The sequence below is a fragment of the Embleya sp. NPDC025285 genome (assembly GCF_055558835.1).
The window spans coordinates 1-57,671 of sequence record NZ_JBVHLU010000011.1; the positions used below are offsets into that span (position 1 = coordinate 1).

Consider the following 57,671-nt stretch of genomic DNA (forward strand, 5'->3'; position numbering starts at 1 on the left):
CCCCCCCCCCCCCCCCCCCCCCCCCCCCCCCCCCCCCCCCCCCCCCCCCCCCCCCCCCCCCCCCCCCCCCCCCCCCCCCCCCCCCCCCCCCCGGCCGGCATACGTTGCCGGGCGCGGCACTAGGCTGACGACCGTGACCAGCAGCGCACCCGTACGCGAGCCACGCCAGCACCGCAGCCGCGTCACCCGAGCCAGGCTCCTGGACACCGCCGTCGAGGTCCTCGCCGAGTTGGGCTGGCTCGGCGGCACCGTCACCGTGGTCGCCGAGCGCGCGGGCGTCTCCCGGGGCGCCGTGCAGCACCACTTCCCCACCCGCGAGGACCTGTTCACCGCCGCGATCGACCACATGGTGACCGACCTGTTCGCCCGGATCCGGCTGGACGGCGCCCGGATCCCGCCCGGCCCCGAGCACACCGAGGCGGTGGTCGAGGCGCTCGTGTCGATGTTCCGCGGCACGCTCTACCGCGCCGCGCTCAACCTGTGGGCCGCCGCCGTGCAGGACGAGGCGCTGCGGGTCAAGGTGTTGCCGCTGGATCGGCGACTGTGCGCCGCGATGTACGACATGGCGGTCGACCTGCTCGCCGCGGACGTGTCCCGCCCCGGGGTGCCCGCCGCCGTGGAGGCGACCCTGTCCCTCGCTCGCGGCCTGGGTGTGCGGGACATGCTCGTCGAGGACGAGGCGACCCGACGGGCGATCGTACGACAGTGGGCCGGGTACCTGGGGTCTGTGCTAGCCGGTCCCGACGCGACCTGATCCGCCTCCGTGCCGCCTTCGACGAGGCGATCCACCCCGGGCCGCCCCGGCAACCGTGGGAGGCGCACGTGCCCGCCGGCCAGGACGCCGCACGCCCTGAGTCGAGCGCCTCGCCCCTCCCCCGCCCGGCTACGGCACCAGCACCAACCGTCCGCGCAGGCCGCCCGCCTCCAGTCGGGCGAACGCCTCGGCCGCGTCCGCCAGCGGGAAGGTCCGGGCCACCCGCAGGGTCAGCCCGCCCTTGTCGGCCAGCGCCGCGAGTTCGGCCATCCGCGCGCCGTCCGCGCGGATCCAGACCTGGTGCACCCGGGTCCCGCGCAGTGCCGGCGGCGCCGCGCCCGCGTTGACCGCGACGAACGCCCCGCCGCCGCGTACCGCGTCCAGCGCGTCCGGCCCGAGCATCGCCGCGTCCAGCGCCGCGTCCGCGCCCCCGGGCAACAACGCCCGGATGCGGTCCGCGAGTTCGGAACCGCGCTCGACGAACCACTCGGCCCCGACGCCGCGGAGGAAGTCCTCGTCCGCGGCACCCGCGACCGCCACCACGCGCACACCGCGCGCCGCCGCGAGTTCGACCGCGAAGGCGCCGACCGCGCCCGCCGCACCGGTCACCACCAGCGTGTCCCCGGCGGACAGGTCGAGCAGGTCCAGCCCCTGCCACGCGGTCAGCCCGTTCAGCGGGATGGTCGCCGCCGCCACCGGATCCAGGCCGGCCGGCAGCGGCCCGACCGCCTCCGCGTCCAGCACCACGAACTCGGCCTGCGCGCCCGTCCGTACATCCAGCCGGTCGCGCAGCCCGAGCACCGCGTCGCCGATCGCGAACCCGGTGACCCCCGGGCCGACCTCGGTCACCTCGCCCGCGACGTCCCAGCCCAGCCCGAACACCTCGCGAGCACCCACCAGGCCGAACCGCACCGGCGCGCCGTCCACCACCAGCAGATCCACCGGGTTCACCGTCGCCGCCGCGACCCGGATCCGCACCTGTCCCGGTCCCGGTTCGCGGTCGGGTGTGTCCACGACCTCGACGACGGGCGATCCGGCTCGGGCGATCACCGCACGCATGACACCACTCCCACGTTCCATGTGGCTGCGGGCCGGCCCTCCCGGCCCCTCGGTCGAAAACCTACGAAGAGCTACTCTCCAATGGAAAGCACGTACCTCGAAGTGCGTATGCCACCCGAAGGAGAGCCATGGCGACCCGTACCGCGGCCCAGCGCCGCACCGAGGCCCGCACCGCGTTCGACGCCTACATGGCGGACTGCCCGGCCCGCCGGCTCCTGGACGGGATCAGCGACAAATGGGTGAGCCTGCTGGTCAACGCGCTGGCGGACGGCCCGCTGCGGTACAGCGACCTGTCCCGCCGGGTGGCCGGGGTCAGCCAGAAGATGCTCACCCAGACGTTGCGCAACCTCGAACGCGACGGCCTGGTCACCCGCACGGTCACCCCGTCGGTCCCGGTCCGGGTCGACTACGCGCTCACCCCGCTGGGCGAGAGCCTGCTGCCGCTGATGCTGGCCATCAAGACCTGGGCCGAGGAGCACATCCCCGAGGTGGATCGGGCACGCGAGCGCTACGACGCGGAACACCTCGCACCGAGCGGGACCCCGGGCGCGATCTGACAGCCCCTCACCGGCCCCGCCCGCATCGGGCACGATCCGACACGCCCTCACCGGCCCCGCCCGCGACGGCCGTTCGCGCCGCGCGGCCCGGGCCCGCGTCCTCGTCCCCCACCGCACGGGGGTGACCTGCCACTTCGCCGACGTCCGAGGCACAGCGCGCTTGTGTTCGGGTCGCACGACGGCGGGTCACCAGCGGTCCGCCAGAACATCGCCGACTGTTCATTTTCCGTCCCGCCGAGGGTGTTTCCGGCTCCATATCGTGATCTTGACCGGCGGAACGGACGCCGGCCGAACCCCTCGAGGAGCCCTGTCGTGTCGCCTGGCCGTGAGACCCACGAGCGCGAACGGCGGATCGAAATGCTGATGGCGGAGAGCACGCCGCTGCGCAGGTACGTGAGCGGCATCCTGGGCACGGACCTGCACACGGTCGAAGACGTGGTCCAGGAAACGCTGTTACGGGCCTGGGAGGCGGCGGACCGCCTGGACTGGGACGGCAGACCGATCCGGATGTGGCTCTTCCGGGTCGCCCGCAACCTGGCCGTGGACGCCCGACGGCGCAACCGGTCGCTGCCGGTGGGCATCGATCCCAGCGAGTTCGTCGGATTGCCCACGGTGCCCGATCCGGCCGCGACAGTGGTGGATCGTTGCGTACTGGTGGGGGCGTTGCGCGCGCTCGCGCCCTCGCACCGCGAGGCGGTCGCCCAGGTGCATCTGCTCGACCGCAGCGGCGCGGACGTCGCGCGTGCCCTGGGGATACCGCGCGGGACGGTCAAGTCCCGTACCTACCACGGGATCGCGGCCATCCGTCGGGAGCCGGCCGCGATCGAGGAGAGCGGATGACAGGCTCCGAGGACCTCGCCATGCGGGTCGCCGGATACGACATGACGACCCTGCTCGGCTACACCGGGATCGCCGTCCTCGTGTTCGCGCTCGCCCACTGGGCCGCCATGCGGCGCGGCGGCTGGCGCTTCGTCCGCCGCCGGTTGCGCCGCGAGATCGCGTTGACCGTGGCCGCGTTCGCCGAGCCGGTCACCGCTTTCACCCGCTATCGGCGGCGGCGCCGGCTGCTGGTGCGGGCGCTGCGCGGGCCGAGCACCTGGACCGACGCCGAGCACGCGCTACAGCTCGCGGCGACCGTGTCGGCGAGCGCGCGCCCATACGCGGCCCTGGTGGAGCGCGACGTGGTGGGCGTGCTGGTCGCCTGCGGGCCGGACCTGCCCGAGCCCGCCGAGCCGTGGGCCGTGGACGAACTGGACCCCCGGCTGTGGTGGATCGCTCGGGCCGACCTGGAGGCCGGCCCGGGTCCGGCGCCGCTCCTGGTCGCGGTCGGCATCCGCCGGGACGCGGTGGTCTTCCTCGACCTGCTGACCGGCCCGCGGGTGCTCGCGGTGTCCGGTGAACGGCGCGGCACGCGGGCCACGTTGCAGGCCCTCGCCGCCCAGCTCGACGCCCGGCTGCCGGCAGGCGCGGTCACCGTCGCGGAAGGGGTGCACGCCCGACACGCGGGACCGACCCCCGCCGAGGCGTTCGCCCGCGCGACCACCGCCGCCGCGACCCGCCGGCATCCGCAGGTCGTGGTGTGCGCGGACACGCCGGACGTGCCGAGCGCCTCCCCGGTGTCGGTGCTGACCCTGGGTCGACCGCGGGGCCACGCCCGGCTGTTGGCCGTGTCGCCGACCGGTGCGCTGCTCGTGCACGGCACCCCGCTGCGGGTCGACGCGCGGCCGTTGCCGCGGGCCGTGGCCGCGGCGGTGTGGCAACTGCCGCCGTGGCCCACCGAGGACGCGGCACGCCGGGCGCCGATCGCCGCGGACCCGGACCTGGGGCTGGATCCGGACCGGGACCTGGACTCGGCCCTGGACCCGGTGAGGAACCCGGCGCCTGCCCCGACGGTCCCGGTCTCGGCCCCGGGCGCGACAGCCGAGCCGGCCTCGCCGATCCCGGCCTCGTCTATGGCCCCGCCCTCGACCCCGTCGGTCCCGCACGACGACCTCGACGAGCCCGCCGACACCGACAAGCCGAGCGGCGTCTCCGTCGACGCGTAGGGACGCGCACGACGCGCACTGCGCGCAGGACCCGCACGACGCGCGGACACGTAAAGAACGCGTAGAAACTCGTGGCGACGCGCACCGACGCGTCACCCCGCCTTCACCGCGCCGGACGGCCCGACCCTCGTGGGTCGGCCCGTCCGGCGTTCGCTCGCTTCCCGCCCCAGGCCGTACTTCGGCCCGAACCCGCCGCCCACTCCCAGGAGCACGCCAACGTGAGACTCACCGTCACCACCGTGGACGCCGAGGACGGCCTGCGCCGCGACCACCTCGTGGACCTCCCACCCGGGAGCATCGTGGCGGACCTCGCGATCGCGGTGCGCCGCCAGGCCGCTCCCTCCGCGACTCCCACGGCGGACGGCGCCGCGCCGGCCGACCTGGGCGCGTTCCTGGACGGCGCCGCGCCGACGGCCGGGCAGACCCTCTACCTCGGCACCGACCCGATCGACCCGCAGGCACCGCTCACCGTCTCCGGAATCCGCGAGGCCACCGTGCTGGGCCTGGGCGCGCCGGCCGCCGAGCCCGACCTCGTGCACGCCCCCCGCCATCCCCGGGACCCGCAGACCCTGGTCGAGGTACACGCGGTGTCCGGGCCGTTCACCGGCCGGGTCTGGCCGCTGGGTCCGGGCAGCCACGAGATCGGCGCGGACGAGGGATGCGCGATCCGGCTGCCGGTGGCAGGCGTACCGCCTCGCGGTTTGTGGGTCACGGTCTGTCCGGACGGCAGCGCGTACTGGCACCGCACCGTCCCCGACGACGGCACCGTGCACGGCCGCGAGGTCGCGCCACCGCCCACGGACGCGATCACCGCCGCCGCGGCGCTGCCTCGCAAGCACGAGGAACGCATCCTCGAGGACGAGCGCGAGGCGGACCTCAAGGTCGAGCGGGAGAGCGCCAGGATCGCCCCGCCCGAGGGACCGGTGCTTCGGGCCCCCGCGCCGCCGGGCACCGACTGGACACCCAACGCCGATCTGGTCGTGGGCCCGTCGCTGCTCCGGTTGTCCCGGCCGGTCGAACCGGACGCCGACGTCACTCCCTCCGAGGACGGCATCGGGCTGGACTACAACCGGCCGCCCCGGATCGCCCCGCACCTGGACGCGGAGAAGATGCGGCTGCCCACGCCGCCGGTGGAGCCGAACCGGCTGCCGTTCCCGCTGCTGGTGATGATCGCCCCGCTGGTGATGGGCCTGGCGATGGTCTGGTTCTTCCATTCGTACTTCTATCTCATCTTCTGCATCATGAGCCCGTTCATGGCGATCGCGAACTGGATCTCCGGTCGCCGCGGCAACCGGGTCAAGCACCAGCTCGACGGGGTCCACTACCGGCGCCGGTTGCGCGTGCTGCACGACGACATCCGGACCGCCGTACGGCGCGAGCGCATCGTGCGCGGCGAGGTGGGTCCGGACCCGGCCGCTGTCGCGCTGATCGCGACCGGCCCGGGCGCCCGGTTGTGGGAACGGCGCCGGCGCGATCCCGACCACCTGGTGCTGCGCATCGGCACGGTCGACCAGCCCTCGGTCAAGGAGGTCGAGGACCCGGCCCGGGACGAACACCACCGCGTCGCCCGGTGGACCCTGCCCGACACCCCGATCGGCATCGAGATCGCCGACCACGGCGTGCTCGGCGTGGCCGGCCCGACCGAGCCGGTCCAGGCGTTGGCCCGTTGGCTGGTGGTCCAGGCCGCCGTCCTGCACAGCCCGCGCGACCTGCGTGTCGTAGTGCTCACCGCCCCGGACCGGATCGCCGACTGGGCCTGGGTGCGCTGGTTGCCGCATCTGCGCCCGCAGTCCCGCTCGGCCGCGCCGGTGGTACTGCTCGGCACCGACCCGGAGTCCACCGCGAACCGGATCTCCGAACTGGTCGCACAGATCCAGAGCCGCCGGCGCAGCCTGGGCTCGTCGATGGGTCAGGCCATGTTCAGCGGCCCCGACATCCTGGTGATCGCCGACGGCGCCCGGCAGTTGCGCGAGGTGCCGGGCATGGTCCAGGTGCTCACCGAAGGTCCCGCCACCCGCGTGTTCAGCGTGTGTCTGGACGAACGCGAGCGGCTGCTGCCCGAGGAGTGCACGGCCGTCGTACTGGCCGCGGGCCGACACCTGACGGTCCGCCAGACCGGACTGCCGGATGTCGCGGACGTGCGGGCCGATCACGTGGACGCGCCGTGGTGCGAACAGGTGGCCCGCTCGCTCGCGCCGCTGCGCGACGTCAGCCCCGAGCACGACAGCGGCCTGCCGCAGACCGTCAAGCTGCTCGACCTGCTCGACGTGGAACCGCCGAAGGCCGAACAGTTCCTGGCCCGTTGGGCCCGTCGTCCGGCCTCGACCACCTTCGTCCTGGGCGCCGGGTACGACGGCCCGCTGCGGATCGATCTGGTCCGCGACGGTCCGCACGGCCTGATCGCCGGCACCACCGGCTCGGGCAAGTCCGAGTTGTTGCAGAGCTTCGTCGCGGCACTCGCGGTGGCCAACCGCCCGGACGAGCTGACCTTCGTCCTGGTCGACTACAAGGGCGGCAGCGCGTTCAGCGAGTGTGCCGAACTCCCGCACACCCTGGGCATGGTCACCGACCTGGACGAGCACCTGGCCGCCCGGGCGCTCGACTCGCTCGGCGCGGAACTGCGGCGTCGCGAACACCTGCTGGCGAACGTCGGCGCCAAGGACCATCCCGAGTACCGGGGCAAGCGGGCCGCCGATCCCGGTCTGGCGCCGCTGCCCCGACTGATCCTGGTGATCGACGAGTTCGCCACCCTGGTGCGCGAAGTACCGGACTTCGTCGCCGGTTTGATCAACATCGCCCAGCGCGGTCGCTCGCTGGGCATCCACCTGGTACTGGCCACCCAGCGGCCGGCCGGCGTGGTCACCGGCGACATCCGGGCGAACACCAACCTGCGGATCGCCCTGCGGGTGACCGACGGCGGCGAGAGCCAGGACATCATCGACACCGCCGAGGCCGTGCACATCTCCGCCTCGACCCCGGGGCGGGCACTGATTCGCACCGGCCCGAACGCGGCCGTCCCGTTCCAGGCCGCGTGGGTGGGCGCGGAACGACCGGTACCCGGTGTCGCCCGCAAGGAGGGCGCGACCCGCTCGGTCCGGGCCACCGAACTGACTCTGACCGGCCTGGGCCGCCCCGCGTCGCTGCCCACGCCCGACGAGGGCCCGGACACCGTGGACGCGCCCAACCCCACCGACCTCAACGCACTGGTCCTGGCGCTGCGCGAGGCGGCCGAGGCGCTGCCGGACTACACCCGCCAGCCCAGCCCGTGGTTGCCCGCGCTCGCCGAACGGGTGTTGCTGGGCGACCTGCCCGACGTGGAGCGGGCCGACGCCGACGCGCACGCCTCCTCCCCGCCGCCCATCCCCTACGCGCTGGAGGACGTCCCGCAACTCCAGGAGCAGCGGGTCACCACCGTCGACCTGTCCACGTTCGGCCACTTGTACGTGATCGGCTCGCCGCGCTCGGGCCGCACTCAGGTGCTGCGCACGATCGCCGGTGCCGCGGCGGCCGGCACGAGTTGCGCCGACGTGCACCTGTACGGCATCGACGCGGGCGGCGGCGGACTGGCCGCGGTGGAGGCCCTGCCGCACTGCGGCGCGGTGGTGTCGCGACACGACATGGAACGGCTGGGCCGGCTGCTGAACCGGCTGGTCCGCGACCTGACCGAGCGCCAGGAGTTGTGCAGTTCGCACAACGCGGCCGGCCTGGTGGAGTTGCGCCGACTGCTCCCGGCGGCCGAGCGTCCCGCGCACATCCTGGTATTGCTGGACGGGTGGGACGCGCTGGTCGGGCTGCTCGACGACCACGACGGCGGCCGGCTCGTGGACGACGTGATGCGTCTGCTGCGCGAGGGCGCCGCGGCCGGGATCCACATCGTGGCGACCTCCGAACGCGGGCTGCTCAGCGGCCGGTTGGCCGCGCACAACGACCACAAGTTGTTGTTGCGCCAGGTCGACCGCACCGACTACCAGATGGTCGGCATGCCGGTGCGCAAGGTGCCCGCGGTGATCCCGCCCGGTCGGGGCTGGCACGCGTTGTCGCAGACGGAGTCGCAGATCGCGCTGCTCGCGGCCGATCCGAGCGGGCAGGAACAGGCCGAGGCGCTGCGCCGGATCGGCGCCGAGGCGACCGCCCGCGACGCCGGTGTGCCGCGGGTGCGGATGCCGGTGCGGATCCCGACGCTGCCGCGCGTGGTCGAGTTCGCCACCGCGTACGAGCAGGTGCCGGCCGAGTGCCGGCGCCCGATGTGGGGCCTGCTGGGCATCGGCGGCGACAGTGCCGAGCCGATCGGGGTGGACTTCACGACCAAGTCTGTATTCTGCGTGATCGGGCCCTCCGGCACCGGGCGCAGCACGGCCCTGGCCTCGCTCGCGGTGTCGTTGCTCGCGGGCGGTACGTCCCTGGTCGTGCTCACCCCGCGCGAGTCGCCGCTGCGCGCGCTGGGGCAACACCCGCAGGTACGGCTGCTGACCGACGAGGATCCGCCCGCCGAGGACGTCGAGCGCGCCCTGGCGGAGTTGTCCGGCCCGCGCGTGGTCGTCGTCGACGACGCCGACCTGCTCGGGATGCCCGCCGCCGACCGGGTCCTGCGCGACCTGGCGATCGCCGGTCGCGACCGCGGCCAGGGTCTGCTGTACGCGGGCTCCTACGACGCCTTGCAGGTGGCGATGGGCAGTTGGCTCAGCGCGGCCCGCCGCGGCAGCCGCAACGGGCTCCTGCTCGCACCGAAGAACCTCCAGGAAGGCGACATGGTCGGCATCCGGCTGCCCACGAACGTGGTGCGCGCGGCGCCGTCCGGCCCCGGCCGGGCATGGACCGCGGGCCCGGGCAACGCGCCGATGGCGGTACAGGTGCCGCTGACGGTACTGCGGCCCGCGGCCGGTTAGCGCGCGGCGAGGAAGTCCACCGGGCGAACGAGTTCGGGCCGCGTCCCCCACCGGGGAACGCGGCCCGAGTCTTGTCGCGGCAGGCTCAGTTCTTCTTCAGGTTCTTCGCCATCTCCACGTCCATCTCGTGCATCTGCGTCCTGATCTTGGCGAACATGTCGGAGAAGATCTGGATGCCGTCGATGGCCGCGGTCAGGCTCGTGTCGAACTTCGCGTACGCGTCGCGCATGGCCGGGCTCGACTCCTTGAAGACCATGCCGTTGTCGAGCAGGCCGTTCACGTCGGTGAGCAGGGTCTTGATCATCGGGGTGATGTTCTCGCGCGCCGTCTTGAGCTTTCCGGCGACCTCGTCGATCCGAGCGAAATCGAGCGCGATATCGGCGGCCATGGGTTCCTCCAGGGGAGATCGGGCTCACCGCGGGGGTGCGGCGAACCGGGTGATACGGGGGTAGGGCAGGCGGTCGGGCAGGCGGGGGCTCTCGGGGAAGCCGGGGTCGGGTGGACTCAGTCGCGTCGGGGACCGCGACCACCACCGCCGGCGCCACCGCCGGGTACGGGCTTCTCCGGCGGCGCGGGAGTGACGTCCTTCCACTCGTGCTTGCCGTCGACCCGCGTGTAGATGTGCGTCTTGCCCTCGGAGTCGACCACCTTCTGGGTGCCGCCGCCGTCCTTGTTCAGGTGCGTCTCGGTGGTGGTCACGCCGCCGTCGGGCGCGGTGGACACGGTCGTGTAGTTCAGCCGGTCCGCGTCGTACGTGGTGACCGACGTGTAGGTCTGGCCGTTCGAGGTGACCTTGGTCTCCTCCTTGATCACGTTCCCGTTCGCGTCCAGGGTCAGGTGGGTCTCGATCCGTCCGCCGTTCGGCGTGGTGATCACCTGGTCCAGAGGCGGCTTGTCACCGGGGTCGGTGGCCTTGCAGAACTCGGGAAACGTGCCGTCGGGGCCGGGCTTGGCGCACTCCGCGAGGTGCTCCTGCTTGTATTTCCAGGCGCTGACCTTGTTCCGCCACTCCTCCAGGCCCATCGTCGCGCCCATCACGCCCAGGCCCTCGGTGATCTGCGCGTCGGCGGTGAAGAACGCGTCGCCGACCTTGCCGAAGCAGTCGCCGAGCTTCTTCAGCAGGTCCTCGGCGCGGGTCATCGGGCCCTTGGACAACCGGTACAGCGAGCGGAACGACGCGGCCAGCGTCGGGTCGCCGAACACCGCCTGGGCCTCGGTGTATCCACCGTTGCCCAGGGTTGCGAAGTCGCTGGACTTGAGCGTGGGCGAGATCCGGTCGGCGAGCTCGTACAGGTCCTTCTTGGCCTCGCTCAGCGTGCTGTAATCCAGCGCGAAGTCGACCACGTCCGCTCCCGTCGGGCATCGCGGATCCACCGACCGGATCCGTCGCCGTGACCACGCCCGGGTCGGGTGCGCGGTTCATCGCCCGGTCGGGAAAGTGCGCGCGAACCGATCGAAGCCGGTCGCTCGCGGGCGGGTGAGCGCGCCCGCGCGGTCGATCCCGTTGGCCGATGAACCAACCGACCGGCTCGGGCGTGGTCCGGGCGAGGTCCGGCGAGCACGGCGAGGAGACGACGGGTCATGGGCAATCGCCCCACCGACTGGAACGCGATCGGATTGAGTACCGATCCGACCCCGGGTGACCCCGTCCGACTGCGCGCGCTGGTCGACTCGATGGACAGCCTGGGACGCGTCGCCCGCGAGATCGACTCGGGCCTGAACTCGGTCCTGGACAAGACCGGGAAGGGCGCCTTCGTCGGGCAGACGGCGGACGCCCTGCGGGACCGGATCAGCGGCCCGTTGCGTGAGTTCGTGCAGAGCATCGCCGACGCGTTCGAGAACTCGGCCAAGTCGATGCGCACCTACGTCGACGTGATGGAGACCCAGCAGCGGATCGCCGACACCGCGCTGGCCAACGGCCGCGGCCTGACCGCCGAGGATCCCAACCGCGCCCAGTACGGTACGACCGCGCGCGACGCGGGCACGGCCCAGCGCACCCAGGCCCAGACCACCGCGAAGGTGGTCAACACCGCGGCGGCCGGCATCAAGCAGCCGGTGACCGACTGCGAGTTGTTCTGGGAGGCCTTCAACTGGCTGGCGATCCTGCTGATCCTGCCCGCGCTGCTGCTCGGCGGACCGCTCGCGCTGCTGGCGATCGGGGTGAACCTGGTCCTGTTCGTCAAGACCGCGGTGGACTTCTCGCAGGGCAAGGCCGGCCTGCTGGACCTGTTCCTGTCCGGTCTGGGGATGATCGCGCCGACCACCAAGGGCATCAACCTGCTCAAGCTGTTCAAGGACGGCGCGAAGTTCGTCTGGAACGGCTTCGCCAAATTCGGCCAGTCCGCGTGGAAGTTCGTCAAGGGCACCTTCAACGCGGGCGCGTTCCGCTCGTTCGCGTTCATCCCGGCGATCAAGGACTTCGCCCGACTCGCGGGCAACTGGATCAAGGTCGGCGGCCTGTGGGTCGGCGCGGCGGCGCTGAAGATGCCCTCCTGGATCCGCTCCACGCTCGGCAAGGGCGGCCTGGCCGTGGTCAACGGCTTCAAGGCGATCCCGGCCCTGTTCCGCGGCATCCCCGGCGCGCTCAAGGGATTCGCGGGCAGCACCTGGACGTTCGCCAAGAACCAGTTGGGCGGCACCAAGTGGCTGCGACTGATCCTGCCGGTGGACGCGGCCGAGATCAGCAGGTTCGGGCTCAAGCGCGCGCTGCAGATCGGCTTCTACGAGCGCGGTGTGCTCGGCAAGTTCCGCTACGGCGCGCCACTGCTGAGCGCGGGCGGGCGTGGCCTGAGCCAGATCCCGACGCCGCCGCTGCACGGCGTGAACGCCTTGACCGACATGCCGGTGGCCGATCTGGCCCGGATCCGGATCGGCGACTGGGCAGGTCCCGGCCCGGGCGGGATCAACCTGAAGAGCCTGGCGCCGCCGACGAACCTGACCGTGACCTCCCCGGGCGGGTTGCACATCCCCACCTCGTTCGGCGAGGTGATGCAGTTCGCGCCGGACGCGGTGCGCAGGATGGACGCGCTCCTGGACATCGGGGCGCGCGACCTGCGGATGGTGCAGATCGGCGACTGGGCCAAGCTGCCGACGCCGGCGGGAAGCGGCCGGATGGAGCTGACCGGGGTCGGCTCGATCGGCCAACTCGCCCCGACCAACGCCGCCGCCGGCGCCGTACACGCGCTGCCCACCCCGGGCACGCTGCCCGCCGTCACGCACACCCCGTCGCTCACCTCGCTGTCCGCGCTCGACCTGGTCCAGAACGGCGCCACCCACCGCCCGAACACGCCGTCCCTGCTCACCGGCGGCGGTCCGGGCGGCACCACCACCGGCGTCGGGCACCTGGCCAACCCGAACCTGACCACCCCGACCCTGAACGGACCGGCGCTGACCAACCCGGGCCTGACCGGAGGCCACGGCCTGACCGCACCCGGGGTACACCCGCAGGTACAGCTCAAGCCGGTCGAGTTCGGCGCGACGAGCGGAGTGTCCACGCCGTCCCCGGCCACGCTCGCGGGCGGCCCGCAGCCGACCGCGCCGATGCCGGACCACGTCGGGAGTGCGCTGAACCTGCTGGACCACGGTCCGAGCACGCCGATCCGCGTCCTGGACTCCCCCGCCAACGCCGGCGCGCCGCCGCCACCGCACGCCCCGGGCTCGGCCGGCCGGCCGGTCTCCGGGCCGCCGACGTCGAGCCCACTCGCGGTCGCGCCGGCTCCGCCGCCGCCCGGCGCGGGCCTGGTCGGCCCGGGCAACCGGCTCGCCCCGGGCCGGTTGGAGCAGTTGTGGCAGCGGGACGCGGATCGCATCGGCGCGCTGTTCGGCGCCGCCGACGACCCGCTGCGCACGAGCCGCGTCGAGGCCTGGCGCGACCTGGCCTCGGCGCGCAACGAACTGGGCCGGGCCCAGCAGGTGTTGCACGATCTGGAGATCCGCCCCGGCGGCGGATCCAAACCGTCCGCGTTCGAGCGGGACGCGCGGCTCGCGGTGGATCACGCCTCGACCAAGGTGGAGACCGCGCTCACCCGCCTGGACCGACTCGGCGTGGATCCGGCCCGGATCGACAAGGGCATCGCCCAGGTCCAGGCGCAGAGCCTGCTGGAGCGCCCGAGGCTGGTCGGCGGCAACCCGTACGGCCCGCACAACGGCATGGGCGACCTGCCGACGACCTCGACCACCGGCGTCTCGCACACCCCGACCACGCCGGTCGCGGGCGGCCTCGCGCAGCCGACCCCGGACATCCCGCTGCACGTCGGCCCAGGTACGAACGGCCTGGACGGCCTGTCCATTCGCACCGGGTTCGACGAGGCCGGCAACCCACGGCACTCCCTGGTGGGCGCGGACGGTGGCGCGCCCGGCACCGGGCCGGTCCTGGAGGTGCGCGGGAGTTCGGGCTTCGCCGTCCGCCACCCGGACGGCACCGTGCACGGGTTCGGACCGGCGGGTGAACCGCTCACCACGCATGTGCCGTTGCGTGGTCAACCCTCGGGTCTGACGCTGCTCACGGAGTATCACGGCTCGGGACCGACAACCCACACGCTCGTCGACGCCCGTGGCACGCGCGTTACCGAGTCACTGGTCACCTCCGACGCACACGGCTTCCGGGTCACCGATCCGACCACCGGCTCCAGTACCCGCTACCGGGTGGACGGCAGCGTCCTGGATCGGGGCACGGCACTGGCCGGTCCCGGCAACCCGCGCTTCGTGGTCACCGACGGCACCACCCACAGGCTCACCGACGTCCTCGGCAGGCCCTTCCCGGACCACGCCGTCACCGGCGTCGACGGCCACGGCTTCCGGGTCACCGACACGACGACCGGTGGGACCGCCCGTTACAACGCCCGCGGGGTCCTGGTCGAGAGCGGAACGGCGCTCGACGGCCCGCGCGGAGCACACTTCCTGGTCGAGAACGGCACCGAGAACCTCCGCCTGACCGACGTCCACGGCCGGCCGATCCCCGACCACACCCTCACCTCGGTCGACCACGGCAACGGCCTGCGCGTCACCGACACGAGCGGCAACACCTCGACCCGCTACAGCCGTGACGGCTCCATCGAGCACAGCACCCGACTCGGCGGCAACGACACCCACTTCGTCGTCGACCACGGCAACGGCCGACTCACCCTCACCGACCTCGACGGCCGACCCATCCCCAACCGCGAAGTCACCGCGATACAGGACGGCTACCGCGTCACCGACCCCACCACCAACACCTCCATCCGCTACAACACCACCGACGGCTCCATCGAGCACAGCACCCGACTCGGCGGCAACGACACCCACTTCGTCGTCGACCACGGCAACGGCCGACTCACCCTCACCGACCTCGACGGCCGACCCATCCCCAACCGCGAAGTCACCGCGATACAGGACGGCTACCGCGTCACCGACCCCACCACCAACACCTCCACCCGCTACAACACCACCGACGGCTCCATCGAGCACGGCACCCCGTTGCGCGCCGGCGCCGATGAGACCCACTTCGTCGTCGACGCGGGCAACGGCCGACTCACCCTCACCGACACCCACGGCACGCTCGTTCCGGGCCGCGAAGTCACCGCCGTACAGGGCGGTTACCGGGTCACCGACAACGTCGGCGGCGCGTCCGTGCGCTACACCGCCGACGGCGCCGTCGCCGAGCGCGGCATCGCGTTGGGCGGCGCGGGCGATCCGCGTTTCGTGGTGGCCGAGGGCACCGGACATCGGCTCACCGACACGCACGGCGTTCTTCGACCCGAGGTCGTGCAGACCCACCCCGGCGGCGGCTACCGCGTCGAACCGCAGCCGGGCGGAGCCCGGACGTACGAGCGGTTCGACGCCGGCGGCAACCCGGTCGGGAGCGGCCAGGAGTTGTTCGACGCGGCGGGCACCCGAATCGGGTACGTGGACCGTCCGACGGCCGGGCCCGCCCTGATGCTGGACAACGCGTTCGATCCGGGCTCCGCGCGGTCCGCGACCTCGACCCCGGACGGGATCCGGGTCGACGACGCGCATGGCGGCCACCGGGTGTTCGACAACAACAGCGGCGCGTTGACCCACGAGACGATCGTCCTGCGCGATCCGTCCGCCGCCGCGCCCACGGCGCGAGTGACGGTGGATCACGCGACCGGCGCCGCGCCGACGGTGCACCTGGTCGAGGCGCCGGGCGTACCGGGGCCGGCCCGCACGGTGACCAGGGATCCGGTCACCGGTGAGCTGCGCGTCACGATCAACGAGCCGAACAGCCCGCGCCACGGTGAGTTCCGTACCCACGGTAACGACGGATCGCTCGGCCACGAGGGCTTCAACGTCCTCAGGGACGGTCGCCGCACGGACCACCAGTACGTGGTGGATCAGCACGCCCGTACCTGGCGGCAGGAGTACCGCGATGGCGTGACCCCTCCGGCCGATGTCAACAAGCCCGCCGGCTTCGAGCGCAACGGCTTCGAGCGCGGCACCGTCGACGCGAGCGGCGCCGCGAACGGCGGTATCAAGCTCAAGTCGGCCACGCCCGGCAAGGTCGACGTGTTCGAGCGCCGACTGCTGCCCGGTGGCAACACCCTCGACGCGTTCCGCCGGACCGACCTCAGCGGGTTCGGCAGCACGAGCAGGCGCACCACGTGGGTCGAGTACGGCGTGGATGGCGCTGTGGCCAACTCCGGTACCCGCAGGTTCGATACGTCCGGCTTCGGGTGGCAGGACGTGGATTCCGGCGGCTCCGTGGTTCGCGAATCCCGGGACACATTGCAGAAGTTCGACGGCAAGGCCGGTCACACGCTGGGCATCGAGGGCGACACGGGCTGGACCTGGCACCGCTACGACGCAACGGGCAACGAACTCGCGCACGGCCCGCGGACACCGCACGCCGACGGCGGGTGGAGCGACCGGACCATCGCGCGGCCCGACGCGCACGGCAACACACCCGCCCGCGGCGACCTGGTCCAGAAGCAGTGGGGGCCGCTGCACTCGCCGAACAACGCGCGGCACTATGTCGAACACCCGTTGGCCAGGCCGACCGATCCCGCACACACGACCTGGGACGTGCAGCCCTCCTGGGACAAGCAGTCGCCACAGGGCAAGGAGTCCGGCAAGCACGAGGTCAAGGCGGACGGTTCGACCTTCACCACGAACCGGGTCTCCGAGCAGCGCCCGCCGCAGTGGGCCCGCCGCATGCTCGGCGACGGCGGCACCCAACCCACCGGCATCCACGCCTTCCTCGGCCCGGACACCCGGTACCAGATGTTCGCGTGGGAGAAGACCACGCCGAATCCGGCGGGTGGCGAGCCGTTGTCGCACTCCGGTGCCCGGTTCGTCGGCGACGACGGGGGCTACGTCGACATCCACGCCGACGGGACCTTCGCCCGCTCGCAGACCAAGCTGCACAGCGGGTCGACGCTCAAGGTCGGCGACACCGTGGCCCCGCACCCGAACGCGCCGGCCGGGTCGGTGCCGTGGAACGACGGCGGCACGACCGGCTACCGGATCGAGACCCCGGGCGGTGCTCCGGGCGACGCGGTCTGGCAGGACATCCGGTTCGCCGCCGACGGCACCGACCCGAGGGTGGTCCGCGAGGGCTTCGCGAACGGGAACGTGCGCGAGTACAACGCCCCCCAGCCGCACCACGACCCCGCCGGCAACCCGGTCGCCGACCCGAACGCCAACTGGGTGCAGCGCGACGGCCACGGCTACCCGACCGGGCAGCGGCACACCTGGCCGACCGCCGACGGCACCGGGCAGGTCACGGTCACCGCGGCCGGGAAGCCGACCGCGCGGACCTGGGACTGGCAGGCGGTCGACTCCAACGGAAACGTCACGGAGGGCAAGCGGGTTCTCTTCCGCGGCTCGGACGATCCCAAGTTGCCGTTCGACGACTCCTTCCGCGACTTCGACGCACGGAACAACCTGGTGCGCGAGCGGCGGATGCTCGACGGCGGCAAGTACGTCGACGCGTGGCGGACCGAGACCGACGGCTGGAAGTGGCAGAAGTTCGGCCGAAACGGCGCGGAGACACCGCACCCCCGTGCCACCGGGCAAACGGGTGAGCAGGTCAGGACCTGGTGGAATCCCGAGGGCGGCGCCAACGGCCGATGGGAGCCGCATCCGACCGACCACAAGAACCTGCTCTTCCGCGACGAATACCGACCCTCCACCGGTGCGAACGTGGTGGTCCGGGAAACCCCGCCGCACATCGGCGACAGCGCGCCCGCTCGGGTGCGCGAGTACCACCCCGGCGGCGACACGACGCCCGCCCCCGGCACGTGGAAGGAGTTCGACCACGGCTCGGCGGTGCGTACCCGCGAGCAAATGCCGGACGGCACCTACCTGGAGACCGACGCGTGGCGCGGCCAGTGGCGGCACTACAGCGCGGGCGACCATCTGCTCGGCCGGCGCACCGACGGTGGTGTGGTGATCACCACCGACTCGCTGGGCCGCTGGCAGGCGATCGGCACCGAGTACGACTTCCGCGGCCCGTTGAGCGAACTGCGCGGCTGGGGACGGCGGATCCGCGAGGGGCAGCGCATGCCGTGGACGGACGGCCGGCAGGGCATCGACGCGACGCGGTTCCGCGGCGCGTTGCAGGGGTTGCCGAACATCCCGGCCACCGGCGCGATCCGTCTGGCCGAGGCCGCCTACCAGCCGTACTGGTCGGTGATCGCGAAGAAGGCCCTCTTGGAGTTCGGGCAGGAGTTCGTCATCGAGTTCGCCGCGAACCTGATCGCCAACGGCATCAACGCGGCGATCAACAACAAGCCGTTCACCGGGAAGGACGTGCTCAAGTCGTTCGCGAACGCGGCGGTGGGCTCCGCGGTCAAGACCACGCTGGGCACCTTCATCCACGAGAACAGGCTCACGCACACCCGCTGGATGGGCGACACCAAGAGCGGTCTGGGCAACATCGACGGCGGCAAGCACTGGAGCCGTCGCCCGGGCAACCACGACAAGACCTGGGCCAACGAGTGGGCGGGCAACGAGACGCCGATCCGGTGGCGCAGCGGCACCTACGACTTCGGCTTCAACGTCGGCCTCGGCGGGATCACCGGGTGGGTCAACGGCGCGATGAACGCCTCGGTGTGGGGGATCACCGGCGCCGACGGCCTCAACCACAAGCTGACCGGCTGGGACGCGTTCCTGGACGGCGGACTGTCCGCGTTCTCCGGCATGTTGAGCAACGGCAGCGTGGCACTGGCGCGCAACGTCGCGCTCAGTGGCGCGGGCGGGCGGTTGTTCCACCGGCAGGGCTTCAACGAGTTCGTCCTCAACATCGCCTTCAAGTCGCTCGAGAAGGTCTTCAGCGGCTGGCTCACGCCGACGCTGCGGGGCGCCATCCATCCGTACTGGTACTAGAAGAGCAGAAGGGTGCGTAGCGCACAGGTGTCGAGCATCGACCATCGAGGGAGCGGCACCGGGCCGGCGGCTGTCCGGGTGGCCGCCAAGGGACGCGGCACGCATCGCCGGATCGCGGACGCGGTCCTGGCCGCGTCCCCCGGCGCGACCGTGTGGGTCGCCGCCGGCCACTACACCGAATCCCTGCTGCTGGCCCGGTCGGTGACGCTGTGTCCGGAACCGGGCGGCGGCGAGGTGGTGCTGACCGCGACCGACCGGGGCCCGGCGATCACCGTGGACGCGGCGGACTGCGTGGTGCGCGGGTTGAGCGTGCACGGTGCGGGCACCGACGCGCCGGCGGTCAGCGTGGGTCCTGGCGCGGGCCTGATCCTGGCCGACTGCACGGTGACGGGCGGCCGGATCGAGGTGCGCGGCGGGCCGGACCGGCCCGACGGGGACGGCGCCGATCCGGACCTGGACGCCGCGCCGACGGCCGCCGGGAGCACCTCGGCGCTGCTGCTCACCGGCACCCGCGTGCGCGGCGCGCGGCTCGCGGGCCTGCATGTGTCCGGTGACGCGCGGGCCCGGGTCGAGGACGTCGAGGTGCGCGCTATCGAGGGCACCGGAATCGTGCTGTCGGGTGATGCGCGGGTGGGCGTGGCGCGGCTGCGCCTGGAGGCCACGTCCGGCTCGGGCATCCGGCTGCGCGGCCGGGCGATGTTGCGGCTGACCGATTCGGTGCTGCACGGCTGCGGGCGGGTGGGCCTGCTGCTGGAGGACGCGTCCTCGGCCGTGGCGGGCGAAAGCCGGGTGAGCGCGCCGGGCGCGGCCGGCATCCGACTCGGCGGCAGCGCCCGAGCCGAGTTGACCGACTGTCGCATCCTGGACGCCGCCGCGGCCGGCATCGTGCTCGACGGCACCGCGCGGGTGGTCGCGCAGGGCTGCGCGGTGCGCCGCTCGGCGACCAACGGCGTGCTGCTCACCGAGGGCGCGGGCGCCGACCTGACCGACTGCCGGATCCTGGACTCCGGCTACGGCGCGGTGCACGCCGCCGGCACCGCCGTGCTCAAGCTGGCCGACTGCCGGGTTCGGGGCACTCCCGAGCATGGCGTGCACACCGCGGACACCGCCCGGGCCGAGCTGACCGACTGTACGGTCTCGGCCGCCGCGATGACCGGGATCGCGGTCACCGGCCGGTCCTCGGCGGCGCTCTCCGGCTGCCTGGTCGCGGATACCGCGACCGGGATCGGGATCGGTTCGCCGACCGGGTCGCGGGTGTCCGGCTGCACGGTGCGCGCGGCCGGGCGGACCGGGATCGAGGTCACCGGCGAGGGCGTCGCCGAGTTGGCCGGCAACCGGGTCACCGGCGCGGGCGCCGCGGGCATCGTGTTCGACGCGGGTTCGCGGGCCGAGCTGGCCGGCGGCTCGATCGAGGACTGCACCGGCTCGGGCCTGGTGGTGTGGACCGGCGCCCGTCCCACGGTGCACGGTCTGCGGATCGAACGGCCGGGCAAGAACGGCCTGTATGTCGCCGAGCGGGCCGGCGGCACCTTCACCGGGTGCGACGTGATCGGTGCCGGCTACGCGGCGCTGCACGTGGGCGGCGGCGCGGATCCGCTGTTCCGCCGCTGCCGGGTGCGCGAGTGCACCGACGACCTGAGCACGGACCCGAACGCCGCGCCGGTGTTCGACGACTGCGATCCCGCGCTCGGCGCCGGCACCGACGCGCGGCTCGTGACCGCCGCGACCGCGGGCGCCGCGCCGGGACCTTCGGCCGGCGCCGCGTCCGTGCCGGAGTTGCCCGACGTGGTCGAGGAGAGCCTGCCCGACCTGCTCGCCGAACTCGGCGAGCTGGTGGGCCTGGACGGGGTCAAGCGCGACGTGGCGTCGATGGCCAAGCTGATGCAGACGGTCCGGCTCCGGGTCGAGGCCGGGCTGCCCGCGCCGCCGCTGAGCCGGCACCTGGTCTTCGCGGGCAACCCCGGCACCGGCAAGACAACGGTGGCACGGCTGTACGGCCGGCTGCTCAAGGCGCTCGGACTGCTCGGCCACGGCCACCTGGTCGAGGTCGACCGCAGCGCGCTGGTCGGCGAGTACGTCGGCCACACCGGGCCCAAGACCGCCGCCGCGTTCAACCGGGCGATCGGCGGCGTGTTGTTCATCGACGAGGCCTACTCGTTGTCGCCGCTCGCCGGCGGCAACGACTTCGGCTCCGAGGCGATCGCCACGCTGGTGAAGCTGATGGAGGATCACCGCGACGACGTCGTGGTGATCGCCGCCGGATATCCCGACGACATGGACCGGTTCGTGTCCTCCAACCCGGGCCTGGCCTCCCGATTCACCCGCACGCTGCTGTTCGAGGACTACGACGCCGAGCAGCTCGTGGCCATCGTCGAGCACCAGGCGGAGCGGCACCGCTACGAACTGACCCCCGCCGCGCGCGCCGAACTGCTCGCGCTGTTCGCCGGCATGACCCGCGGCGGCGGCTTCGGCAACGGGCGATCGGCCCGGCAGGCGTTCCAGGAGATGACGGAACGTCAGGCCGGCCGGGTCGCCGAACTCGACAACCCCGACGCGGCCCAACTGATCGCCCTGGAGGTCGCGGACCTGCCCGCGTCCCTCGCGGGCGCGACCGCGTGAGCATCCTCCCCCCGACACCTGGAGTCCCCGTGCCCGCCAACAACCGCCCGCACAACGGTGGTTCCCCCGACGACCCGAACGGCTTCGCGGCCACCTTCGCCCGCCGACCCGGCGCAGGCGCCCGAGGCCCGGTGCCCGGCCTGCGGGTCTGGGGCACGATCGGCGGCGCCGCGGCGCTGACCACCGGCGCGATCGTGCTGGTGCCGCTGCTGGCCGCGCCTGGCACCACCCCCTCGCACCCGCGCCGCGATGTGCAACACGTCGCGGCGAACGCCGCGTTGCCGGGCACTCCCGCCGGCTGGGGCTCCCCGGGTAGCGCCGAACCGGCCCCGGTCGAGGGGGTTCCGGTCGGTGCCGACGGCACGCCCGTCGCACCGCAGGGTCCGCCCGGCGGTGCGCCGGTCGGCTACCAGCCGGGCGGCGTGCCGGGCACCGGGGCGGGCGGCTCGGTGGCCTACAACGGCGGTGCGGCCGGCGGGGGCGGTGGCGCGGTGGCCGGCGGTGGCGCGGGTGGCGGCGGGGGCGGTGGTGGGGGCGGCGGTTCCACCGTCCCCGGGGCCGGCGGGTCCACTCCGGGCGGTCCGGTCGCCGGCGGTGGCAGTGGCGGCAGCACGTCGGGGGCCAAGCCGCCGGTGCCGCCGCCGAGCACTCCGGCCAAGCCGCCGGTCGCCCCGGCCCAGGGGCCGCAGCAGGTCTACAACGGCTATGCCGGGCTGGGTTGTTCGAACTCGGGCGCCGGGTTCCGGGTACAGGGCGACTACAGCGACGGCAAGGAAGGCTGGTACAAGGTCGGCAGCGGCGGCCTGGGCACGGCCGGGTGCGGGGACGACTTCTGGGCGATCCCGATGTCCGGTTCCAAGACCAAGGACGATGCCGGCGTCGCGGCGGTATGGACCTGGAACGCCGGTGCCAAGGCCAAGAGTTGCTCGGTGCAGGTGTACGTGCCCGGCGGCTCCACCTGGCGCGACGCGGCCGGCAAGCCCGCGTTCTACCAGGTGCTGGACACCGACAGCGGTTCCGCTCCGGTCCGGTCCACCTTCACCGTCGACCAGACCGCGCACCGCGGCGCCTGGATCCAGGGCGTGAGCCTGCCGGTCAAGGACGGCAAGGTCGTGCTGCGCATGGTCAACCGGGGCGAGGACTGGGTGGGTTCGGACAAGACGTACGCGCACCTGGCCGCGGGCCAGGCGCGGGTGCTCTGCTACGACCGCTGACCCGACCGCTTCCGTCGGCCGCTTCCCGCCGGCCGGGCCCTTCGCGGCCCGGCCGGCACCGGCCTTGCACGGTGCGCCGCTCAGCGCGGGTACATCTTGACGACCTTGCCGTCCAGGTCGGCCCGCAGATAGCCGCCCCCGTAGTCGTCGCTGACGTAGATCTTCAGCGCCGGCACCCGGTCGATCAGTCCGATGTCCAGGATCACGTAGTGGTTCTTGGGCGTGGTGATGCCCAGTTCCTTGTCGGCCTTGGCCATCAGTGCCGGGAGCGCGTCCCAGTTGACCTTCGTCAGGTCGATGGTCTTGTCGTCCCGGTCGGTCCCGGAGCCGGATTCCTTCTTGGTGACGCCGTCGCGGTAGGAGAAGCGGTCGTACAGGCGGGCGTTGCCGGCGACGGGCGCCTCCGTGAAGGCGTACTTGTCGTAGACGTTGAGTTCCTTGACCTTGGTGCCCCCGATCACCGGGGCCATCGCCTCGATCAGGCCGCGGATGGCAGTGGGGGTGAGCAGGTTCACCGTCTCCGCGGGGGGCTTGGTGGTGCGCGTCGCCGACGGCCGGGTGGGTATCGAGTCCACCGGGATTCCCGGCACGGAGGGCGACGGGGTGGGGCGCGCGCTGTCGCTGCCCTGCTTGCCGGCGCCGGCCTTCTTGTCCGAGTCCGAACCCGTGTCGCCCAGTTGGGAGGCCAGGACCAGCGCGACCAACCCGCCGACCAGGGCGGTGCCGACCGCCGAACCGGCGATGATCCGGGTTCGGCGGGCCCGCTGCCGGTCCGGCGATTGCGGTTCGGCCGGGGTGAACGGCGTCGCATAGCGCGAGGAAGGCGGTACGGACGACGGCGGCGGGGTCGACGATGCCTGCCAGGAACCGGAGTTCGCCTCCGCGCCGACCCGGTCCGCGCCCGACCAGGCCGGTCCGGTGTCCGCCGCGCGACCGCCGCCGAGGTCGGCCGGCTGCCAGGCGAGGGCGTCGGCGACCGGCAGCGCCGAGGTGGTGTGTTGTGACGAGGGCCGCCCGGTCGGCTCGCCGGCCGCCTCGGCCAAGAGCCGGTCCAGGTGCGCCGCGTCCGGGCGGGCCGCGGGATCGCGGACCAGCAGCGCCTCCAGGACCGGGGTCAGCGCACCCGCGCGGATCGGCGCCGGCACCGTCTCGGTCAACACCGCGGCGAGCGTGGCCAGGCTGGTCGCCCGACGCAGCGGATGTTGCCCCTCGACCGCCACGTACAACATCATCCCCAGCGACCACAGGTCGGACGCGGCGTTGTCCTCCTCGCCGCGGATGCGCTCGGGCGCGATGTACTCGGGTGAGCCGATCAGGTCCCCGGTCGCGGTCAGACTCGTCGACTCGCGCAGCGCGGCGATACCGAAGTCGGTCAGCACCGGGCTGCCGTCGGCGCGCAGCAAAACGTTGCCCGGCTTGACGTCGCGGTGGTGGATCCCGGCCGCGTGCGCGGCGCTCAGCGCGGACAGTACGCCCCGGCCGATCGCGGCGGCCTCGACGGGCGGGATCGGCCCGGCCGTCAACCGGTCGTGCAGCGAGCCGCCCGGAACCAGCTCCATCACCAGCCACGGGTGCGGAACCTCGGCGGCATCCACGATGTGATGGATCGTCACCACGTGTGGGTGATTCAGCCGGGCCAGCGACCTGGCCTCGCGCAGCACCCGCTCGCGCAACATCCGCGCGGCGGTCGGATCGTCCTCCAGCAGCGCCGGGTCCGGCGGCCGGACCTCCTTGAGCGCGACCTCGCGTTCCAGCGCCAGGTCACGCGCCCGCCAGACCAATCCCATGCCGCCACCACCGAGCCGCTCCAGCAACTCGAAGCGGCCGTCGATCACGCGTCTGCCAGGTACACCCGGGGTCATGCGGCACACCCTACAAATCCGGACTCCCACACCGGCAATCGCCGGCCGCATCGTGGGCAATTCCCTCGCCGGAACCCACCCGTCGCCCCGCCAAACGCCCCTCCCCCACCCCGCCATGCGAACCCCTACACACCGCCCCGGAGCCCAAGGCTCGCCCACCGGATTGCACGGCCGCGCTCAGGGACACTGCGCCCCACCTCGACCCGCCATGCGAGCCCCTACGCACCGACCCGGGGCCGAGGCTCGCCGGCCAGGTTGCTCGGCTGTGGCCAAGGGCATTAAGTCCAGTCTCAAGCCGCACCCACCACCCCAACCCGCCATGCGAGCCCCTACGCGCCGACCCGGGGCCGAGGCTCGCCGGCCAGGTTGCTCGGCTGTGGCCAAGGGCATTAAGTCCAGTCTCAAGCCGCACCCACCACCCCAACCCGCCATGCGAGCCCCTACGCGCCGACCCGGGGCCGAGGCTCGCCGGCCAGGTTGCTCGGCTGTGGCCAAGGGCATTAAGTCCAGTCTCAAGCCGCACTCACCACCCCAACCCGCCATGCGAACCCCTGCACGCCGACCCGGGGCCCAAGGCTCGCCGGCCGACTCGCTCGGTTGCGTTCGCGGGCATCGCCCCACCCCAAGCCGCATCCACCGCCACCGCCTCGCCCCAACCAGCCCCTCACCGCCCCGCCCGCCCCGCCCGCCCCGTCCCTCTCCGCCCGTCCCCGCACCCGTCCCGCCCCGCCCCTCACCGCACCGCCCCGCCCCGCGCCCGTCTCGTCTCGCCCCCCGCCAGGGGTTGCGTGGTGGTTGGGTGCGGAACGTGATGGATGTAGGACTATCGGTTATTTTGATCATCACTTCTTGCTAGGGTCGGCGTAGAGGCGAGAGTGCCCCCGCCATGGGGCCGCGCCGCGATTCGCGCGTTCGCCGGATGTGGACCACCTGACGACACGGATCACACGACACCCGATCTCCCACGGCCCCGCGAGGGGTCCGCGCCCCCACGTGTGAGGGCGATGCGACGGCGCCCTGACCCGGGCGCCCGGATCTGGGCCGGGTACGCGGCACACGAACCGGTTTGCGGGGTATGGCGATTCGGCATGCCCGAACGGGTGCGGGGTCGCCTCGGCCGACGAGAGGTCAGGGCGTTGATGGAAGCGTTCTTCAGGGGATGGGGCCGGGTCGCCGGATTGTTGCCGGGGCCCGGTGATCTGCCGGCGATACGCCGCGCGCCGGGGCGGGATCTGCTGGCCGGTCTCACCGTCGCGGTGGTCGCGTTGCCACTGGCGTTGGCGTTCGGCGTGGCGTCGGGGGTCGGCGCGCAGGCCGGGCTGGTGACGGCGGTGGTCGCGGGCGCGCTGGCGGCGGTGTTCGGCGGATCCAACCTCCAGGTGTCCGGACCGACCGGGGCGATGACCGTGGTCCTGGTCCCGGTCGTGCAACGCCACGGCACCGACGGCGTGTTGATGGTCGGCCTGATGGCCGGCGTACTGCTGGTCGTGGTCGCCGTACTACGCCTGGGCCGGGCCGCGAAGTACCTGCCGCTGCCGGTCATCGAGGGCTTCACCGCAGGCATCGCCGTGGTGATCGCCCTCCAGCAGGTGCCCGCCGCGTTGGGCGCGGCCGGCGAGGGCGAGAAGGTGTGGCAGGTCGCCGGGCACGCCACCCTCCGCTTTCTCGAACACCCGGACGCGGACGCGCCCGCGATGGCCCTCGGCGTAGCCGCGCTGCTCCTGGTCGGCGCGCGATGGCGGCCGGGCGTACCGTTCTCGCTGCTCGCGGTGGCCGCCGCGACCCTCCTGGCCGAGGCCCTGCCCGCCCTCGACGTGGCCCGCATCGGCAACCTGCCCAACGGCCTGCCCGCCCCGTCCCTGGCCTTCCTCGACGCGTCGATGCTGGTCGTGCTGCTCCCCTCCGCCCTGGCCGTCGCCGCCCTGGCCGGCCTCGAGTCGCTCCTGTGCGCGAGCGTGGCCGACGGGATGACGACCGGCCAACGTCACGACCCCGATCGCGAACTCCTCGGCCAGGGCATCGCCAATCTGGCCACGCCCCTGTTCGGCGGCGTACCGGCCACCGCGGCCATCGCCCGAACCGCCGTCAACGTCCGCGCCGGCGCGTCCTCCCGGCTCGCCGCGCTCACCCACGCCGTCGTGCTCGCGGTGATCGTCTTCAGCGCGGCCGGCCTGGTCTCGCACATCCCGCTGCCCGCACTGGCGGGCGTACTGCTGGCCACCTGCGTGCGCATGGTCCAGGTCTCCTCACTGGCCGCGCTGGCCCGCTCCACGCGCGCCGACGCCGCGGTGCTCGTGGTGACGTTCGTGGTGACCGTCGCGGTGGACCTGGTCACCGCGGTGGTGATCGGCATCGCCCTCGCCGTCGTCCTGGCGCTGCGCCAGGTGACCCGCTCGGCCCGACTGGAGCCGGTACCGATCCCCGCCGACGACGCGGAGGAGGACGCCCGGGCCGGAACTCACGGCACGCCCGGGCCACCCTCGACCGGCCACGTCGCGGTGTTCCGCCTGGACGGGCCACTGTTCTTCCCGGCCGCGCACCGCCTGCTGACCCGGTTGTCCGAAGTACAGGACGTCCGGGTGGTCGTCCTGCGGATGTCCCGGGTGACCGCGATCGACGCGACCGGCGCCGGCGTCCTGGGCGAGGCGATCACCGACCTGGAGGTGCGCGGCGTCACCGTACTGCTCTCCGGCGTCCAGCCGGACCATGATCAGGTCTTGGACGCGCTGCGGATCGCCGAGCATCTGCGCCGGGACCACCTGGTCTTCCCGGACACGCGCGGCGCCATCCGGCACGCCCGCGAACTCGCCCGCGCCGGCCGCCCGAAACCGGCGGGCCACTGACGGCGCGCTCTCCGCCCCGCAAGCCCGCCCCGCGAACCGGTCGAGGGAAACCCTCGGGGGAGCCCGCCACTACTCGCCCAGATAGTGGAACGCGAGGCAGAACACGCCGCCGATGATGTGCGTGACGAACAGGAAGAAGCAGAGCCAGATCAGGATGCCCTTCTCGGTCTGCTTCTGCGTCTCCCGAGGCCGCCGCGATACCGCCGCGGGCGAAGCGGTCGCGGGAACAGGCGCGGACGGCGCGGACGCGCCGGGCTCCGGGGCTGATTCGGTCATCACGGTTCCTCGCGTCGGGGCGAAGCAGACCACCGGGGTACGCGCCCGGACTGCCCCGCCACGGTAACCGCCGCACACGAGACCTCCGCGACGACCTCCCGCGCGGCACCATTCCGCTCGGCCCCGCCGTCCCGTCCGGCCGCCGGCCCCGCGGGCTCAGCCCTGCCCCTCCGCAAGCACACCGAGCAGTCGCCCGACGCGATTGCTGATGATCATGTCCACGCCCATCGCCACCAGCCGGCGCATCACCCGCGGCGAGTCCACCGTCCACGCGCTCACCAGATAACCGTCCGCATGACAACGCTCGACCGAGGCCGCGTCGTACGCCCGCCAGCGCAGGTTGATGTACTCCGGCCGCAGATCGCGCAGCACCGCCGCGTCCGGCACACGTGCGAACGAGTCGCCGCTGAGCCCGATGTGCGCGTGCGCGGCGTGCTCGCGCACCCGGCTCATCGCGACCGGCCCGCCGACGTACAGGATCCGCTCGTTCACTCCGTGCCGGTCGACCGCGTCGACGGCCGGCTCGGCCAGTTCGATCTCGCCGAAGTCGACCATCAACCCGCCCCGGGTGCCCTTGATCAGCTCCAATGCCTCGCCGAAGCTGGGCACCCGGTACTTCCCGCGCCGGCCGATCTCCTGGACCTGAGCCAACGTCAGGTCCCGGACCCGCGCGTTGCGCCACCACAACCGACGCAGCGTCGCGTCGTGCAGGAGCACCAGGTGCCCGTCCCGGGTGATCTCGAGGTCGATCTCGACCAGGTCGGCGCCCTGGTCGAGGGCGCTCGCCAACGACGGCAGGGTGTTCTCTCGAAAACGCCGGGGGTCGCCTCGGTGGGCCACGGCCAGGGTCACGACAAACCTCTCGATCGGGGACCGGCGGGCACACCGTACACGGGGGCCGGCCGGCCCGGCTCATCGCGCCAAGGCGCCGTCGGGCCCGCCGAATCCACGCAGCAGGGTGTCCACGATCCGGGTCGCGAGCGCGTCCGCGTCCTCGCCGCGGTCCTCCTGCGCGGCCTCGTGGATCAGCGCGTAGTACACCCGCCGGGTCCAGTCCAGGTCGACGTCCGCACGCAGCACTCCGGCCTCCCTGGCCCGCCGGAAGAGCCGATCGCACCGGTCGCGCACGTCGGCGTGCACGTGCGCCACCTCGGCGTCGTCGGTGCGCCGCGCGGTCATCGCGAAGCCCCACGCGAGCTTCACCCGCAGCACGTTCGCTGTGACCTGGTACAGCGCGACGGCGGGCGGCGTGGTCTCCGGCCGCCCGGCCGTCACCGCGTCGTGGAACTGTCGGGCAGCCCACACACTCATCGCCGCGATCAGCGCCTCGCGGGTGGCGAACCGACGGTGCACCGTCGTCCTGGCCACCCCGGCCGCCTCGGCGACCTGCTCCATCGTGGCCGCCGGATCGGCGCTCAGCACCCGCTCGGCCGCCTCCAGGATCGCGCGCACGGTCCGCTCCGCGTCCGCGCGCAGCGGTCGCGTGCGATCCCCGGTACCACTCGCCTTCGAAGTCACCATCGAACTGTACGACAAAGTCGCCACTCAACGACTACTTGCAACATCGATGATGCATGTTCTAACTTCAATGCATCAACGAAGCACTACTTAGTGCTTCGCGGCAGGCAGCACGGCACTACCCAAGGAGCCCTCATGGATCTGCGTCTCGACGGAAAGACCGCCCTGGTGACCGGCGCGAGCCGAGGCATCGGCCTGGCGATCGTGTCCGCCCTCGTCGACGAGGGCGTCCGCGTTCTGGCCGCCTCCCGCACCCTCACCCCGGAGCTCGCCGGAACCGGCGCCCTGACCATGGCCGTGGACCTGGCTCGACCCGACGGGCCGATCCGACTCGCCGAACGCGCCGCGGCCGAGTTCGGCCCGCTCGACATCCTGGTCAACAACGTCGGCGGCGGCGACGCGGGCGGCGACGATCAGACAGGCGGCTTCCTGAGTTTCACCGACGACCAGTGGCTCGCCTCGTTCGACCTCAACTTCCTGGCCACCGTGCGCACCACGCGCGCCGCGCTGCCCGCACTGCTCGACGCACGCGGCGCGATCGTGAACATCTCCTCGATCGGCGCCCGAATGCCGCACGGCGGGCCGGTGACGTACACCACCGCCAAGGCCGCGCTGACCGCGTTCGGCAAGGCGCTCGCCGAGGAGTTCGGGCCGCGCGGCGTCCGGGTCAACACGGTCTCCCCCGGCGCCGTGCGCACCGCGATGTGGGAGGCGCCGGACGGCTACGGCGCCCAACTGGCCGCATCCATGGGCCTGTCCCACGAACAGCTGCTCGCCGCGCTCCCCGGCGCGACCGGCATGGTCACCGGCCGCTTCGTCGAGCCCGCCGAGGTGGCGACCGCGGTCGCCTACCTGCTCTCCCCGCTCGCGGGCAGCGTGACCGGCACGGACCACCTCGTCGACGGCGGCGCACTCAAGGCCGCCTGAGCCTCCCATGCCGCCCGGGCGGCCCAAGCGGTACGACGGGGTCTTCCGCCGTACAGGCCCCGCCGTACGCCCGCCCCGCCGGCGCTCACCCCACCCGAGGCCGCACCCCCAGAGCCGGCAGCACCGTCTCGCCGATCCGGTACGCCTCCTCCAGCAAGGGGTTGCCGGACAGGATGAACGTGTCCACCCCCATCGCCTCGAACTCCTGCAACCGCTCGATCACCTGAGCCGTGGAACCGACCACCGCCGTCCCGGGCCCCGGCCGGAACAGCCCCATCCCGGGCCACAGATTCGGGTACACCTCCAACTCCCGCGCCCGAGCCGGGACCCGACCTCCGTGCTGGCGGAACTGCCGCTCCCAGCCCACCCCGTCCGCGTCCGCCGCCTGGCCCAACTGCCGCGCGTAGGTGGCGTGGCTGGTCACCTCCAGCAGCCGATCGGCCGCCGCCCACGCCTCGTTCTCGGTGTCCCGCACGATCAGGTGCAGCCGCAGTCCGATCCGCAACGAACGCCCGTGCGCGGCGGCCCGCTCGCGGACCCGCTCCAGCTTCTCCTTGAGCAGGTGCGGCGGTTCGCCCCAGGTCAGGTAGACGTCGACGTGCTCGGCGGCCATCTCGATGCCGGCCGGCGACGAGCCGCCGAACCACATCGGGACGTGCCCGCCGTCCCGGTGCAGCTCGCGCAGCCCCGCGCCGGCCTGCCGCAGGTCGTAGAACTTCCCCTTGTGGTCGAACACCTCGCCCGAGGTCAGTCGCCGGACGATCGACCAGTACTCGGCGCTGAGTTCGTAGCGCCCGTCGTGGTCCAGGTGCAGCCCGTACTCGCGCAGACCCTCGGTCGAGCCGTTGACCACGTTGAAACGCAGCCGCCCCGCGCCGAACAACGCCTCGAAGCTCAGCGCCATCTTGGCCAGCAATGTCGGCGCGATCAGCCCGGGATGCACCGCGAGCAGCGGTCGGAACGTCGGCGCCGCCGCGGCCACCACGCTGCCCAGCGACCACACGTCGTACAGGTCGGTCGCCAGCAACGCGCCGCTGAATCCCAACCGGTCCACCGCGCCCGCGAGTTGCTGGAGGTAGGCCAGGTCGACCGGACGCCGGCCGGCGGGCTCCCAGGGATACGGCCCCTCACGCGGGATCACGTACCACAACACCTCGGTGCTCATCGGGCACCGCCGACCGTCGCCGCGAGCGCCCCGGCGACCAGCGGCGTCAACGCGTCGACCTGCGCGTCGGCCACCGTGATCGGTCGGTCGATGAACCCGTTCGCCACGAAGATGTCCGCGGCCTCCTGCTGCTCGGCGATGAACGAGGCCGGTACCGGCTCCAGTCGCCACGGCAGCGCGGCCAGCGCCTCGGCCCAGTCCGCCCGCGCGCCCGGCAGCTCGGCCGCGTGCAACCCGGCTGCCTCGTCGAGGTGCGCCGCGGCCCACTCGTCGGCCTCGCGCAGCGCGGCCACCACGACAGCGGCCACCTCCGCGCGCTCCTCGGCGAACGCGCGGCGCGCGAAGAACACCGAGCGGTCGGTGATCACGTCGCCGACCCGGTGCAGCACCCGAAGTCCGGGCTCACGCAGCGCGGCGACCAGCTCGGGCCCCTGCGCGACCCAGCCGGCGATCTCGCCGGAACGCAGCCGCGCGGCCTGGTCCTGTCCCGCCACCGGCCGCACGGGCGTGATGTCGTCCCGATAGGACAGCCCGACGTCGGCGAGCGCCTTGGCCACGAAGTGGGTCTGCCACGAACCGATGCTCAGCACAACGGTGCCGTCCTTGAGGTCCGCCGGCGCGCGCACCGGGCCCTCGTCGGCGACCAGCAACGCACCGTGCCCGGGACGCGGCGCGGACACCGCGACGTAGACGATGTCGTGGCCCTGCGCCTGACCGACGATCGGCGGCGTCGAACCGGTCCCGCCGAAGTCGATCGTGCCGTCGCCGAGCAGTTCGCCCACCCGGGTGCCCTCCACGGGCACCCAGGTCACGCTCTCCCCCAGCGGCTCCAACGCGCGCTCCAGGATGCCCAGCCGCGCGAGCAGGTACAACGACGGGTTGCTGCCATGGACACCGATGGTGACGGTCATTCAGATCACTCCGGTCGAAGACGGGGACGAGGAAGAGGACGAGGAGAAGGACGACGCGGAAGACGCGGAAGGCTCGGAAGACGGGCCGCTGCCGGCCGAGGCGGGGCGGGAGGACGCCCCGGCGGATCCGGAATCCGGCGTGCGCACGCCCAGATCGGCGAGCAACCGCCGGCGCAGCGCCGCGAACGCCGGATCGGTGGGGTCGCGCGGCCGGTCCACCGCGACCACCTCGTCGGTGACCAGGTTTCCGTCCCGCAGCACCGCGACCCGGTCGGCCAGCCGGATCGCCTCCTCCACATCGTGCGTGACCAGCAGCACGGCAGGCCGATGCACCCGGCACAACTCGCCGACCAGGTCCTGCATGCGCAGCCGGGTCAGCGCGTCCAACGCGGCGAACGGCTCGTCCAAAAGCAGCAGTTCCGGCTCACGCACCAGTGCCCGGGCGAGCGCGACGCGCTGCGCCTCACCGCCGGACAGGGTCGCCGGCCAGGCCTGGGCATGCCCTTCCAGACCGACCTCGGTCAGCGCGCGCAGGCCGATCTCGCGGGTGGCCCGACCTCGCGGCAGGCCGACCACGACATTGGCCAACACCCTTTTGGACGGCACCAGTCGCGGTTCCTGAAAGACGATGGTGCGGGCCTCGGGGACCAGGACCGTGCCGCCGTCGCTGCGATCGAGCGCGCCGAGGATGCGCAGCAGCGTGGTCTTGCCGGTACCGCTCGCGCCGAGCAGCGCGACGAACTCGCCGCGGGCGATGTCCAGGTGCACACCGTCCAGGACGGCGCGGGTACCGAACACCCGGCGCAGCCCCCGGATGTGTACCGCGACCTCGGCGGAGCGGGTGCGATCGGTGCTCATCGGCCCGCCCCCTGCCCCTGGTTGCGCCAAGGCATCAGCACCCGTTCCAGGATGCGCACCAGGGCGTCGGCGAGCAGACCGAGGATCGCGTAGACCAGGATGCAGACGGTGAGGATGTCGGTGCGCGAGAAGCTCTGCGCCTGGCTCATCAGATAGCCGATCCCGGCCGTGGAGTTGATCTCCTCGGCTGCGATCAGCGCGATCACGCTCAGCGTCATGGACAGCCGCAGCCCGGAGAGCAGCGCGGGCAGCGCGCCCGGCAGGACCACCTCGCGCACCAGCGCGATCCGGCCGACGCCGAAGCTGCGCATGGCCTCGACCAGCTTGCGGTCCACGTTGCGCACCCCGCCGGAGGCGGAGACGTACATCGGGAACGCGGTGGCCACCGCGATCAGGATCACCCGGGCCGATTCGCCGATGCCGAACCACACCATGAACAGCGGGACCAGCGCGAGGAACGGCACGGTGCGCAACAACTGCACGGTGGAGTCCAGGAGTTCCTCACCCAGGCGGGAGAAGCCGGTGAGTACGCCCAGGGCCAGGCCGATGGTGAGCCCGAACACCAGGCCCAGGCCGGCCCGACCCAGCGAGACCCGGAGCGCGTCCGGGAGTTGGCCGTTGTCCCACATCTCGCGCGCCGCGCGGAAGACGTCGGCGGGCGAGCCGAGCAGGTCCGGGCTGAGCGCTCCGCTGTGCGATGCCCAGGCCCAGCCGCCGACCAGCGCGAGCGGGCCGATCGCCCGCAGCGCGGGGCTGAGGAAGCGCGGTCGGGAGCGCGGGAGTCGCGGACGCGGGGTGACCAGACCGGGGTACTCGCGCACCCGGGGTTCGGTCTTGACCAGCGTGGGCGCGCTCATCCGGTCGCTCCCGCGAGGGAGGCCACGTCCAGCAGGTGCGGCTTGACGTCGACCAGGCTCGGGGTGACCTTCTGGTTCAGGAAGAACTGGGCGACCTTGCCGAAGCGTTCCACATCGGCCGGTCGGATCGGCTCGACCGTGGCGCCCTGCCGGGTGAAGTCGGTCTGGATGCGCTTGGGTTCGGCGCCGTACGCGGTGGGGCCGGAGTCGGTGAAGACGTTGATGTACGCGGCGGGGTCGGCGATCTCCTTGGTGCCGGCCTCGTGCAGGTAGGCGTAGAACGCCTTGACCACCTCGGGGTGCTTGTCCGCGAACGCGTTGCGCACCGCCCACACCGAGTAGTTGTCCGAGCCGAGCGCGCGGCCGTCGGCGAGGAATCGCGCGTTGCCGGAGGCCAGCGCGGGCACCGAGTAGGTGGCCCAGGTGGCCCACGCGTCGACCTGGCCGGCGGCGAACACCGGCGCGGTCTGGTCGGCGCGCAGGTAGACCCGCTCGACCTTGTCGGCCGGGATGCCGGCCTGTTCGAGCGCGGCCAGCAGCAGGTATTCGCTGGTGCCGCCCTGCGAGCAGGCCACCTTCTTGCCGACCAGGTCCCGGATCGAGTGGATCTTCGAGTCGCTCTTGACCAGGATGCCCTCGCCCGCCAGGTCGGGGGCGGTGGCGCCGAAGAGCTTGAAGCTCGGCTTCTGACCGAGCGCGGCGACGGCGGAGGTGATCGAGCCGAGCGCGACATCGAGTTGGCCGGCGTTGATCGCCTGCGCGGCCGGTGCGAACGGGCCCGCACTGCCGGTCCAGGAGACCTTGGCGCCGACCTTGGCGAGCGCCGCGTCCAGGGAACCGTCCTTCTTGCCGAGTGCGAGCACGCCGTTGTTGCCCGGGTCGGGGATGCGCAGCGTGATGCCGGTCTTGGTGTCGCCCGCGGCCGACGACGCCTTGGCGTCCTTCGACGAGGAGCCGCAGCCGGTCAGCGCGATCAGCGTCGCGGTCGCGAGCGCGACGGCGGACAGCAGACGGGTGTGACGGCGAGGGGGTCGGCTACTCATGGGATGCCTCCAGCGTGGATATCCGGGACGGTTCGGGGTCGAGCGACTGTTCGGGGTGCGCGCGCCCGGCGGGCGACGGCGCGGCGTCGAAGGGGCGGGCGGAGTTCTCGGGTGGCGGCGCGTCCTCGGCCGATGTCCGTCGCGCGTCCGCGAGTTCGCGCGCGGCTCGCAGCGGCTCCGGGTCCGCCCACGCGCGCACGTCCACGGGTTCGGCCAGGAAGCCCTGTCCGTACAGGAAGCGCTCCTGTCGCGCGAGCAGGTCCAGGCGCTCGGCGGAGAGGTCGATCCGCAGCGTGTCCGGGCCGAGTTCGCGGTATGCGCCGGCCACCCCGAACGCGCCCGCACCGGTCTCGGCGCCCAGGATCCGAGCCACCTCGGCGGGATGTCCCGGCGCCCAGTCGGCCGCCTCGACCAGCACCGCGAGGAAGCGGGAGACGAGGTCCGGGTGGTGGTCCAGCAGATTCCGGTGCACGGTGATCGGCCGCGGCGTGCCGTTGTTGATCCGCGCTCGCGGGTCGACCGCCGCGTCCAGGTCGACCGCCACGACCGCGCCGTGCCGCGCCGCCGCCTCGACGGCGAGCGCGCCCTTGACGTACACGGCGTCCACGTCACCGCGCCCGAGCGCGGCCAACTCGGCCTCCCACTGGCCGATCCCGCGCGCCGCGGGCACCTCGACCGGACGTGCGTCGGACAGGGTCGCGCCGGCCAGGGACAGCGCGCCGGCGAAGCCGTGCAGTGCCATCGCCCGCCAGAAGTCGATCGCGATGTCGTGCCGGGGAATCGCCAGCCGCAGCCCGCGCAGATGCTCGGGCGCGCTGATGCCGCTGTCCGCGCGGACCAGGATCGCCTGGCTCTCCTCGATCCAGGTGAGTCCGACCAGCCGGGTCGCCTCACCTCGCGAACGCGCCCACAGCGCGGGCACGTTGCCGCCCTCGCGGAAGAGCCCGGGCAGCGCGTGCGTGTAGTGGTGGTCGGCGGCCACGTCGGCGGAGACGTCCTGCAGCGAGCGGACGGTGATGCCCTCGGCCGCGAACTCGGCGTCGAGCAGCCCCAGATCGGCGGCGATGCCGGTGGCGGTGGGCACGGGACAGCGGGTGAACCACAGTTCGTCCGGACGGGCGCCGGTCACGGCGGTCATGGCGATACTTCCGTTCGCGTTGGTGGCGGCGGGGGTCCGCGGCCCGGTCGGGCACGGCGCGGATCGACCCGGGACCGCGTCGGTCCGGGCAGGGGGCAACGGGTCACGCGTGGTCGGGACCTATGCGTGAGAGGCATCGATCAGGCAGCGCGCGGACGCCGGACGTCGATCGGATCGATCGCTCGGGCGCGGGCGTACCGGGGTTCGGTGCGGGGGGTGGGTCAGCGACAGCCGGCGCTGGAGACGCGCGCGAGGTCGATGTGCCGGCGGCTGGTCAGCAGCGCGCGGGCGGTGGAGGACGGCGCGGTGTACAACGCGTCTGCGGACACGCGGGCCTCCCTCTCGGTTGCTTCGTCGATCACGGGCACGCCCGGCGGAGCGCCCGGCGCGCCAAAAGGCGCATCGGGGGGATCCTGGCATGATCCGCACCGCGCGATCAAACCTTCCCATGATGTGGGATACCTTGATGCTCTCCGGCACGGATCGTGGCCCACAGTGGTCGATCGCCTTGCCGTATGGTGAAAACCGCCTGTCGAACGGCGAGTTGGGGGTTCCAGTGGACGCAACCGCGGCACATGCAAACGCGCCGAACACGAACGCGGCGGACACGGACGCGGCGGACACACCCGCGGTGCCCACCCGCGCGGCGCACGCCGGCGCGGCGGACCCGAGCGCACCGCGCGCACCCTCCGGCGCGCAGGCCGTCCAGCGTGCCCTGGGCATCCTGCACTGCTTCCGGGCGACCGGCACCGACCTGAGCGCGTCGGACATCGCCCGCCGGATGGACCTGTCGGTGTCCACCGCGCACCGCCTGGCTCGCACCCTGGTCGGCGCGGGCTTCCTGGATCAGGACGACCGCACCAGCCGCTACCGGCTGGGTCCCGTGGTCGCCGAACTCGGCCTGCTCGCCTACCACCAGCGCGGCCTGCACCACGCCGCGCCCGAGTTGGAACAGTTGTCCCGGCGCACCTCGGCGACCTCCGACCTGGCCATCCGCAGCGGTCGGCACGCACTGGTCCTGGTCGGCAGTTCGGTCCAGCCCGGCACCGGGCTCGGTCTGCGCCGGCCACTGCACTCGACCGCACTGGGCAAGGTACTGCTGGCCTGGGCCGATCCGGCGGACGGCGGTCTGGAGCCGCTGCTGCCGCTGGCCCCGCAGACCGAGCGCACCATCGTGGACCCGGCGGCGTTGCGGGCCCAGCTGCAGGCGGCCCGGGCGGTCGGCTACGCGCTCAACGACGGCGAGTCGGTCCCGGGTGTACGCACCCTGGCGGTGCCGATCCTGAACCGGGCCGGCCACGCGCACGCGGCCCTGGCCGTGCGGTCCACGCCCGCCGTGATGACCGACGAGCGCATCCCGTGGTTCCGCGACCGGGCCCAGGCGTGCGCGGATGCCTTGGAGGTACTTCTGTTGCCGCCGCATCGACGCCGACTGCGCGAGTCGGGGCTGCCCACGGAATAGGGTCCGCCCCGTGACTCCGGTCCGGAGTCACGGGGCGGACCCTGCGCTTGGGGGTGTCGTGTCGGTCGGGTCAGGCGGCGGCCACCAGTGCGTCGCGGCCGAGCACGCGGGTGCGGGTGGTGGTCACGGTCTTGGCCGAACGCGCCTTCGGCGCCGCGAACACGGCGAGCCGCAGGAAGGCGAATCGGGCCAGCCCGGCGACGCCCGACGCGACCAGGTAGGTGCCCTGCTCGACCATGATGCTCGGCGCGGTCTGGACCGCGTGCAGGCCCAGCACGGCCGCCGTGGTGAACAGGTAGGCGACCACGGCCGACCCACCGGCCTGGGCGTGCGCCTTGAAGTTGGCGCGCCCGGCCCGGAAGGCGAACCGGCTGTGCAACTCGGTGGCCAGGAGCGTGCCCGCCACGGTGACCACCGCGTTGGCGGCGGCGATCGGGAGGTGGCCGGAGAGGCCGACGAGCGCGGCGCTGGAAGCCAGTCCGGTACCGCCGCCGAAGACCACGAAGCGAGCGAAGGAGGCGACCGTACCGGGCGTCGACGGCTGAGTGGTGTCCTGCTCTGCGACCCGGCTGCGGTTGTTCACGTGACTCTCCTTGACCCCCTGCGAGCCCTGTCGGCCCGTCTGGTTCAAACCTAGGGATCGCGCAACACATTCCCCATGGTGCCCACTTCCCTCTCTGGGTGGGGCTGGCCCCACCCCTCGACAGGCGGCCTGCCCCGCCCCCGCCGACACGTCCCCGGGCCGCCATCCACGACACGGGTTCGACAATTGCCACCAAATCCACCGAAAATGCACACCCACGAGCCAGCAAAAGTGCGCGTACGACCCTTCCGGTGCCCCTCCCATCGCGGATGTCTGCCTCGTCACACCACACGCTGTGTGCAAAGAGGATCACATAACGCATGCAGCGCCATCCACCCGCGGCAACGTACGTCCACCGACGGGAGGCGGCGGGGCGCCCGGCGTCCGAACCGAGCCGGACCACCACCGACGCACGCACATCCACATGGATATCGGCACCCGCTACCATTAGTTTGGTGAGCACACGAATCGCGGACCTCGACACCGGCGGCGCGCCCCTGCTCGGCGAGCCACTTCCGGTGGAACTGGCCAACACTCGGTACGCGGTGCGCGGCGTACCGCACGAGGGACTGGCCGAACCGGAGCACCTGGCCGCGTGGCTGCGCGATATCGCGCCGCGACTGACCGCACCGCCGTCCGACGCCGCGCTGCTCGCGGTGGACGCGCGGGACCTGGCCGCGGCGCTGGACCTGCGCGCGTGCGTCGCTGCCCTGCTGCACGCCGCGACGACCGACACCGCGCCGGCCGCCGACACGGTGGCCCGCCTCAACGCGTACACCCGCGCCGCGCCGCGCTGGCGCGAGCTGACCTGGCCCAACGCGACCACACACACTCGGGCCGAGCCGATCGCCGCCGTGCTGGCCGAGCTCGCGGACGCCACGATCGACCTGGTCACCGGGCCCGACCGGGGCGAACTGAGGCCCTGTCACGGCCCGGGCTGCGTGCTGCACTTCGTCAAGAACAACCCGCGCCGCGAATGGTGCTCCGCGGGCTGCGGCAACCGCGCCCGGGTGGCCCGGCACTACCAGCGCACGAAGAACCCGCCCCAAATGTAGGGAATTGAGGACATTGGCAGCATTGGCCAGAGATAAGGGAAGCCCCTGAAGACCGGAACACCCGCCTCCGAAAGACTCTGGGCGATTCCCAGCGAGAGGCTTCGATTTCCGATGCGCGTTTCCCGGATCTCCGGTGTGCTGTCCCCTACCCCCGCGCGCCGTCGTCGCGCCGGTACCCGCGCGTCCGCGGCCGCGGCCGCCGTCCTGGTCGCCTCCGCCCTGCTCACCGGCTGCCTCGGCAAGGACGACGACAAGAAGGACGACAAAGGGAGTTCCGCCGAGTCCAAGCCGCCGATGATCACCATGCCGCCGGCGCCGACCCTCCCGGCGAAGTCCGACCCGTCGACGGGCCCGACCGGCGGCGGTGGCAGTAGCGCCACCCCGTCCGGAACCGCGACCAAGCGCAGCGGCCAGGTCAAGATGATCAAGCTGCACAAGGGCGACTGCGTCGAGGAGAAGGGCGAGGAGCTCGTCACCGTCGCCTGCACGACGCCGCACGACGCCGAGGTGGTCGGGGAGTTCACCCTGCCGGCGAACATGTCGCCGACGAGCATGACCTTCCAGGACGACACCGGCAGGAAGTGCACCGAATTGGTCACCCCGACGGCCGCGCGCAACAGCGACCTCCCGTTGTCCAAGCTCACCCTGCGTCCCACCTCGGGCAGTTGGATCAACGAGAACGACCGCGATCTGACCTGCCTCCTCAAGCGCAACGACCATGTCAAGCTCACGGCTCCCCTGAAGTAGCCACGACGGGCGGCCCGACGGCGAGCACACCGCCCATGCCGCCGGGCGAACCGCCCAGGGCACTCGCCCTCCCGAGCGAGACGGTGCCCGCCGCTCGAAAGTCGCCGACCGGTCAACCCCGGGGTCTCCCGCCCAGCGAACGGGCTTTCGCTGGACCACCTGACCCCGAGCGGCCGCCTGTACCACTGACCCGCGACACACGGTCCCACCACGGCCCCGCACACGCCCTCCGGGCGAGGCGGGGCCGTTCGCGTTCCCGGCGAGCCGGCGACCGCCTGGTGAGGGCACCCGAAGCCCGCCACCCGCCGCCCGCACGGACCGCGAACACCCCGGCCCCTCTACCGCTTTCGGCCGAAGCCATGTCCCGATCCCGATCGATTCACCCGTTCGAGGGGCTTGTGCGCCACACGCCCGATCCGCCCCACGCGTCCGCGTAGCCTGGCGCCCGCAACGGTGCTTCCCCTGCCCGCCGGGGCGCGACCCCGCCCGCACGGGACCCACTCGAGCACCCCCGCTCGGCGACCGAGCACAGCCCGCCGAGCGGTCCCCGCAGGACACCCGCACGATTCGTTTCCGACATTTTTCGAGGATGCCGATGGTTCTCGCTGGATCGTCCCCCGGAGGCCGACGGCCGGCCCTCGCGTGGGTCCTCCCCCTCCTCGTGACAGCCGTGTGCGCGGCCGCGGCCGTGGCCGCGGTCTCCCCCCAGGCCCGTCCCGCGGTGGCCCTGTGCGGTGGACTCGCGACCGTCGCCGTCGCCGTGTGCGCCGCCGAGGCCGGCCGCCGCGGGCGCACGATCGCGCAATTGCACCTGCGACTCCAGCAGCAACAGGTCGGCCTGCGCCGGCGCCTCGCCGCGCAGGAGGCGGAAACGGTCCGGCTCTCCGAGGAGTTGCTCCCGGAGGCCATCGGCCGCCTACAGATGGGCGAGCCGGTCCCGGAGGTGATGCGCAAGGTCGCCCCGCAGCCGGACGACCCGACCGAGTTCGCGGTCGCACACCGCAACGTGATCCGCTCGGTGATCGACACCGTCAGCGCCGAGGAGGACATGCGCGAGTCCGCCCAGCGCGCGTTCGTCAACATCGCCCGCCGCGTCCAGGCCACCATCCACCAACAGGCCCAGGATATGCGGGACATGGAGGACCGGCACGGCGACGACCCGGTCGTCTTCCGCGACCTCCTGCACCTGGACCACGGCAACGCGCTGATCGGCCGGATGGCGGACAGCATCGCCGTGCTCGGCGGCGCCCGCCCCGGTCGCCAGTGGGAAACCGACATCGGCATGTACAGCGTGCTGCGCGGCGCGATGTCGCGCATCCTGGACTACCGCCGGGTCAAGCTGCACTCCGTCGTCGAGGTCGCGGTCATCGCCCAGCACGTCGAGCCGCTGATCCACGCGATCGCCGAACTGCTCGACAACGCCACCCGATACTCGCCGCCCTCGACCACCGTGCACCTGAGCACCGTCGAGGTCCAGACCGGCATCGCCGTCGAGATCGAGGACGCCGGCGTCGGCCTGAGCGAGGAGGCCCGCCGCCGCGCCGAGCGCATCCTTTCCCTGGACGGCGACGCGCTCAACCTGGGCGACCTGGGCGAGACCCCGCGCCTGGGCCTGACCGTGGTGGGCCGACTCGCGCACGCCAACAACTTCAAGGTGATGCTCCGCCCGTCGGCCTACTCCGGCGTACGCGCCGTCGTGGTCATCCCGCAGGACCAGATCACCGCGAACGTGCCACCGATGTACCCGATGCCGGAGCACCTCCAGCACCTGGACGAACTCCCGTCCCTGCACGACATGATGACCGACACTCCGGTCGGCACCGAACTGGGCGCCAACGGCCTCCCGCAGCGCCGCCGGCGCAACCTGGGCACCGTGCCGCGCGCCGGGGGAACGCGCGGCGGGCACCGCGCGAGCGCGTCGAAGCCGGCCCCCGCGCCGGTCGAGGATCCGCCCCCGGGGCTCGGACTGGACGCGTTCCTCAGTGGCATCAACGGCGAACTGCCGTCCAATGAACGGCGATCCGAGACCGGGGACGATTCGTGGGGCGACGGGGGATATCGATGACGGGGTACCGACCGAACATGGACTGGATGCTCGCCGACCTGGCGAAGAGTGTGCCGTTCACGCGCTACATCGTGCTGCTGTCCGCCGACGGCCTGCGGATGGCCCAGCACAACACCGAGGCCGACACCGCGGACCGGCTCGCCGCCGCGTGCGCGGGCCTACAGAGCCTCGCCGCCGCGATCGCGTCCGAATTCCCCAAGGGCGACGGCCGGATGCGGCTGGTCGTGATCGAGGTCAACGGCGGCTACTTCTACATGATGGCCGCCGGCGCGGGGGCCTATCTCGCGGTGCTGGCCGACGGTCAGGTGGACACCGGCCTGCTCGGCCACCGGATGCGCGACCTGGTGATCCGGATCGGCGAACACCTGACCAGTCCGCCGCGCCACGACGGGGCCTTTCCGTGAGTGTGCCGAGGCGCTCACGGCGCGACCCGCACCCCGAGCGGCTGTACCTGGTCGGGGAAAACTTGGAGGCACAGGACCGGTTGGACCTCGTCACCCTGTTCGTGGCCAAGCACGAACCCGAGCGCGGGATGTCCCCCGAGCTCGCGACGATCCTGCGGATGTGTGAACAACCGTTGTCCATGGCCGAGATCTCCGCGCACATGCGGTTGCCGACCAGCGTGCTGACGCTGGTCCTGACGGACATGGTGACCACGAATCAACTCGAGGCGCGGGCACCGATCCCGGCCGCCTCGTTGCCCGACATCGATCTGCTCAAGGCGGTGATGCATGGACTACAAAGGCTCTGAGACCCTCGCCGGGCCGCGCCCCGAGGACATGCTGCCGGCGACGGCCGCCGCCGCGGTCAAGGTCGTCGTCGTCGGCGGCTTCGGCGTCGGCAAGACCACGCTGGTCGGCGCGGTCAGCGAGATCCGGCCGCTCACCACCGAGGAGACGATGACCCAGGCGGGCGTCGGCATCGACGACCTCGCGGGCATCGAGACCAAGACCACCACGACCGTGGCGATGGACTTCGGCCGGATCAGCCTCAACGAGCGCCTGGTCCTCTACCTGTTCGGCACCCCCGGACAGGAGCGCTTCTGGTTCCTGTGGAACGGCCTGTTCGACGGCGCGCTCGGCGCCGTGGTCCTGGTCGACACCCGGCGCCTGGAGGTGTGCTTCGACGTGATGGGCCGGCTCGAGGATCGCGGCGTGCCGTTCGTGGTCGCGGTCAACACGTTCCCCGAATCGCCGGTGCACTCCATGGACGAACTGCGCAGCGCGCTCGACCTGGACGAGTCGGTACCCATGCTCGACTGCGACGCGCGCAGTCGCGGCTCCAGTCGGGACGTCCTGATGGCCCTCATGCAATACCTCTACACGCTCACCACGAACCGGGAGACGCAATGACCGCTCCTCCCCCCGTTCCGCCGCCCGGCTGCCCCGCGCACGCGGGCGCGACGGCCACCGAGGGCATCACGAGGTTGTACGGACCGGAGACGATCGCGGACCCGGGCGCCACGTACGAGAGGTTGCGCGCCGAGTACGGGGCGGTCGCGCCGATCCTGGTCGACGGCGACTTCCCCGGCTGGCTGGTGCTGGGCTACCGGGAGAACCTGGAAGTCATGCGCACGCCGAGCCGGTTCTCCCGGGACGCGCGCAACTGGCGCGACTGGCGCGAGGGCCGGATCCCGCCGGACGCCACGATCCTGCCGATCATGGAGTACCGCCCGGACTGCGTGTCCAGCGACGGCGCCGAGCATCAACGCCTGCGCACCGTGGTCACCGAGAGCCTGGACCGGTTCGACCGACGCGGCATCCGCAAGCACGTCCAGCGACTCGCGCACGACCTGATCGACCGGATCGCCGCGGACGGCCACGCCGACCTGGTCGCGCAGTTCGCACAACAGTTGCCGATGCTGGTCATCGCGCAGTTGTACGGTCTGCCCGACGCGATGGGTCCACGTCTGGTCGAGGCCAGCGCCGAGCTGATGATGCAGAGCGAACGCGCGCTCGAATCCAACGAGTTCATTCTGCGCACGCTGAGCGACCTGGCCGACCGCAAACGTGCCGAGCCGGCCGCCGACTTCCCGTCCTGGCTGATCGAGCACCCGAACAAGCTGTCCGAGGACGAGGTCCTGCACCACCTGCGGCTGGTCATGGTCGCGGCGAACGAGCTGACCATCGCGCTGATCGCGAACACGCTGCGGGTGGTCCTGACCGACGACCGATTCGCCGCGTCGCTGGCCGGCGCGCGGCTGACCCTGCCCGACGCGGTCGAACAAGTCCTCTGGGACGAACCGCCGTTGTGGGTCATCCCGGGCCGCTGGGCGCTCGTGGACACCGAGTTGGGCGGGCGCCGGATCAAGGCCGGCGATCTCCTCGTGCTCGGCGTCATGGCCGGCAACGTCGACCCGCAGATCCGTACCGACCTCACCGTGCCGGTCCACAACAACCGCGCCCACCTGGCGTTCAGCGGCGGCGCGCACCTGTGTCCGGGACAGGACATCGGCCGAGCGATCACGGACACCGCGATCGACACACTCAACAGCCGGCTTCCCGACATCCGCCTGGCCCACCCGGACCGCCCACCCGCCTGGCACGCGGCCACCTGGGCCCGCTACCTCACTTCCCTTCCGGTCGAATTCACCCCGGTCCCGCTGGTAAAGCCCACCGAATGGACCCGCCCCCCACGCCCACCCCGTCCCACCACACCCCCCGAGCCCCCGATCTCTCCCCTCCCCACCACCTGGTGGACCCGCATCACCACCTGGCTCTTCGGCTGACCGACAGAGCGCCGGGCCCACCCCCGGCGCTCCCCGTCCCCACCTCCGCAAGCCACGAAAAGCACGGGCAACCAAATCATCCCGCCCGGCGCTCGAGAACCCCCGGGAACCCACCCGCCCAACCCACAAACCGGCAACGAGCCACCCTCCGCAACCCGCAGGCCGAAACGCGGGCAACCCAATCAGCCCGTCCGGCGCTTGAGGACAACCCGAAACCCACCCGGCCCGACCCGCGAACCGAACCGCCGACCCGACAACGAGCCACCCTCCGCAGCCGCAGACCAAAACGCGGGCAAACCAATCAGCCCGTCCGGCGCTTGAGGACAACCCAAGGCCCCCCACCCCGGACGGCAACCGTCCACGCGAACCCCACCAGCCCGTCCGGCGCTTGAGGACAACCCGAAACCCACCCGGCCGCCCCGCGAACCGCACCGACCCGGCAACGAGCCACCCTCCGCAGCCGCAGACCAAAACGCGGGCAAACCAATCAGCCCGTCCGGCGCTTGAGGACAACCCAAGGCCCCCCACCGCGGACGGCAACCGTCCACGCGAACCCCACCAGCCCGTCCGGCGTTTGAGGACAAAGGCGCTAGACCGCGCCGGTGATCACCCGCAAGAGCCCACCGACCGCATCCACCATCGCCGACCGCGCAGCGACCAGCGCCGGCCGCGGATCGGCCTTCCCCGGCTCGGCGACCAGCCGCGACCGCAGCGTGCCGGTGTAGGCGATGTTCAGCGCCGTGCCCACGTTGATCTTCGTCATCCCCGCACCCACCGCCCGCCGCAGCTCCGCGTCCGGCACCCCCGAGGACCCGTGCAACACCAGCGGCACGTCCACCGCCGCGCGCAACCGCGCGATCAGGTCGTGGTCGAGCGTGGCGGTACGGTCCAGCATCGCGTGACTGCTGCCGACCGCCACGGCCAACGCGTCGACCCCGGTCGCCCGCACGTACGCGGCGGCCTCGTCCGGATCCGTGCGAGCCCCCGGCGCGTGCGCGTCGAGTGCGGGATGGCCCGGCTTTCCGCCGACCTCGCCGAGCTCGGCCTCCAGGCTGATCCCGCGATCGTGCGCCCAGGCCACCGCGTCCGAAGTGGCCGCCACGTTCTCCGCGTAGGCGAGCCGCGACGCGTCGAACATGACCGAGCTGATCCCGGTCCCCTCGGTGGCCGTCAGCAGATCCACCGACTCGACGTGGTCCAGGTGCAACGCGACCGGTACGGCCGCCTCCTCCGCGAGCGCCCGGCACGCCGCCGCGAACGGACCCAGCCGCCCACGCCGAAACTTGACGGCGTTCTCGCTGATCGCCACCACGACCGGCAGTCCCGCCTCCTCCGCCGCGATCAGCACCGCCTCGGCGTGTTCCAGCGTGATCACGTTGAACGCGGCCACCCCGACCCCGTCCGCACGCGCCGCGTCGGTCAATATCCCCGTCGAGGTCAACGGCATGTCATCTCTCCTCGTGAACGATCCCGACAACAACCGGCCCCGAGCACCCCGGCACCCGAACACCCAAACCCAAACCCACACCCACACCCACACCCACACCGGCACCGGCACCGGCACCCAAAAGACGCGCACTCACACCCGCGCCACCCCACCCCACCGCGCGCAAGCCGACCGCACACCCACCGGCCCGCGTCCCGGCCACCCCGCGGCGCGGCCTCATCGCGGCGGCTCCACCACATCGACCCGCACCCTCGGCAGCCAGGTCCGGTACAACTCGCCGTCCACATCGCCCGCCATCGGCGCCGCCACCGCCGCCGCCGACAGCGCCACCGCGTCCCGCAACCGGTCCGGCCACGGTCCGCCCTCGGCCAACCCGCGTGCCAGCGCCGCCACGGCCGCGTCACCCGCGCCGGTGGCGTTGCCGCGTACCGAGGTGGGTGGCGTCGCCCGCCACCAGCCCTCGTCGGTCCCGGCGAGCATGCCCTCCGGACCGAACGAGGCGACCACCGCCGTCCCGGCCCGCGCCGTCCCCGCCAGCCGCGCGACCGCCCGCAGCGGATCCGCCTCACCCGTCACCGCGAGCAACTCGTCCGCGTTCGGCTTGACCACGTCCGGCCCGGCCGCGACACCGGCCGACAACGCCGGCCCCGAGGCGTCCAGCAGCACCGGCACCCCCGCGGCCCGAGCGAGCGTCACCAACTCCGCGTAGCCGCTCGCCGAAACGCCCGGCGGCAGACTCCCGGACAACACCAACACCGAGGCGTCCGGCAGCAGTTCGGCCGTGGCCGCGACCACCAGAGCCCATTCCCGCGCGGTCCGCGCGGGCCCGAGTTCGTTGAGCGACGTCGCGCCGCCCGAGTCGGTCTCCACGATCGTCGTGGTGCAGCGCGTCTCGCCCTCCACCGGCACCGCCGTCAACGCGATGTCCGCCGCCGCGAGGTCGGCCCGTATTCGCTCACCCGTGGCACCGCCCAACGGGGCCACCGCGGTGACGGCGACGCCGAGCGAGCGCAGCACGCGTGCGACGTTGACGCCCTTGCCGCCGGCCCGTCCCTCGACCGACGCCGGCCGGTTCGCGCCGTGTCGGATCATGCGTTCCAGGTGGTAGGTGACATCCCAGGCCGGATTCGGCGTCACCGTGACGATCACAACGCCCTCCGCCCGACGGACCCGACGGACCCGACGGACCCGTCCCGAGGCCCGCCGTCGACACCCGCGCCGACCGTGTCCCTCACGACGCGTCCAGCACCACGGACCGGGTGAGGTGCCGCGGCTCGTCCGGGTTCAGGCCGCGGCTCTCCGCGATCGCGACCGCGAGCTTCTGCACCCGGACCAGCTCCGCCATCGGGTCGAGCGCTCCGGCCACGAACGTGCCACCGGTGGCCGCGACCTGCTCGGCCAGGCCCTCGGGTACCGGCCCGAACACCCAGGTGACCCGGTTCGGCGCGGCGATGCTGATCGGCCCGTGCCGGTACTCCATCACCGGGTAGCTCTCCGTCCACGCCCCGGCGGCCTCGCGCATCTTCAGCGCGGCCTCCGCCGCGAGCCCGACCGACCAGCCCGAGCCCAGGAAGGTGAACTGCTCCGCGCCCACGAACTCCGGCTCGGGCAGCCACGCGACGGCCTCCTTCGCGTCCCGTACGGCCCCGTCCAGGTCCGCGCCGACGTGCGCCCGCAGCAGCGCGAGGGCGGTGGTGGCGAACCGGGTCTGCACGACCGAACGCTCGTCGGCGAAGTCGAGCATCACGAGTTCGTCCGCCGCGGTCACGATCGGCGTCCCGGGCGTGCCGGTGATCGCGGTGGTGGCGACCGTGCCCCGGATCTCCGCCAGCAGCCGCAGTACCTCGGTGGTGGTGCCGGAGCGGGTCAACGCGATGACCCGGTCGTAGTCCCGTACGCCCGGGAACTCCGAGGCCGCGAACGCGTCGGTGACGCCGAGCCCGGCCCGCTCGCGCAGCACCGCGTACGCCTGGCCGATGAACCACGAGGTTCCGCATCCGACGATCGCGACCCGCTCACCGGGGCTCGGTAGTCCGGCGCAGTCCGCGGCCAGCGCGGCGGCACGCGCCCACAGATCGGGCTGAGTGGCGATCTCGGCAGTGGTGTGGTTCACGGTCGTCATGACGCTCCCGGGTCCTGGCGCGCAGCACCGCGCGGACTGCGCACTGCTGCACTCGCATGCTTGAAACTATTCATTTGATAGCAGTTTCACGCACGAATGAGCAATGCCGCTCAGCATGATGAGGTCCGATTCACCCGGATTCGATCTGAAATATCCACCACGCTCGTGCCGCGCACCCGGCGACTTCGGCCCTGTCGCCCGCACGCGACCGCCGCTACATTGGCCCGGCTCAGGCGGCCCGGCCCACCCGGCCGGCGCCACGAGCCCACAGCCCGCAGCCCGCAGCCCGCAGCCCGCAGCCCACGCCCCACACACCCGCCCCGCCCCACCCGACGGGAGATCCGTGCACACCGAAGGACGTCCCGCCCCCGACAACCGGACCGCCTGGCAAACGCTGCTCGCCGATCTGGAGGAGCGCCGAACCCGGTCACGAGCCATGGGCGGCCCGGCGAAGGTCGCGCGCCACACGGTCGCCGCCCCCGGCCGGATGTCCGCCCGGGCCCGAGTCGCGGCCCTCCTCGACGACGACTCGTTCGCGGAACTGGGCACGCTCACCGGCGGCGCGGACATCCCCGCCGACGCGTTCGTGGCCGGTTCGGGGCTGCTAAACGGCCGCCCGGTGTTCGTGGGCGCCGAGGACTTCACCGTGCAGGGCGGCTCGATCGGCCCCGGCGCCGCCGCCAAGCGGGCCCGGCTCGTCCGGCTGGCCGGTCAGGAACGCGCGCCGCTGGTGACCCTGCTCGAGGGCGCCGGCCACCGGGCGGGCAACGCGCTCGCCGGCCACACGGCCACGCCCAACGACCTCCAGGCCCTGGCCGACCTCGCCGGACTGGTCCCCACCGTCGCGATCGTGCACGGCCCGTCCGCCGGGCACGGCGCGCTCACCGCGCCGCTGTCCGATTTCGTGATCATGGTGGAAGGCACCGGAGCGCTCTTCACCGCCGGCCCACCCCTGGTCGAGGCCGCCACCGGCGAGCGGGTGGACAAGCACACCCTCGGCGGCAGCGGGGTGCATTGCGCTGTCAGCGGCGTCGCGCACAACGCCGTTCGCGACGACACGGCGGCGCTGCGCCTGGCCCGCCGCTACCTCTCCTACTTCCCGTCACACGCCTGGCAACATCCGCCGTACGCGGGAGCGGACTCGGGCAACACCGACACCGCCCCGCGAGCCACCGAGGCGCTCCTGGACCTGATCCCGCCGGACCCGCGCCGGCCGTACGACGTCAAGGCCGTGCTGGCCGAGGTCTTCGACGCGGGCACACTCCTGGAACTGCAGCCGGCCTACGGCGCCTCGATCGTCACCGCGCTCGCCCGTCTCGGCGGCCACGCGGTCGCGGTCCTGGCGAACCAACCCGCGGTCCGGGCGGGCACCATCGACGCGGACGCCGCCGACAAGGCCGCCCGCTTCCTGTCCATCGCGGGCGCGTTCCACCTGCCGGTGGTCTTCCTCGCGGACAACCCCGGCGTCCTGGCCGGCACCGCCGCCGAGCGTTCGGGTGTGTTGCGCGCCGCGGCCCGACTGTTCGCCGCCCAGCACCGCCTGCGCGTTCCGAAGCTGCACCTGACGGTGCGCAAGGCGTTCGGCTTCGGCAGTTCGGTGATGGCCATGAACCCGTTCGACGCGCAGACCGTGTCGTACGCGCTGCCCGGCGTCACCCTCGGCGGCATCCCGGCCGCCGCGGGCGCCGCCGCCGCGAAGCAGGACGCGGACACCACCCGCCGGCTCACCGCGAACGAGGCGAGCGGCCCGTGGCGCTCGGCGAACGCGCTGTCCTACGACGACGTGATCGCACCGACCGAGGTCCGCGACGCCCTGCTCACCGGCCTGACCCGCGCCCGAGCCCGACTGACCGGCCCGATCGAACCGGACCGCCGCCCCGGCTACCTGCCCTAGAGAGACGTGTCTTGAGGACACGCCCTGGGAGCGCTCCGGAGCCAGGACCTAGGCTCGCCACATGGACGGTTTGGGTGACCTGCTGCGCGGGATCAGGGCCGACGACGCGCTCTTCGACCGACGGACGCTGCCCCCGGGGACTTCCGTACGGATCACCTCCGGCGCGCCGTTGACCCTGTGCACGGTGGTGCGCGGCAGCGGCCGACTCGTCCCCGAGGACGGCCCCTCCCTCCCGCTGCGCCCGGGTGACGCCGCCCTGGTCCGGGGTCCCGCGCCGTTCACGTTCGTCGCCGACGCGCGCCCGGGGCACGAGACGGGGACGGACTCGGACCCGGACGACGGGGCCTTCGCCGAGTTGCTCTGCGGCTCCTACCGCGCGCACGCCGACATCGGCCGTCGCCTGCCCGCCGCGCTCCCCCAAACCTTGGTCGTCCCCGACGACCAGGGTTGCGAGGCGGTGTTGGGCTTCGTCTCCGCCGAGGTCGCCGCCGACCGGCCGGGCCAGAGCTTCGTCCTGGACCGGCTGCTCGACTGGATGCTGGTCTGTACGCTCCGCGCCTGGTTCGACCGCCCCGAGGCGCATCCGCCCGCGTGGTACCTGGCCCTGGCCGACCCCGTCGTCGGCACCGCTCTGCGCGCGGTCCACGACGCCCCGGCCCGGCCGTGGACGATCGCCGCCCTGGCCGCCGAGGCGGGCGTCTCCCGCACCTCCCTCGCCGAGCGCTTCACCGCCCGGGTCGGCACGCCGCCGCTCACCTACCTGACCGAGTGGCGGATGGCCCTGGCCGCCGAATTGCTCACCGAACCGGACGCCACGGTCGCCGCCGTGGCCCGCCGGGTCGGCTACGCCGACCCGTTCGCCTTCAGCACCGCCTTCAAGCGCGTCCGCGGCCTGAGCCCCACCGCCTACCGCACGACCCACGCGGCGTAACGCCGCTATCGGGGCAGTTGCTCGAACATCCAGCGATGTCCCTCGGGGTCGGCGACGGTGTAGGCGCGCCCGTGCCCGGTGTCGCGCGGCGGCGCCAACACGGTCGCGCCCGCGTCGCGGGCCACGGCGAAGTGCGCGTCCAGGTCGGCGACGTAGACGTGCACGCCGTCCACCACGTAGGGCACGGACAACCACTTGTCCGCGTCCGCGCAGGTCTCGGCGTGCCGCCGGGGCGAGCGGTAGTCGGGCGTCGGCTCGGCGAGCATGATCAGCCCGCCCTCCGGGGTGGCCAACTCACCGTGGCCCACCGAACCGTCCGGCATCATGATCCGAGTCACCTCCCGGAAGCCGAACGCCCGACTCAGCCAGTCCAGCGCGGCGGCGGCGTCCTGGTAGGAGATCATCGGCGTGACGGTCTGCGACATGGTCGACTCCTTCGATCGTGCGATGCTCGCGCTTCCGAGTCTGCTCGCGCCGGGCGCGCCGGTCTTGGACGAACGGGAACAGGCGTGCCCCGACCCCACCCGGTCGCCCCGGACGTACGCACATGTCCCCCGGTTTCTCGCCCATGTCGGCCGGGCCCGGCCCGGATCAAGCTGGACGCATGACGGAAACCACGCAGTTCCCCATCCTCGTTCTCGGCGGCACCGGCAAGACCGGCAGCCGGGTGGTCACCGCGCTCCGCGCCCGCGGCGCCGCCGTGCGCGTCGCCTCCCGCTCCGCCGAACAGCGCTTCGACTGGACCGACGACCGCACCTGGGGCCCCGCGCTGGCCGGCGTCTCCGCCGTCTACCTGGTGCCCCTGGACGGTGTCCCGACCGGTCCGGCCTTCGTCCGCCGAGCGGCCGACGCCGGGGTCGAGCGCATCGTGCTGCTCTCCGCGCGCGGCACCGACGTCCCCGGCTACTTCGCCGCCGACGACCCCGGCAACCAGGCTCGCCTCGACCTGGAGGCGGCCCTGCGCGCCTCGGGCATCGCATGGACGATCCTGCGTCCGGGCTGGTTCGCGCAGAACTTCAGCGAGGGCTTCTTCCGCGACGAGGTGCGCGCCGGCGAGTTGACGCTGCCGACCGGCGCCGCGTCGGTGTCCTTCGTCGACACCGAGGACATCGCCGCCGTCGCGGTGGCCGCCCTGCTCGACCCCGGCCACGCCGGCGAGACGTACGAGTTGTCCGGGCCCCGGGCGGTGACCTTCGACGAGGCCCTCGCCGAGATCGCCGCCGCGACCGGCCGGCAGGCCCGCTACGTCCCGGTCGACCCGGCCGGGTACACCGCCGAGCTGATCGCCCGGGGCCTGCCCGAACTCGACGCGACCATGTGGGCGTCGGCCCTGAACAGCATCCATCGCGGCCTGGAGGCCAAGATCTCCGACGGCGTGCAGCGCGCGCTGGGCCGCCCCGCCCGCGACTTCACCGACTTCGTCCGCGCGGCGGCCCCGACCGGCGTCTGGTCTGCCTGACCCCACGGCCGGACCGCCCGGCCCGCACCGACCCGACACCGCGCCGGACCCGATGCCGCGATGGGCGGCCGACGACTCGAACAGAGCCGTCGGCCGCCCATCGGCACGCGCGCGCCCGGCCCGGCCCCGGCCGGCTGCGGGACGGCAGGCCCGCCGGCCCGCAGCTAACCCGCCCGATGATCGAATTCACCACCCGTTTGCGCACCCGTATATCGATCCACCGATCACTCGCGCGTCATCCACGCGCGTCATCTTCCGCACGGCCCACTATTCCGCGCGTCGGACTCCCGATCACCGCGCCGAATCGATCTCGCGCGGCCGCACTTCGATTGTCGTATCGATTAGCCGAATAGTGTGCGACGAAGATCGCGGCGGAGATCCTTTACCGCGTCGACACGTCCGCCCTATCCCGCCGATCGTCATCGCACAACCGCGCCCGCCGTCACTCGGATAGCCGAAGAAATCACACACCGCGCACCGCTATTTCCGCGCCGCGTCCGCCGCCCGCACGCATTACCGCCGACCCGACCGAGGAAATCCCGCCCGCCGCTTTCCGCGGGTCCCGCCGGCGGCCCGGCCGCGGCGCCCCGAGGAGCCGGCCCGGGCACCCGCACCGCACCGAGGAGGTCCGCCCCGTGCGTAACGCGCCGGCAGGCGGGCATTCTCAAGACAGGTTCAGGACCGCACGACCGACGCCGATGCCCGACCCGATCCGCACCACCACGAGAAAATTCGACCCCGCAGCATCGGCACTCGGATATCGTCGATCCCCGGCCACGGCAGTGTCGTCGGGCCCGGAACCCCGGGCTCACCGGCGCGACCACGCAGATCAGCGGGCCGTCCCGCACACTGGGGAACCCACAGCTCGAAGCCCCTGCGGACCGACGTGACCCAGGTCACGCTCGCGGAGGCGTAACACTTGTACCGATCGGAGCGATGCCTTGAGTGGCGCCGGCAGCGCCGACGGATCCGGTCCCGCGGATGCGTCATCGATTCGGTGTAGTTGCGGCGCCGCAGCATGCCCGCGTGAACCGAGAGGTTATTTGTGACCCCGAGCTCGTCCAGCACGCTTCCCAACAGAATCGCCGAATCGGAATCTCTGGTGGCGCTCATCGAGCGTGGCCGTGCCGAAGGATCGATTACCGGCGAGGACATACGCCGAGCCTTCGAAACCGATGCCATCCCTGCGACGCAGTGGAAGAGCATCCTCCGTAGCCTCAACGAGGTCCTCGATGAGGCCGGTGTGACCTTGACCGTCAACCCGGTCAAAGAGACCCAACGGAGAGACGTAGCCACAACTCGGCGATCTGTCAAGAAGACGCTATCCACGCGCTCAACCCGTGTCAAGAACACAGAGACCTTGCCCGCGCAAGTCACGCCCGCGGCAACGGAATCGGGAGAGTCCGTCGTGGAATCTGCTCCGAAGCCGAAGAAGGCCGCAGCCAAGAAGAAGGCCGCGGCCAAGAAGACCACCACCACCGAGACGACCGCCGTCGAGTCGCCCGCCCCCAAGGACGGCGACGAGGCACTGGTCGAAGAGGACCTGTTCGACGAGCCCGCCGAGGCGGCGGCTCCCGAGGTCGGTCCGAGCGGCTTCGTCCTCACCACGGACGAGGACGACGCACCGCAGCAGCAGGTCACCACGCCGGGTGCCACCGCGGACCCGGTCAAGGACTACCTGCGGCTGATCGGCAAGGTCTCGCTGCTCAACGCCGAGCAGGAGGTGTCGATCGCCAAGCGCATCGAGGCCGGCCTGTTCGCGTTGGAGAAGCTGGACTCCGAGCCCGGCCTGACCCCGCAGTTCCGGCACGAACTCGAACTCGTCGCCGAGGACGGCAAGCGTGCCAAGAACCACCTTCTGGAGGCCAACCTCCGCCTGGTGGTCTCGCTGGCGAAGCGCTACACGGGTCGCGGCATGCTCTTCCTGGACCTCATTCAGGAGGGCAACGTCGGTCTCATTCGTGCGGTCGAGAAGTTCGACTACACGAAGGGCTTCAAGTTCTCCACGTACGCCACCTGGTGGATTCGCCAGGCGATCACCCGGGCCATGGCCGACCAGGCGCGGACCATCCGCATCCCGGTCCACATGGTCGAGGTGATCAACAAGCTGGCCCGCGTGCAGCGCCAGATGCTCCAGGACCTGGGCCGCGAGCCCACCCCGGAGGAGCTGGCCAAGGAACTCGACATGACCCCGGAGAAGGTCGTCGAGGTGCAGAAGTACGGCCGCGAGCCGATCTCCCTGCACACCCCCCTCGGCGAGGAGGGCGACAGCGAGTTCGGTGACCTCATCGAGGACACCGAGGCGATCCGGCCGGCCGACGCGGTCAGCTTCACGCTGCTCCAGGAACAGCTCCACTCGGTCCTGGACACCCTCGCCGAGCGCGAGGCCGGCGTGATCTCGATGCGCTTCGGGCTCACCGACGGTCAGCCCAAGACGCTCGACGAGATCGGCAAGGTCTACGGGGTCACCCGTGAGCGGATCCGCCAGATCGAGTCGAAGACCATGTCGAAGCTGCGCCACCCGTCCCGCTCCCAGGTGCTGCGCGACTACCTGGATTAGGCAGCAGGACCCCGGGTACGGACGGACCGCCACACCGGCGGCCTCCGTCCGTACCCGGCGCCACACCTTCCGTGCCACGCCCCGGCGTCGCCGTCAGGGCGTCAGGGCGTCAGCCGATGCGGACCGCGGAAGAGGAACGTCGCGTCCCGGATCGACGGCAGGTCCAGGAGCAGCATCAGCAGTCGGCCCAGCCCCAGGCCCAGACCGCCGTGCGGCGGGATGCCGTAGCGGAAGCAGTCCAGGTAGGACGCGAGCGGTGCCGCGTCCAGGCCCTTCTCGCGCAGTTGGGCGAGCAGTCTTTCGTGACGGTGCTCGCGCTGCGCGCCCGTGGTGATCTCGACGCCCTTCCACAGCAGGTCGAAGCTCTCGGTGAGCGTGGGGTCGTCGTCCGGACGCAGGTGGTAGAACGGCCGGATCCCGGCCGGGAAGCGGGTCACGAAGACGAACTCGTGCCCGGTCTCCGCCGCGATCGACGCGGACAGCGCGCGTTCGCCCTCCGGGTCCAGGTCGACCCGGGTACCGGTCGGGTCCCACCCCTCGGCCCGCAATCGGCGCAGCGCGTCGGCCATCGTGATCCGCGGGAACGGCAACTCGGGGACGGTCACCTCGACGCCGAGGAGTGCTTCGATCGACGCCCCGTGCACGGACCGGACGTCGTCCAGTACCGCCCGCAACAACCGCTCCTCGAAGGCCATCACGTCCTCGACCCCGTCGATCCAGGCCAGTTCGGCGTCGACGCCGGTGAACTCGGTGGCGTGCCGGGACGTGTAGGACGGCTCGGCGCGGAAGACCGGGCCGATCTCGAAGACCTTGTCGATGCCGGCCGCGATCGCCATCTGCTTGTAGAACTGTGGCGACTGGGCCAGGTAGGCCGGGCGGCCGAAGTAGTCGACGGTGAACACCTCGGCGCCGGATTCGGACGCGGTGCCCATCAGCTTGGGTGTGTGCAGCTCGGTGAAGCCCTCCGCCGCGGTGACCCGACGCATCGCCTGTTCGACGGTGCTCTGCACGTCGAGCACCAGCCGTCGGTCGGGGCGCCGGAGGTCGAGGAATCGCCAGTCGAGTCGGCGGTCCGGGCCGGTGTGGGCGTCGATCGGCAGCCCGGGTTCGGCCCGCGAGAGGATCTCGACCCGCTCGGGAAGCAGTTCCAAAGCGCCGAGTCGGACCACGTCGTTGGCCACGACCCGGCCGGTGATCCGGACCGCCGACTCGGGGGTGACCTGCTCGAAGGCGGCCTCGATCGGGTCGTCGGCGCCGACGCGGCGGTGGGTGACCTGGACCCGACCGGTGTGGTCGCGCACCACGACGAACTGCATGCGGCGCTGCCGGCGCAATGTGTCGACCCACCCGTGGACGGTGACCCTCTCGTCGAGATGTTCGGACAGGTCGCGGACGAGGGCGCGCGGCATGGCGGCAACTCCCTTGGTTGCGGGCGCGTTGGTCGCGCCGGGTACGGCGGGTGGTAGACGGCCACCCGAGGAGATCGTCAGCGTAGGTGGCCGGGTCGGCGGTGTCGCCGGATTAAACGGCGGCGGGAGGCACGGGGTGGAGCGGGGGCGAGGCAACGCCGGCCGGCCGCCGGGCACCGGGCCCGCCGCGCCACAGCCTGCGATCGGGCCTGCGCGGGCGACCCGACAGGGCGGTACATCTGCCGACTTGTCCGCCCGTGTGGGCACCAACTGCCGTTTGCAGCACGGGGATTGATGACCAGCCGCGTTACCTGCGGTTTACCATCGGCGGTGTGCCGCACCACCCCCAACCGGCGGCCGCGAGGTGTCGAGATCATGACCGAGAACGCTGGAGACCGAGTGTGGTCGACGGAGCCCGCCGGTGAGCGACCGCCGCCGGGCATCGATGTCAACGTGCCGAGCGTCGCGCGCATCTACGACTTCCTGATCGGCGGGAAGGACAACTACGCCGCCGACCGCGAGGTGGCCCGCAAGTTGATCGCGGTGGCGCCCGATCTCGAACACGACGCCGGCGCCCATCGACGGATCCTGCACCGGGGCGTGCGCTTCCTGGTCGAACAGGGCATCCGCCAGTTCGTCGACATCGGATCGGGTCTGCCCACCGCGCAGAACACCCATCAGGTCGCCCAGGCGATCGCGGCCGAGACCACCGTGGTCTACGTCGACAACGACCCGATCGTGCTCGCGCACGGTCGCGCGCTGCTCGCCGAGAACGACCGCACCACGGTGATCACCGCCGACCTGCGCGAGCCCGAGTCGATCCTGAAGAACCCGGACCTGCTGCGCCTGATCGACTTCGATCGGCCGATCGCGTTGATGCTGCTGGGCGTGATCCACCACATCAACGACGACGAGGATCCGGCCGGGCTGGTGCGCACCTACCTCGACGCCTTGCCGTCCGGGAGTTGGCTGTTCCTGACCCACTTCCTGCGCAGCGGCCCGGAGTCGGAGCAGTTGGAACGGGTCATGCAGGGCTCGCACAAGAGCGGGCGCTTCCGCGAGCGCGAGGAGATCGCGGCCTACCTGGAGGGTCTGGAGACGGCCGACCCCGGCCTGGTCTACATCGACCTGTGGCGGCCCGAGGAGCCGGTGGACGAGGCGACCCTCTCGGTCACCCAGCGCCTGGTCCTGGGCGCGGTGGCCCGCAAGCCGTAGCCGGGGCGGTCGTCACCGCTTCGCGCGCTGGTCGGTGCCGGCGAGCTTGCCGGTGCCGATCGCGATCCGGTTCCAGGTGTTGACGGCGAGGATCAGGGCCATCAGGTGGGCCAGTTCGCCTTCGTCGAATCGGTCCGC

44 protein-coding genes (1 of these 44 running past the window's edge) are annotated in these 57,671 nt (G+C 72.5%); 23 read left to right on the top strand and 21 right to left on the bottom strand.

Annotation, left to right across the window (positions count from 1 at the left end; all coding sequences use genetic code 11):
* The first annotated feature begins 133 nt into the window (after positions 1 to 133).
* Positions 134 to 754 carry a TetR/AcrR family transcriptional regulator gene (locus ACZ4FV_RS09535; protein ID WP_395863906.1) on the top strand — a complete coding sequence of 207 codons (621 nt, stop codon included), beginning with the start codon at positions 134 to 136 and terminating at the stop codon, positions 752 to 754.
* A 129-nt stretch (positions 755 to 883) separates the two neighbouring features.
* Here ACZ4FV_RS09535 and ACZ4FV_RS09540 read toward each other — a convergent pair whose 3' ends face one another.
* Positions 884 to 1,813, bottom strand: a complete 930-nt coding sequence (locus ACZ4FV_RS09540) for an NADP-dependent oxidoreductase (RefSeq protein ID WP_395863904.1) — start codon at positions 1,811 to 1,813, stop codon at positions 884 to 886.
* A gap of 128 nt (positions 1,814 to 1,941) precedes the next feature.
* Here ACZ4FV_RS09540 and ACZ4FV_RS09545 point away from each other — a divergent pair, with 128 nt between their 5' ends.
* From ACZ4FV_RS09545 to ACZ4FV_RS09560, 4 genes are all read left to right on the top strand, one after another.
* Positions 1,942 to 2,370 carry a winged helix-turn-helix transcriptional regulator gene (locus ACZ4FV_RS09545; protein WP_395863902.1) on the top strand — a complete coding sequence of 143 codons (429 nt, stop codon included), beginning with the start codon at positions 1,942 to 1,944 and terminating at the stop codon, positions 2,368 to 2,370.
* Between the two features lie 312 nt (positions 2,371 to 2,682).
* Positions 2,683 to 3,210: a sigma-70 family RNA polymerase sigma factor gene (locus tag ACZ4FV_RS09550; RefSeq protein ID WP_395863900.1), complete on the top strand. Its 528-nt coding sequence runs from the start codon at positions 2,683 to 2,685 to the stop codon at positions 3,208 to 3,210.
* Positions 3,207 to 4,415: a hypothetical protein gene (locus ACZ4FV_RS09555; RefSeq protein WP_402232951.1), complete on the top strand. Its 1,209-nt coding sequence runs from the start codon at positions 3,207 to 3,209 to the stop codon at positions 4,413 to 4,415. The genes ACZ4FV_RS09550 and ACZ4FV_RS09555 overlap by 4 nt, the downstream gene beginning before the upstream one ends.
* A gap of 218 nt (positions 4,416 to 4,633) precedes the next feature.
* Entirely contained in the window at positions 4,634 to 9,301 is a 4,668-nt protein-coding gene (locus tag ACZ4FV_RS09560) for an FtsK/SpoIIIE domain-containing protein (RefSeq protein ID WP_465322307.1), read from the top strand.
* A gap of 85 nt (positions 9,302 to 9,386) precedes the next feature.
* Here ACZ4FV_RS09560 and ACZ4FV_RS09565 read toward each other — a convergent pair whose 3' ends face one another.
* Both ACZ4FV_RS09565 and ACZ4FV_RS09570 read right to left on the bottom strand, forming a co-directional pair.
* A complete protein-coding gene (locus tag ACZ4FV_RS09565; protein ID WP_395863894.1) occupies positions 9,387 to 9,689 on the bottom strand; it encodes a hypothetical protein in 303 nt (100 codons plus the stop codon).
* Between the two features lie 116 nt (positions 9,690 to 9,805).
* The gene (locus tag ACZ4FV_RS09570) at positions 9,806 to 10,645 is read right to left on the bottom strand and encodes a hypothetical protein (RefSeq protein WP_395863892.1); all 840 of its coding nucleotides are present in this window, start codon (positions 10,643 to 10,645) and stop codon (positions 9,806 to 9,808) included.
* 237 nt (positions 10,646 to 10,882) lie between these two features.
* Between ACZ4FV_RS09570 and ACZ4FV_RS09575 the strand changes: the two genes are divergently transcribed.
* From ACZ4FV_RS09575 to ACZ4FV_RS09585, 3 genes are read left to right on the top strand one after another with little or no spacing between them, the layout of a single operon-like run.
* A complete protein-coding gene (locus tag ACZ4FV_RS09575; RefSeq protein ID WP_465322309.1) occupies positions 10,883 to 18,625 on the top strand; it encodes an RHS repeat domain-containing protein in 7,743 nt (2,580 codons plus the stop codon).
* Positions 18,626 to 18,637: 12 nt separating this feature from the next.
* Complete coding sequence (locus ACZ4FV_RS09580) at positions 18,638 to 21,244, top strand: right-handed parallel beta-helix repeat-containing protein (protein WP_465322311.1); 2,607 nt, start codon at positions 18,638 to 18,640, stop codon at positions 21,242 to 21,244.
* A 29-nt stretch (positions 21,245 to 21,273) separates the two neighbouring features.
* Positions 21,274 to 22,458 carry a hypothetical protein gene (locus ACZ4FV_RS09585; protein WP_395863884.1) on the top strand — a complete coding sequence of 395 codons (1,185 nt, stop codon included), beginning with the start codon at positions 21,274 to 21,276 and terminating at the stop codon, positions 22,456 to 22,458.
* Between the two features lie 80 nt (positions 22,459 to 22,538).
* On the opposite strand, the gene ACZ4FV_RS09590 is transcribed toward ACZ4FV_RS09585, so the two are convergent.
* A complete protein-coding gene (locus ACZ4FV_RS09590; RefSeq protein WP_395863882.1) occupies positions 22,539 to 24,320 on the bottom strand; it encodes a serine/threonine-protein kinase in 1,782 nt (593 codons plus the stop codon).
* A gap of 1,139 nt (positions 24,321 to 25,459) precedes the next feature.
* Here ACZ4FV_RS09590 and ACZ4FV_RS09595 point away from each other — a divergent pair.
* Entirely contained in the window at positions 25,460 to 27,163 is a 1,704-nt protein-coding gene (locus ACZ4FV_RS09595) for a SulP family inorganic anion transporter (protein ID WP_465322312.1), read from the top strand.
* 69 nt (positions 27,164 to 27,232) lie between these two features.
* Here ACZ4FV_RS09595 and ACZ4FV_RS09600 read toward each other — a convergent pair whose 3' ends face one another.
* From ACZ4FV_RS09600 to ACZ4FV_RS09610, 3 genes are all read right to left on the bottom strand, one after another.
* Positions 27,233 to 27,439 carry a hypothetical protein gene (locus ACZ4FV_RS09600; protein ID WP_465322314.1) on the bottom strand — a complete coding sequence of 69 codons (207 nt, stop codon included), beginning with the start codon at positions 27,437 to 27,439 and terminating at the stop codon, positions 27,233 to 27,235.
* 156 nt (positions 27,440 to 27,595) lie between these two features.
* Positions 27,596 to 28,291, bottom strand: a complete 696-nt coding sequence (locus tag ACZ4FV_RS09605) for a glycerophosphodiester phosphodiesterase (protein WP_395863876.1) — start codon at positions 28,289 to 28,291, stop codon at positions 27,596 to 27,598.
* A 60-nt stretch (positions 28,292 to 28,351) separates the two neighbouring features.
* Positions 28,352 to 28,960: a TetR/AcrR family transcriptional regulator gene (locus ACZ4FV_RS09610; protein ID WP_465322316.1), complete on the bottom strand. Its 609-nt coding sequence runs from the start codon at positions 28,958 to 28,960 to the stop codon at positions 28,352 to 28,354.
* A gap of 132 nt (positions 28,961 to 29,092) precedes the next feature.
* Between ACZ4FV_RS09610 and ACZ4FV_RS09615 the strand changes: the two genes are divergently transcribed.
* Positions 29,093 to 29,884 (top strand): SDR family NAD(P)-dependent oxidoreductase, encoded by a 792-nt coding sequence (locus ACZ4FV_RS09615; protein ID WP_465322317.1) that lies wholly within the window; start codon positions 29,093 to 29,095, stop codon positions 29,882 to 29,884.
* 85 nt (positions 29,885 to 29,969) lie between these two features.
* On the opposite strand, the gene ACZ4FV_RS09620 is transcribed toward ACZ4FV_RS09615, so the two are convergent.
* The 7 genes from ACZ4FV_RS09620 to ACZ4FV_RS09650 form a co-directional block, all read right to left on the bottom strand.
* Positions 29,970 to 31,049 carry an LLM class flavin-dependent oxidoreductase gene (locus tag ACZ4FV_RS09620; RefSeq protein WP_465322318.1) on the bottom strand — a complete coding sequence of 360 codons (1,080 nt, stop codon included), beginning with the start codon at positions 31,047 to 31,049 and terminating at the stop codon, positions 29,970 to 29,972.
* Complete coding sequence (locus ACZ4FV_RS09625; RefSeq protein ID WP_395863868.1) at positions 31,046 to 31,960, bottom strand: ABC transporter substrate-binding protein; 915 nt, start codon at positions 31,958 to 31,960, stop codon at positions 31,046 to 31,048. The genes ACZ4FV_RS09620 and ACZ4FV_RS09625 overlap by 4 nt, the downstream gene beginning before the upstream one ends.
* On the bottom strand, positions 31,961 to 32,818 hold the full coding sequence (locus tag ACZ4FV_RS09630; protein WP_465322319.1) for an ABC transporter ATP-binding protein: 858 nt from the start codon (positions 32,816 to 32,818) through the stop codon (positions 31,961 to 31,963).
* Positions 32,815 to 33,675: an ABC transporter permease gene (locus tag ACZ4FV_RS09635; RefSeq protein WP_395863864.1), complete on the bottom strand. Its 861-nt coding sequence runs from the start codon at positions 33,673 to 33,675 to the stop codon at positions 32,815 to 32,817. Before ACZ4FV_RS09635 ends, ACZ4FV_RS09630 begins: the two co-directional genes overlap by 4 nt.
* Positions 33,672 to 34,718, bottom strand: a complete 1,047-nt coding sequence (locus ACZ4FV_RS09640; RefSeq protein ID WP_395863862.1) for an ABC transporter substrate-binding protein — start codon at positions 34,716 to 34,718, stop codon at positions 33,672 to 33,674. Before ACZ4FV_RS09640 ends, ACZ4FV_RS09635 begins: the two co-directional genes overlap by 4 nt.
* Positions 34,711 to 35,856, bottom strand: coding sequence for an ABC transporter substrate-binding protein (locus ACZ4FV_RS09645; protein WP_395863861.1), 1,146 nt, complete (start codon positions 35,854 to 35,856; stop codon positions 34,711 to 34,713). Before ACZ4FV_RS09645 ends, ACZ4FV_RS09640 begins: the two co-directional genes overlap by 8 nt.
* Before the next feature lie 221 nt (positions 35,857 to 36,077).
* On the bottom strand, positions 36,078 to 36,185 hold the full coding sequence (locus tag ACZ4FV_RS09650) for a putative leader peptide (RefSeq protein WP_395863859.1): 108 nt from the start codon (positions 36,183 to 36,185) through the stop codon (positions 36,078 to 36,080).
* A 302-nt stretch (positions 36,186 to 36,487) separates the two neighbouring features.
* Here ACZ4FV_RS09650 and ACZ4FV_RS09655 point away from each other — a divergent pair, with 302 nt between their 5' ends.
* The gene (locus tag ACZ4FV_RS09655; protein WP_395864071.1) at positions 36,488 to 37,318 is read left to right on the top strand and encodes an IclR family transcriptional regulator; all 831 of its coding nucleotides are present in this window, start codon (positions 36,488 to 36,490) and stop codon (positions 37,316 to 37,318) included.
* A 70-nt stretch (positions 37,319 to 37,388) separates the two neighbouring features.
* Here the strand turns inward: ACZ4FV_RS09655 and ACZ4FV_RS09660 are convergent, their stop codons facing one another.
* Complete coding sequence (locus ACZ4FV_RS09660) at positions 37,389 to 37,901, bottom strand: GtrA domain-containing protein (protein WP_395863857.1); 513 nt, start codon at positions 37,899 to 37,901, stop codon at positions 37,389 to 37,391.
* 455 nt (positions 37,902 to 38,356) lie between these two features.
* Between ACZ4FV_RS09660 and ACZ4FV_RS09665 the strand changes: the two genes are divergently transcribed.
* The 7 genes from ACZ4FV_RS09665 (at position 38,357) to ACZ4FV_RS09695 (ending at position 44,496) form a co-directional block, all read left to right on the top strand.
* A complete protein-coding gene (locus tag ACZ4FV_RS09665) occupies positions 38,357 to 38,956 on the top strand; it encodes a CGNR zinc finger domain-containing protein (RefSeq protein WP_395863855.1) in 600 nt (199 codons plus the stop codon).
* 111 nt (positions 38,957 to 39,067) lie between these two features.
* Positions 39,068 to 39,703 (top strand): septum formation family protein, encoded by a 636-nt coding sequence (locus tag ACZ4FV_RS09670; protein ID WP_402232985.1) that lies wholly within the window; start codon positions 39,068 to 39,070, stop codon positions 39,701 to 39,703.
* A 661-nt stretch (positions 39,704 to 40,364) separates the two neighbouring features.
* Positions 40,365 to 41,768: a sensor histidine kinase gene (locus ACZ4FV_RS09675; protein ID WP_395863851.1), complete on the top strand. Its 1,404-nt coding sequence runs from the start codon at positions 40,365 to 40,367 to the stop codon at positions 41,766 to 41,768.
* A 17-nt stretch (positions 41,769 to 41,785) separates the two neighbouring features.
* Positions 41,786 to 42,172: a roadblock/LC7 domain-containing protein gene (locus ACZ4FV_RS09680; protein ID WP_395863849.1), complete on the top strand. Its 387-nt coding sequence runs from the start codon at positions 41,786 to 41,788 to the stop codon at positions 42,170 to 42,172.
* Entirely contained in the window at positions 42,169 to 42,519 is a 351-nt protein-coding gene (locus tag ACZ4FV_RS09685; RefSeq protein ID WP_395863847.1) for a DUF742 domain-containing protein, read from the top strand. The genes ACZ4FV_RS09680 and ACZ4FV_RS09685 overlap by 4 nt, the downstream gene beginning before the upstream one ends.
* A complete protein-coding gene (locus ACZ4FV_RS09690) occupies positions 42,500 to 43,120 on the top strand; it encodes a GTP-binding protein (protein ID WP_395863845.1) in 621 nt (206 codons plus the stop codon). The genes ACZ4FV_RS09685 and ACZ4FV_RS09690 overlap by 20 nt, the downstream gene beginning before the upstream one ends.
* A complete protein-coding gene (locus tag ACZ4FV_RS09695; protein ID WP_395863843.1) occupies positions 43,117 to 44,496 on the top strand; it encodes a cytochrome P450 in 1,380 nt (459 codons plus the stop codon). Before ACZ4FV_RS09690 ends, ACZ4FV_RS09695 begins: the two co-directional genes overlap by 4 nt.
* 589 nt (positions 44,497 to 45,085) lie before the next feature.
* Here the strand turns inward: ACZ4FV_RS09695 and ACZ4FV_RS09700 are convergent.
* The 3 genes from ACZ4FV_RS09700 to ACZ4FV_RS09710 all read right to left on the bottom strand — a co-directional run bounded on the left by ACZ4FV_RS09700 (position 45,086) and on the right by ACZ4FV_RS09710 (position 48,065).
* Positions 45,086 to 45,943, bottom strand: coding sequence for a class II fructose-bisphosphate aldolase (locus ACZ4FV_RS09700; RefSeq protein WP_395863841.1), 858 nt, complete (start codon positions 45,941 to 45,943; stop codon positions 45,086 to 45,088).
* Between the two features lie 216 nt (positions 45,944 to 46,159).
* The gene (locus ACZ4FV_RS09705) at positions 46,160 to 47,092 is read right to left on the bottom strand and encodes a 1-phosphofructokinase family hexose kinase (protein WP_402232994.1); all 933 of its coding nucleotides are present in this window, start codon (positions 47,090 to 47,092) and stop codon (positions 46,160 to 46,162) included.
* Between the two features lie 82 nt (positions 47,093 to 47,174).
* Positions 47,175 to 48,065, bottom strand: coding sequence for an SIS domain-containing protein (locus ACZ4FV_RS09710; protein WP_395863837.1), 891 nt, complete (start codon positions 48,063 to 48,065; stop codon positions 47,175 to 47,177).
* Between the two features lie 343 nt (positions 48,066 to 48,408).
* Between ACZ4FV_RS09710 and ACZ4FV_RS09715 the strand changes: the two genes are divergently transcribed.
* A complete protein-coding gene (locus tag ACZ4FV_RS09715) occupies positions 48,409 to 49,959 on the top strand; it encodes an acyl-CoA carboxylase subunit beta (protein WP_465322322.1) in 1,551 nt (516 codons plus the stop codon).
* 61 nt (positions 49,960 to 50,020) lie between these two features.
* A complete protein-coding gene (locus tag ACZ4FV_RS09720; protein WP_465322324.1) occupies positions 50,021 to 50,890 on the top strand; it encodes an AraC family transcriptional regulator in 870 nt (289 codons plus the stop codon).
* Positions 50,891 to 50,895: 5 nt separating this feature from the next.
* Here the strand turns inward: ACZ4FV_RS09720 and ACZ4FV_RS09725 are convergent, their stop codons facing one another.
* Positions 50,896 to 51,315, bottom strand: coding sequence for a VOC family protein (locus ACZ4FV_RS09725; RefSeq protein WP_395863831.1), 420 nt, complete (start codon positions 51,313 to 51,315; stop codon positions 50,896 to 50,898).
* Between the two features lie 179 nt (positions 51,316 to 51,494).
* On the opposite strand from ACZ4FV_RS09725, the gene ACZ4FV_RS09730 reads away from it, so the two are divergent.
* Both ACZ4FV_RS09730 and ACZ4FV_RS09735 read left to right on the top strand, forming a co-directional pair.
* Positions 51,495 to 52,349: an NAD(P)H-binding protein gene (locus ACZ4FV_RS09730; RefSeq protein WP_402233002.1), complete on the top strand. Its 855-nt coding sequence runs from the start codon at positions 51,495 to 51,497 to the stop codon at positions 52,347 to 52,349.
* A gap of 1,045 nt (positions 52,350 to 53,394) precedes the next feature.
* Positions 53,395 to 54,909 carry an RNA polymerase sigma factor gene (locus ACZ4FV_RS09735; RefSeq protein ID WP_395863827.1) on the top strand — a complete coding sequence of 505 codons (1,515 nt, stop codon included), beginning with the start codon at positions 53,395 to 53,397 and terminating at the stop codon, positions 54,907 to 54,909.
* 101 nt (positions 54,910 to 55,010) lie between these two features.
* Here the strand turns inward: ACZ4FV_RS09735 and aspS are convergent, their stop codons facing one another.
* Complete coding sequence (aspS, locus tag ACZ4FV_RS09740) at positions 55,011 to 56,318, bottom strand: aspartate--tRNA(Asn) ligase (protein ID WP_395863825.1); 1,308 nt, start codon at positions 56,316 to 56,318, stop codon at positions 55,011 to 55,013.
* A gap of 375 nt (positions 56,319 to 56,693) precedes the next feature.
* On the opposite strand from aspS, the gene ACZ4FV_RS09745 reads away from it, so the two are divergent.
* The gene (locus tag ACZ4FV_RS09745) at positions 56,694 to 57,533 is read left to right on the top strand and encodes an SAM-dependent methyltransferase (RefSeq protein ID WP_465322327.1); all 840 of its coding nucleotides are present in this window, start codon (positions 56,694 to 56,696) and stop codon (positions 57,531 to 57,533) included.
* Between the two features lie 12 nt (positions 57,534 to 57,545).
* Here the strand turns inward: ACZ4FV_RS09745 and ACZ4FV_RS09750 are convergent, their stop codons facing one another.
* A protein-coding gene (locus ACZ4FV_RS09750) for a carboxymuconolactone decarboxylase family protein (protein WP_465322329.1) crosses the window boundary here: on the bottom strand, positions 57,546 to 57,671 show its 3' end. The gene runs 417 nt beyond the window's last position; 126 of the gene's 543 nt are visible here — the last part of the coding sequence; its start codon lies off the right edge, out of view — the gene reads right to left on this strand; the stop codon is at positions 57,546 to 57,548.

Coding starts and splice junctions, on each gene's coding strand:
- ACZ4FV_RS09615 (WP_465322317.1), top strand. CDS start 29,093: ATGGATCTGCGTCTCGACGGAAAGACCGCCCTGGTGACCGGCGCGAGC.
- ACZ4FV_RS09625 (WP_395863868.1), bottom strand. CDS start 31,960: ATGACCGTCACCATCGGTGTCCATGGCAGCAACCCGTCGTTGTACCTG.
- ACZ4FV_RS09555 (WP_402232951.1), top strand. CDS start 3,207: ATGACAGGCTCCGAGGACCTCGCCATGCGGGTCGCCGGATACGACATG.
- ACZ4FV_RS09695 (WP_395863843.1), top strand. CDS start 43,117: ATGACCGCTCCTCCCCCCGTTCCGCCGCCCGGCTGCCCCGCGCACGCG.
- ACZ4FV_RS09635 (WP_395863864.1), bottom strand. CDS start 33,675: ATGAGCGCGCCCACGCTGGTCAAGACCGAACCCCGGGTGCGCGAGTAC.
- ACZ4FV_RS09595 (WP_465322312.1), top strand. CDS start 25,460: ATGGAAGCGTTCTTCAGGGGATGGGGCCGGGTCGCCGGATTGTTGCCG.
- ACZ4FV_RS09730 (WP_402233002.1), top strand. CDS start 51,495: ATGACGGAAACCACGCAGTTCCCCATCCTCGTTCTCGGCGGCACCGGC.
- ACZ4FV_RS09690 (WP_395863845.1), top strand. CDS start 42,500: ATGGACTACAAAGGCTCTGAGACCCTCGCCGGGCCGCGCCCCGAGGAC.
- ACZ4FV_RS09630 (WP_465322319.1), bottom strand. CDS start 32,818: ATGAGCACCGATCGCACCCGCTCCGCCGAGGTCGCGGTACACATCCGG.
- ACZ4FV_RS09610 (WP_465322316.1), bottom strand. CDS start 28,960: ATGGTGACTTCGAAGGCGAGTGGTACCGGGGATCGCACGCGACCGCTG.
- ACZ4FV_RS09745 (WP_465322327.1), top strand. CDS start 56,694: ATGACCGAGAACGCTGGAGACCGAGTGTGGTCGACGGAGCCCGCCGGT.
- ACZ4FV_RS09545 (WP_395863902.1), top strand. CDS start 1,942: ATGGCGACCCGTACCGCGGCCCAGCGCCGCACCGAGGCCCGCACCGCG.
- ACZ4FV_RS09565 (WP_395863894.1), bottom strand. CDS start 9,689: ATGGCCGCCGATATCGCGCTCGATTTCGCTCGGATCGACGAGGTCGCC.
- ACZ4FV_RS09540 (WP_395863904.1), bottom strand. CDS start 1,813: ATGCGTGCGGTGATCGCCCGAGCCGGATCGCCCGTCGTCGAGGTCGTG.
- ACZ4FV_RS09600 (WP_465322314.1), bottom strand. CDS start 27,439: ATGACCGAATCAGCCCCGGAGCCCGGCGCGTCCGCGCCGTCCGCGCCT.
- aspS (WP_395863825.1), bottom strand. CDS start 56,318: ATGCCGCGCGCCCTCGTCCGCGACCTGTCCGAACATCTCGACGAGAGG.
- ACZ4FV_RS09725 (WP_395863831.1), bottom strand. CDS start 51,315: ATGTCGCAGACCGTCACGCCGATGATCTCCTACCAGGACGCCGCCGCC.
- ACZ4FV_RS09720 (WP_465322324.1), top strand. CDS start 50,021: ATGGACGGTTTGGGTGACCTGCTGCGCGGGATCAGGGCCGACGACGCG.
- ACZ4FV_RS09640 (WP_395863862.1), bottom strand. CDS start 34,718: ATGAGTAGCCGACCCCCTCGCCGTCACACCCGTCTGCTGTCCGCCGTC.
- ACZ4FV_RS09620 (WP_465322318.1), bottom strand. CDS start 31,049: ATGAGCACCGAGGTGTTGTGGTACGTGATCCCGCGTGAGGGGCCGTAT.
- ACZ4FV_RS09700 (WP_395863841.1), bottom strand. CDS start 45,943: ATGCCGTTGACCTCGACGGGGATATTGACCGACGCGGCGCGTGCGGAC.
- ACZ4FV_RS09645 (WP_395863861.1), bottom strand. CDS start 35,856: ATGACCGCCGTGACCGGCGCCCGTCCGGACGAACTGTGGTTCACCCGC.
- ACZ4FV_RS09680 (WP_395863849.1), top strand. CDS start 41,786: ATGGACTGGATGCTCGCCGACCTGGCGAAGAGTGTGCCGTTCACGCGC.
- ACZ4FV_RS09590 (WP_395863882.1), bottom strand. CDS start 24,320: ATGACCCCGGGTGTACCTGGCAGACGCGTGATCGACGGCCGCTTCGAG.
- ACZ4FV_RS09710 (WP_395863837.1), bottom strand. CDS start 48,065: ATGACGACCGTGAACCACACCACTGCCGAGATCGCCACTCAGCCCGAT.
- ACZ4FV_RS09575 (WP_465322309.1), top strand. CDS start 10,883: ATGGGCAATCGCCCCACCGACTGGAACGCGATCGGATTGAGTACCGAT.
- ACZ4FV_RS09670 (WP_402232985.1), top strand. CDS start 39,068: ATGCGCGTTTCCCGGATCTCCGGTGTGCTGTCCCCTACCCCCGCGCGC.